The sequence below is a fragment of the Streptomyces sp. NPDC026301 genome (genome assembly GCF_055567935.1).
Map to the genome: position 1 here is coordinate 1 of NZ_JBVHPN010000029.1, position 52,119 is coordinate 52,119.

Consider the following 52,119-nt stretch of genomic DNA (forward strand, 5'->3'; position numbering starts at 1 on the left):
GCGATAGAAGGTCGGCCCGTAGTAAAGCCAGTAGAATAAGCCAGCTCTTACTGATAAAAGAGAAACTACACCCCCCTCTCCCCCCCCCTCCCCCCCCCCCCCCCCCCCCCCCCCCACTGCTCGTACGGATCCGCCATCAGTCCTGCGGCTCGACCCCCGCGCGTACCAGGCCGTACGCGTACGCGTCGTCCAGTGCCTGCCAGGACGCGGCGATCACGTTCTCCGCGACGCCCACCGTCGACCACTCGCCGCGGCCGTCGCTGGTGGAGACCAGGACCCGGGTGATCGATCCCGTGCCGAGCGCGCCCTCCAGGATGCGGACCTTGTAGTCCACCAGCTCCAGCTGCCCCAACTGCGGGTAGATCTGCTCCAGCGCCACCCGCAGCGCCCGGTCCAGCGCGTTGACCGGGCCGTTGCCCTCCGCCGTGGCCACTATCCGCTCGCCCTTGGCCCACAGCTTCACGGTCGCCTCGTTGGCGTGCGTGCCGTCGGGGCGGTCCTCGACGATCGCGCGCCAGGACTCGACGGTGAAGTACCGCAGCGGCCGGCCCTGCACCTCCTCGCGCAGCAGCAGCTCGAAGGAGGCGTCGGCGGCCTCGTAGGTGTACCCCGCGAGCTCGCGCTCCTTGACGCGCTCCACGACCCGGCCGACCAGCTCGCGGTCCTCGCCGAGCTCTATGCCGAGCTCCTTGCCCTTGAGCTCGATGGAGGCGCGGCCCGCCATGTCGGAGACCAGCATCCGCATCGTGTTCCCGACCAGCTCGGGGTCGATGTGCTGGTACAGGTCCGGGTCGACCTTGATCGCGGAGGCGTGCAGGCCCGCCTTGTGCGCGAAGGCCGAGACGCCGACGTAGGGCTGGTGGGTGGAGGGCGTGAGGTTCACGACCTCGGCGATGGCGTGCGAGATCCGGGTGGTCTCGGCGAGCTTGCCCTCGGGGAGGACCTTGCGGCCGTACTTGAGCTCCAGCGCGGCGACGACCGGGAAGAGGTTGGAGTTGCCCACCCGCTCGCCGTAGCCGTTGGCCGTGCACTGGACGTGCGTCGCGCCCGCGTCGACCGCCGCCAGGGTGTTGGCCACCGCGCAGCCGGTGTCGTCCTGGGCGTGGATGCCCAGCCGCGCGCCGGTGTCCGCCAGTACGGTCCGCACCACCGCGGTGACCTGCGCGGGAAGCATGCCGCCGTTGGTGTCGCAGAGGACCACCACGTCCGCGCCGGCCTCACTCGCGGTCCGTACGACCTTCTTCGCGTAGTCCGCGTCCAGCGCGTAGCCGTCGAAGAAGTGCTCGCAGTCCAGGAACACCCGGCGGCCCTGCGCGCGCAGGTACGCGACGGTGTCGCGGATCATCGCCAGGTTCTCGTCGAGGGTGGTGCGCAGCGCCAGCTCCACGTGCCGGACATGGGACTTGGCGACCAGCGTGATCACCGGGGCCTTGGACTCCAGCAGGGCCGCGACCTGCGCGTCGTCCTCCACTCGCACGCCCGCCTTGCGGGTGGCGCCGAACGCCACCAGCTGCGCGTGCCGGAAGGGGACCTCTTCCCGCACCCGCTGGAAGAACTCGGTGTCCCGGGGGTTGGCGCCGGGCCAGCCGCCTTCGATGAAGCCCACGCCGAAGTCGTCCAGGTGGCGCGCGATCGTCAGCTTGTCCGCCACGGTCAGGTTGATGCCCTCACGCTGCGCGCCGTCGCGCAGCGTCGTGTCGAACACATGGAAATCGTCGGACAACGATGCGTCGGAGGTGTCCGTCATGCTGATCTGGCTCCTGTCGGGATCTTCGGTCTACCGGAATGACCGGTGCCACCGTCCCCCTATGATCCCTCGCGCTCCGTTCCCGGTGGCGGGTGGGCCGGGAAACGAAAAAACCTCTCGCGGGTGCGAGAGGTCTGCGCGCGGGTCTGGGACGACGGTGCCGCGCCGTACTGGGTTTCGTACGGGGCGGTCACTGCGGACCGGCGCGCCTGCTGCCAATAATCATGGCGAACGAGAGCATGGGGGCAGTCTTGCACGAATCACCCCCGGCGGAAGGGCCGTCTCAGAATGCGAACGGCCCTCCCTTCGGGCTTGTCCTCACACGCCGGACGGGCTTGAGACTGCCTGGCCCTCGCCCGTCTTGTCCTTGGTGACCCGGTGCAGGTCGATCGTCCGGGTCTCGCGCATCGTCAGGTAGACGATCAGGGAGACGGCCGCGCAGCCGGCGACGTACCAGTAGTAGCCGGATTCGATGCCGCCGTTCTTGAACCACAGGGCGACGTACTCGGCGGTGCCGCCGAAGAGGGCGTTGGCGATGGCGTACGGCAGGGCGACGCCGAGGGCCCGGATGCCGGTCGGGAACAGCTCGGCCTTCACGCAGGCGTTGATCGAGGTGTAGCCGGTGACGACGACCAGGGCGAGCAGGGCGAGGCCGAGGGCCGGCCAGAAGGAGCCGGCGTGCCGCAGCAGCGTCATGATCGGCACGGTGAGGAAGGTCGAGCCGATCGCGAAGGTGATCAGCAGCGGGCGGCGGCCGATCCGGTCGGACAGCTTGCCGGCCAGCGGCTGGATGCACATGAAGATGAAGAGGGCGCAGAAGCTGACCAGGGAGGCGGTCGGCTTGTCCAGGCCGGCGCTGCCGGAGAGGTACTTGGTGAGGTAGGTGGTGTACGTGTAGTACGCCACGGTGCCGCCCATGGTGAGCGCGATGACGAGGAACGCCTCGCGCTTGTGTGCCCACAGCGCCTTGAGGGTGCCGCGTTCCGGGTCGGCGTTGGCGCTGTCGTCCGCGGCGTAGACCTCGGTCTCCAGCATGTTGCGGCGCAGGTAGAAGACGATGGCGGCGCCGAGCGCGCCAATGATGAAGGGGATGCGCCAGGCCCAGCTGTGCAGTGCGTCCTCGGACATGGTGCGCTGCAGGATGATCTGCAGGCCGAGGCCGAGCAGTTGGCCTGCGGTCATGGAGACGTACTGGAAGCTGGAGGCGAAGCCGCGCTGTCCGGGCGCGGAGGCCTCGGTGAGGTAGGTGGCGCTGGCCGCGTACTCGCCGCCGACGGAGAGGCCCTGCAGCATGCGGGCGACGAGGAGGACGGCGACGCCTCCGTAGCCGGCGACGCCGTAGGTGGGGGCGACGGCGATGAGGACGGCGGAGGCGGACATCAGGGTGACGGTGAGCGTGAGGGCGGCCTTGCGGCCCTTGCGGTCGCCGACGCGGCCGAGCAGCCAGCCGCCGACGGGCCGCATGAAGAAGCCGACCGCGAAGACGCCCATGGTGTTCATGAGGTTGGCGGTCTCATTGCCCTTGGGGAAGAAGGAGTCCGCGAAGTACACGGCGAAGCTCGCGTACACGAACCAGTCGAACCATTCGACCATGTTGCCGGCCGAGCCGACCCAGATCTTCTTCCATTGCTCTCGTCCCATAGCTGGTCACGGTGCCGGACCTGGGACTTCACGGCAAGGGTGCACCAGGCAACGATCAGGCGACGTTGTGTGCGTTACGTTCCCGGGGCGGCGTCCGCCGGGGTCAGCGCGTCGTCCAGGAAGTCGCTCACGTGGCTGAGTACGTCGTCGCGGCTCAGGCCGGGGAGGCCGACGACGAGGTGGGTGCCGAAGCCGTCGAGCAGGGCGCGGGTGCGGGTGGCGAAGCGTTCGGCGTCCACGGGCCGCAGTTCGCCCTTGGAGGCGCCTTCGACCAGCAGCGCGACCAGGTCGCGGTGCCAGGCGAGTTCCAGGTCGAGCTGGCGTTCGCGGGTGGGGTCGTCGGCGTTCTGGGAGCGGTTCCAGACCTCCAGCCACAGGGTCCAGCGCGGGTCGCGGTGGCCTTCGGGGAGGTAGAGGTCCACCAGGGCGTCGATGCGGGCGCGGGCGGGGACGCGGCGGGCCAGCTCGGCGCGGCGCTGCGCGCCGAGCTGTTCCTCGCTCCACTGGAGGGTTTGGAGCAGCAGCTCGTCCTTGGTGCCGAAGTAGTACAGGATGTGGCCGCTGCTCATGCCGACCTCGCGGCCGAGTCCGGCCATGGTCAGCCGGTCCAGGCCCTCCTCCGCGATGGTGGTCATGGCCGCGGCGAGCACCTGCTCGCGCGGCTGGCTGAGCCGCCGCCGGGGACGGCGCTCGGGACCGGGCACGGGGACCTCCTGGACCGGCTGGTCGGGTCTGCTGGTCAGACCTTGGGCTGCTGCTGGGTGATGCAGTGGATGCCGCCACCCGCAGCGAAGATCGTACGGGCGTCGACGAGGGTGACCGTACGGTCGGGGAAGAGCCGGCGGAAGATGCCGGCCGCGTGCTCGTCGCGCGGGTCGTCGAAGCCGCAGAGCACCACGCCGTCGTTGCAGAGGTAGTGGTTGATGTAGGAGTAGTCGACGAATTCGCCGTCCTCCTCGATGACGGTGGGCGCGGGGACCTCGACGACCTCCAGCTGCCGGCCGCGTGCGTCGGTGGCTCCCTGGAGGAGCTTGACGATCTCGGCGCAGACCGCGTGGTCGGGGTGGGCGGGGTCGGGCTGGGTGTGTACGACGACGGTACCGGGGCGGGCGAAGGCGGCGACGATGTCGACGTGGCCGCGGGTGCCGAACTGGCCGTAGTCGGCGGTCAGTCCGCGCGGCAGCCAGATGGCCTTGGTGGTGCCGAGGAAGGCGTGGATCTCGGCCTCGACCTCTTCGCGGGTGCGGCCGGGGTTGCGGCCGGGGTCGAGCTGGACGGTCTCGGTGAGCAGGACGGTGCCTTCGCCGTCGATGTGCAGGCCGCCGCCCTCGTTGACGAGGGGGGTGGGGTAGCGGCGGGCGCCGGCGAGGCCCGCGACCTCTTCGGCGATCTTCGCGTCGTGCTTCCAGCTCGCCCAGTCCTGGGCGCCCCATCCATTGAACACCCAGTCGGTGGCGGCGAGTTGGCCGTCGCCGGTGAGGAAGGTGGGGCCGATGTCGCGCATCCAGGCGTCGTCCAGCTCGCGCTCGACGATGTCGATGTCCGGGCCGAGCAGGCCGCGCGCGGCGGCGGTCTGGCCGGGGCCCGCGACGACGGTGACCGGCTCGAAGCGGCGTATCGCGCGGGCCACCCGTGCCCAGGCGACGCGTGCTTCGGAGAGGGTGCTGCCGCCCTCCTCGCCGAAGGTGAAGTTGGCGCCGGGCCAGGCCATCCAGGTGCGCTCGTGCGGCGCCCACTCGGGGGGCATCGTGTAGCCGTCGGCGGCCGGGGTCGCCCCGGCGGAGGGCAGGGGAAGCGTCGTCATGGGCTGCGTCCTTGCAGGTGGGAGGGGAGGGCGAGAGGCCGGCGCCGCCACCTGGTGAGGGGTGGCAGCGCCGGGACCGCCCGAGGCAGGGACGTGGCCCCGGGCGGGGTGCGGGGGCCGGAGGGACGCTCCCTCCGGCTCGGAGGAACGAGCCGCCGCTGCGGCTCACGGGAAGCGGTGGCTCAGAGGAAGTACAGCCGCGAGAGCGACACGTACTCGGCGGGGTCGGAGCGCATCGGGGCGCCGTCCAGCGTGACCAGGCCGCTGTCGCCGTCGACCTGCACGCTGCCGACGCGGTCGTTCAGCAGCAGGTCGCGGGGGCCGATGCCGCGGGTGCCGCGGACGGCGACGCGCCGGCGGCGGGTGGGCAGCGAGTCGAAGGCCCGGCCGGGCGAGCCGGCCGCGACCGCGGCGCCGGAGACGAAGGCGACGGACAGGTCGGCGGCGGTGGCGCCGTGCGCGCCGAACAGCGGGCCCATGACGAGCGGTTCGCAGGTGTCGGTGGCGGCGTTGGGGTCGCCGGTCACGCCCCACGCGGGGAACCCGGACTTCAGCACCATCTGCGGCTTGGCGCCGAAGTACCGCGGCTGCCACAGCGAGATGTCGGCCATCTTGCCGACCTCCAGCGAGCCGATCTCGTGCGAGAGGCCGTGTGCGATGGCGGGGTTGATCGTGAGCTTGGCCATGTAGCGCAGTACGCGCGCGTTGTCGTCGTGCGCGCCGTCGCCCTCCATGGGGCCGAGTTCGGCCTTCATCTTCCCGGCCATGGCGAAGGTGCGGCGTACGGTCTCGCCGGCGCGGCCCATGCCCTGGGCGTCGGAGGAGGTGATGCCGATGGCGCCCAGGTCGTGCAGGACGTCTTCGGCGCCCATCGTTCCGGCGCGGATGCGGTCGCGGGCCATGGCCGCGTCGCCGGGCAGGTCGGTCTTCAGGTCGTGGACGGAGACGATCATGCCGTAGTGCTCGGCGACCGCGTCCCGCCCGAAGGGCAGGGTGGGGTTGGTGGAGGAGCCGATGACGTTTTCCACGCCGGCCATCTTCAGGACGTTCGGTACGTGTCCGCCGCCGCAGCCCTCGATGTGGAAGGCGTGGATGGTGCGGCCGTCCAGGACGGAGAGGGTGTCCTCGACGGAGAGGCACTCGTTGAGGCCGTCACTGTGCAGGGCGACCTGGACGTCGTGTTCCTCGGCGACGCGCAGGGCGGTGTCCAGGGCGCGGGTGTGCGCGCCCATGTCCTCGTGGACCTTGAAGCCGGAGGCGCCGCCCTCGGCGAGCGCCTCGACGAGCGGGGCGGGGTCGGAGGACGAGCCGCGGGCGAGGAAGCCGATGTTGACGGGCCAGGCGTCGAAGGAGTTGAAGGCGTGCCGCAGGGCCCAGGGGGAGTTGACGCCGACGCCCCAGACGGGGCCGAACTCCTGGCCGATGATCGTGGTGACGCCGGAGGCGAGGGAGGCCTCCATGATGCGCGGGGAGAGCAGGTGGACGTGGGTGTCGACGGCGCCCGCGGTGGCGATCATGCCTTCGCCGGAGACGATCGAGGTGCCGGTGCCGACGACGACGTCGACGCCGTCCATGGTGTCGGGGTTGCCGGCCCGTCCGATGCCGCTGATGCGGCCTTCGCGGATGCCGATGGAGACCTTGCGGATGCCCTGTACGGCGTCGATGACCAGGACGTTGCTGATGACGACGTCGCAGGTCTCGCGGACGGCGGCGGCCTTCAGGTGGAGTCCGTCGCGGGCGGTCTTGCCGAAGCCGGCGAGGAATTCGTCGCCGGGCTTCTGGGCGTCGGACTCGACGCGTACGACGAGGCCGGTGTCGCCCAGTACGACCCGGTCGCCGGCGCGCGGGCCGTGTACGGACGCGTACTCCTGCGGATCGATGGTCATGCCCGCTCCTCCTCGGTCTCCGCCCCCAGGTAGCCGCAGGCCGCGGCCCGCCGCAGTGCTTCTTCCTTCGCCCCCGGGGCGTCCAGTGGCCCGTCCACCAGGCCCGCGAAGCCGATCGCGATCCGGTCGCCGCCGATCGGTACGAGGCCGACGGATTCCTCGGCGCCCGGGTCGAAGCGCTGGGAGGAGCCGGCGGGGACGTTCAGCCGCATGCCGTAGGCGGCGGCGCGGTCGAAGTCGAGCCGGGGGTTGGCCTCGAAGAAGTGGAAGTGCGAGGTGACGCTGACCGGGACGGTCGCGGTGTTGCGGACGCGGACGGTCAGTGCGGGCGCCGGGGCCTCGTCGGCGGGCCCCGGCAGTATCGCGCCGGGCGCGGCGTCGCCCTGCGAGCCTCCGCCGATCGGGTCGCTGACCACGGCGAGCCGGGAGCCGTCGTCGAAGACCGCTTCGACGTGCACCTCGGTCACCACGTCGGCGACGCCGGGCAGCACGTCGTCCGGGCCGAGGACCGCGCGGGCCGCCGCGATGGCGTCGGCCAGCCGGCCGCCGTCCCTGGCCGTCTCGCAGACCGTGTCCGCGACGAGCGCGGTCGCCTCGGGCACGTTCAGCTTCAGGCCGCGTGCCCTGCGCGCTCTCGCCAGCTCGGCCGCGCCGAACAGCAGCAGCCGGTCGCGCTCGGTCGGGGTCAGCCGCATGCCACCACACCTCCTGATCGATTAGAGCGACACTCTAACCAAGGAAAGCCGGTGCCCGAAAGGGTTGACCGGGCACAGGGGTATGGGTCACATTGAGCGCCGCTCAAAAAAAGCGGAACGCCACTCACCGGAGCGGTACCGCCCAGCACTCGTCCGGCCTCTCAGAGGAGCCCTCTCATGCCGATCGAACAACGCGGAGTCGACACGATTCCCGACGAGGAGCGCACCAGCCGCCCCCGCGACCTCGTCTCCATCCTGCTCGGCTCGAACCTCGCACTCGGCGTGGTGATCTTCGGCTGGTTGCCGGTCTCCTTCGGGCTGGGCTTCTGGCCGTCGGTGACCTCCCTCACCGTGGGCACCCTCGTCGGCACGCTGCTCACCGCGCCGCTCGCGCTGGTCTCGCTGCGCACCGGCACCAACCTCTCCACCAGCAGCGGCGCGCACTTCGGCGTGCGCGGCCGGCTCGTCGGCTCCGTCATCGGCCTGCTGCTCTCGCTCGGGTACACCGCGCTCACCCTCTGGGTCGGCGGCGACGCCGTCGTCGGCACCCTCGCCCGGCTCATCGGCCTGCCCGACGGCGGCGCGAGCTACGCGGCCGTGTACGCGCTGCTCGCGGTCTGCACCGCGGCCGGCGCGGTCTACGGCTACAAGCTCCTGCTCCGCCTCTCCCGCGTCCTCGCGCTCGGCATGACCGCGATCCTCGTCATCGGCCTGTTCGCGTACGCGCCGCACTTCACCACCGCGGCGCCGCACGGCACCTCGTACCTGCTCGGCGGCTTCTGGCCCACCTGGCTGCTCGCGGTCGTCTCGGCCGGCCTGAGCGGCCCCATCGCCTTCATCACCCTGCTCGGCGACTACACCCGCTACATCTCCCCGCGCCGCCACAGCTCCCGCAAGGTCTTCCTCGCCACCTGCCTCGGCCTGGTCGCGGGACTGCTGGTCCCCCAGCTCTTCGGCACCTTCACCGCGCTCGCGGTCGGCGCGGCCGACGACTACGCCGGGCCGCTCGTCGCGGGCGCGCCCTTCTGGTTCCTCGCCCCGCTCTTCCTCGCCGCCTCGGCGGGCTCGGTCGGCAACGCGGGCCTGATGCTGTACTCCATGGGCCTGGACCTGGACGCGATCCTGCCGCGCGCCACCCGCACCCAGGCCACCTACGTCGTCGCCGGCGTCTCCACGTTCTTCGTCTATCTCGGCCACTTCGCCTGGGACGCGCAGGACGCGATGACCTCCTTCGTCCTGCTGCTCACCGCGGTCGGCACGCCCTGGGCAGTGCTCACCGTCATCGGCTTCTTCCGCTGCCGCGGGGTCTACGACTCCGAGGCGCTGCAGGTCTACAACCGCCGCTCCCGGGGCGGCCGTTACTGGTACACGGCGGGCTGGAACGTGCCCGCGACGGTGACCTGGGCGGCCGGCTCGCTCGTCGGCCTGGCCGCGGTGGACACCCCCCTCTACACCGGCCCGCTTGTCCCCTACACCGGCGGCATCGACCTGTCGTTCCTGCTGTCGGCGCTGGTCACGGCCGTGCTGTACGGGGTGCTGACGCGCCGCCCGGCGGCGGTGCCCGCGGCCGTGGCCCCGGTGGAGGAGGCGCCGGCGGAGGTGTCCTAGCCGTCCGGGCCGTACGGGAACGTACGACGACGGGCCGCCCCGGACGCGCGTGCGTACGCGTCCGGGGCGGCCCGTGGCAGCCGGTGCGGCGGCGGGATCAGCCCAGGGGGTGCATCCAGCCGTGGGTGTCCTGCGCCGTGCCGCGCTGGATGTCCAGCAGCGCCTCGCGGAGCTTCATGGTGACCTCGCCGGGCTCGCCGCCGCTCTGGGTCCACTCGGCGCCCTTGCGCTTGACCGTGCCGACGGGCGTGATGACCGCGGCGGTGCCGCACGCGAAGACCTCGGTGAGCGTGCCGTTCTCGGTGTCGGCCTGCCACTGGTCGATGGAGACGCGCGCCTCCTCCGCCTCGTAACCGAGGTCACGGGCGACCGACAGCAGCGAGTCACGGGTGATGCCGGCGAGCAGCGAACCCGTGAGCGTGGGGGTGACGATCTTGTTGCCGTACACGAAGTACAGGTTCATGCCCCCCAGCTCCTCGACCCACTTGTGCTCCACCGCGTCGAGGTAGGCGACCTGGTCGCAGCCCTTCTCGGCGGCCTCGGCCTGGGCGAGCAGGGAGGCGGCGTAGTTGCCGCCGGTCTTGGCGTCGCCCATGCCGCCGGGGACGGCGCGCACCCGGTCCTCGGACAGCCAGATGGAGACGGGCTTGACGCCGCCGGGGAAGTAGGCGCCGGCGGGCGAGGCGATCACGAGGAAGAGGTACTCGTTGGCGGGCTTCACGCCGAGGCCGACCTCGGAGGCGAACATGAAGGGGCGCAGGTAGAGCGACTCCTCGCCGCCGTGCGCGGGCACCCAGTCGCGGTCCTGCCGGACCAGCGCGTCGCACGCCGCGATGAAGGTCTCGACGGGCAGCTCGGGCATGCCCAGGCGGCGCGCGGAGCGCTGGAAGCGCTCGGCGTTGGCCTCGGGGCGGAAGGTGGCGACGGTGCCGTCGGCCTGGCGGTACGCCTTCAGCCCTTCGAAGATCGTCTGCGCGTAGTGCAGGGTCATGTTCGCCGGGTCGATCGAGAGCGGCGCGTACGGAACGAGCTGTGCGTCGTGCCAGCCGCGGCCCTCCGTCCACCTGATCGTCACCATGTGGTCGGTGAAGTGCCGGCCGAACCCGGGGCCGGCCAGGATCTTCTCCCGCTCGGCGGCGGGCAGTGGGTGCGCGGAGGGCTTGAGCTCGATCGTGGGCGTCGTCATGAGTGCTGTCCTTCACCGGTGTGGTTGTGGTGGCCGCGCGCGCATGACATCCGGTCTGTCGGTGGACGTCCGAGCTTCCCCTGGCGGGCCCCACGTCCGATTATCGCTCGGGTGGGACCGCGGAGAGGAAGGAGGTGGCGTACTGCGCGTGCGCGGCCTGTGGTCGATGGTCGCACCCAACCGCCGAGTAGCCCAGCGGCCGGGCGCCTGAGGGGCGCTGCCGCTGGGCTACAGGAACAGCTTTCAGCTGTTGTGTGGGAGCAGCGGCGTCAGCCGGCTACTCGGCCGGCGAGCGCGTCGCCGATCTCGTCGGTCGTGCGCGGCGTGCCGTCACGGCCTTCGAGGTCCGCGGCGACGGCCTCCTCGATGCGGGCGGCCTCGGCCTCGTGGCCCAGGTGCCGCAGGAGGAGCGCGACGGAGAGGATCGTCGCGGTCGGGTCGGCCTTGCCGGTGCCGGCGATGTCCGGGGCCGAGCCGTGGACGGGCTCGAACATGGACGGGAAGGCGCCCGAGGGGTTGATGTTGCCGGAGGCGGCCAGGCCGATGCCGCCGGTCACGGCAGCGGCGAGGTCGGTGAGGATGTCGCCGAAGAGGTTGTCGGTGACGATGACGTCGAAGCGCTCCGGCTGCGTGACGAAGAAGATCGTCGCGGCGTCGACGTGCAGGTAGTCGGTGGTGACCTCGGGGTACTCCGCGCCGACCTTGTCGAAGATCTTCTTCCACATGTGGCCGGCGTGGACCAGGACGTTGTTCTTGTGGACCAGCGTCAGCTTCTTGCGCGGACGGGCCTTGGCGCGCTCGTAGGCGTCGCGGACGACCCGCTCCACGCCGTAGGCCGTGTTCAGGCTGACCTCGGTGGCGACCTCGTGGGGCGTACCGGTGCGCAGGCTGCCGCCGTTGCCGGTGTACGGGCCCTCGGTGCCTTCGCGGACGACGATGAAGTCGATGTCCGGGCGGCCGGCCAGCGGGGTGCTGGTGTTCGGGAAGAGCTTCGACGGGCGCAGGTTGACGAAGTGGTCGAAGGCGAAGCGGAGCTTCAGCAGCAGGCCGCGCTCCAGGACGCCGGAGGGCACGGACGGGTCGCCGATGGCGCCGAGCAGGATGGCGTCGTGCTGCTTGAGCGACTCCATCTCGGCGTCCGGCAGCGTCTCGCCGGTCGCGTGCCAGCGCTTGGCGCCCAGGTCGTACTCCTGGGTTTCCAGCTTCACGTCCTGCGGGAGGACGGCCGAGAGGACCTTCAGGCCCTGGGCCACGACTTCCTGGCCGATACCGTCACCGGGGATCACTGCGAGGCGAATGCTGCGAGACATGCCTGGACCCTACTCTTCGTCCCATGGGTTGACACCCGGTGTCCGGCATACGGACATGTGGAGATTCGGTCAGCCGCAGTTCACCTTGTATACGCCATCCGGTTTCCGCGCGATGCGAGGTTCACGCCATGGCTTCCCGTGAGACCCCCGCCTCCCCCGACATCCCGCGCTTCGGCATCCCCGAGCGGCTCGCCGCCCGCATGTCCATGGCCGAGCAGCACGAGTACCTGCGCACCAAGCTGTCCCGGCGCGGGCTGCTGCGCACCTCCGCCGCCGGTGCGGGCATCGTCGCGGGCAGCGGTCTGCTCGGCTCCACGGCGGCGTGCGCGTCGCCGCGCTCCACCACGCTGCTCTCCGCGCCCGCCACGGCCGCGGTGGACGGCTCGATGGTGGCGCCCTTCGGCCGGCACCTGCAGTTCGGCGCCGACCCGAAGACGCAGATGCGGGTCTCCTGGCAGGTGCCGTTCGCGGTGAAGCGGCCGTATCTGCGGGTGGGCCTGAAGCCCTGGGACCTCAGCCGCAAGATCGAGGCGGAGGTGCGGGACCTGCACACGCCCGCGCTCACGAAGAAGCTGCCGGCCGTCGACCAGTACTACCTGCACGCCGCGCTGGACGGCCTCAAGCCCGGCACGACGTACTACTACGGCGTCGGCCACGACGGCTTCGACCCGGCCGACGCGCGCCACTTCTCCACCGTCGGCACCTTCCGCACGGCTCCCGCGCGGCCCGAGAAGTTCGTCTTCACCGCCTTCGGCGACCAGGGCGTCAGCTACGACGCGCTCGCCAACGACCAGCTGATCCTGGGCCAGAACCCCTCCTTCCACCTGCACGCGGGCGACATCTGCTACGCCGACCCGGACGGCCAGGGCTCGGAGGAGGACACCTACGACGCGCGGGTCTGGGACCAGTTCCTCGCCCAGACCGAGACGGTCGCCAAGTCCGTGCCGTGGATGGTGACGACCGGCAACCACGACATGGAGGCGTGGTACTCGCCGAACGGGTACGGCGGCCAGAACGCCCGCTGGTCCCTGCCGGGCAACGGCCCGGACGCGAAGCACGCCCCCGGCGTGTACTCCTTCGCCTACGGCAATGTCGGCGTCGTCGCCCTGGACGCCAACGACGTCTCGTACGAGATCACCGCCAACACCGGGTACACCGCCGGCAAGCAGACGAAGTGGCTGGACCGGCGCCTGGGCGAGCTGCGCGCGGACCGGAGCATCGACTTCATCGTGGTCTTCTTCCACCACTGCGCGTTCTCCACGACCGTCTCGCACGCCTCCGACGGCGGCGTGCGCGACGCCTGGCTGCCGCTCTTCGAGAAGCACGGCGTGGACCTGGTGATCAACGGCCACAACCACATCTACGAGCGCACCGACGCGATCAAGGGCACCTCCGTCTCCCGCGAGGTGCCGGTCGGCGGCAGCGTGGACTCCGCGCGCGAGGGCATCGTGTACGTCACGGCGGGCGGCGCGGGCAAGGCGCTGTACAAGTTCCCCGTGCCGGACAGCTACGAGGGGCACGTGAAGGACCTGGACGAGGTCGAGACGTACCACTGGACCAAGGGCGGCGGGAAGGACACCGAGAAGGTGGCGTGGTCGCGGGTGCGCTACACCGGCTTCTCGTTCCTCGCGGTGGAGGTCGAGGCCGGCCACCGGCCCCGGATGAAGGTCACCGCCCTCGCCGAGACCGGCGAGCGCATCGACCACTTCGACGTGGAGCGCACCGCGCGCACGCCCCGCTAGACGGCTTCCGAGGGCTCGCTCTACCGGCGGGGCGCCGCGAAAGCGGCGTCCCGCCGTCTCAGATAGTAGGAAGCCCAAGTAATTGTGCAGACAGCACGGCTCTCCTGTCCTACTTTTGTAGAAGCCGAACGTCTCGCTCCACCCAGCGAAGGCGGCTCAGGCCGGCGCGCACGCACAGGTGACCCCTGGCGCGACCTGGCTCCGCCCGCTCCGGCGTCGCATTCCGTTTTCTCGGCATCTCGGGGATCGATCAGAGGAGAGACGTGGCCATGGCCGAAACCGCTGCCCCTGCCCGCAGGATCCGTCACCGCGTGCGCACGTCCGGCGAGACCGACCGCAGGAACGCCGCCGCTGCTCTGCAGCGCGCCCTGGACCGCCGCGACAACGGCGGCGCGACCGGGCACTGAAACGAAAAGGGGCGCGCGGCCCACGCCGCGCGCCCCTTTTGCCTATGCCCCGGGCGTCAGCCCATGTGGGGGTAGCGGTAGTCCGTCGGGGCGACCATCGTCTCCTTGATGGCGCGCGGGGACATCCAGCGCAGCAGGTTGAACTTCGAGCCCGCCTTGTCGTTGGTGCCCGAGGCGCGGCCGCCGCCGAAGGGCTGCTGGCCGACGATCGAGCCGGTCGGGCGGTCGTTGATGTAGAAGTTGCCGGCCGCGAAGCGGAGCTTCTCGGAGACCTCGGCGACGACCTGCCGGTCCTTGGCGAGCACGGCGCCGGTCAGCGCGTACGCCGAGGCCGACTCCATCTGCTCCACGGTCGCGTCGAAGTCGGCGTCCTCGTAGACGTGGACCGCGATGATCGGGCCGAAGTACTCGGTCTTGAAGACGTCGTTCTCCGGGTCCGAGCAGGCGATGACGGTCGGGCGGACGAAGTAGCCCACCGAGTCGTCGTACGTGCCGCCCGCGACGATCTCACAGGTCGGGTCCTGCTTGGCGGCGTCGATCGCGGCCTTGTTCTTGGCGAAGGAACGCTCGTCGATGACGGCGCCGATGAAGTTCGACAGGTCGCTCACGTCGCCCATGGTCAGGCCCTCGACCTCGGCGGCCAGCTCGTCCTTGAAGCCGTTCTCCCAGGTGGAGCGGGCGATGTAGGCGCGCGAGGCCGCGGAGCACTTCTGGCCCTGGTACTCGAAGGCGCCCCGGGTGATGGCGGTCTTCAGGATCGCCGGGTCCGCGGTCGGGTGCGCGACGATGAAGTCCTTGCCGCCGGTCTCGCCGACCAGCCGCGGGTAGGAGCGGTACTTCTCGATGTTCTCGCCGACCGACTTCCACAGGTACTGGAAGGTCCTGGTCGAGCCGGTGAAGTGGACGCCTGCCAGCTCCGGGTGCGGCAGCGCGACCTCGGAGACCTCCTTGCCGTCACCGGTGACGAGGTTGATCACGCCCTTGGGCAGACCGGCCTCCTCCAGGAGCTGCATGAGCAGGATCGCGGAGTGGGTCTGGGTGGGGGACGGCTTCCAGACCACCACATTGCCCATGAGGGCGGGGGCGGTGGGCAGGTTGCCGGCGATCGCGGTGAAGTTGAACGGCGTGATCGCGTAGACGAAGCCCTCCAGCGGGCGGTGGTCCAGGCGGTTCCAGACGCCGTTCGGCTGCATGGGCGGCTGCTCCTGGAGCAGCTCGCGCGCGAAGTGCACGTTGAAGCGCCAGAAGTCCACCAGCTCACAGGGCGCGTCGATCTCGGCCTGCTGGGCGGTCTTGGACTGGCCGAGCATCGTCGAGGCGGCGATCGTCTCGCGCCACGGGCCCGACAGCAGGTCGGCGGCCTTCAGCAGGATCGCCGCACGGTCGTCGAAGGACATCGCGCGCCAGGCCGGGGCCGCGGCCAGCGCCGCGTCGACCGCCTCCTGCGCGTCGGCCTTGGTGGCGTTGGCGTACGTACCCAGCACGGCCTTGTGGTTGTGCGGCTGGACGACGTCGAAGCGCTCACCGCCGCCCATCCGCTTCTCCCCGTTGATCGTCATCGGGAGGTCGATGGGGTTCTCGGCGAGCTCCTTGAGCTTCGCCTCCAGGCGGGCGCGCTCCGGGGAGCCGGGGGCGTAGCCGTGCACCGGCTCGTTGTACGGGGCGGGGACGTGGGTCACAGCGTCCATGGCGGCCGTGTCTCCTTCTGTCGGGTGCGGGTGCGGAGTCTGGGGTGCGGGCCGGTCCGGGGGCGGGGCCGGCCCCGGGGCGTCAGCCGCGGGTGAGCAGCGAACGGGCGAAGAACGCGAGGTTCGCGGGGCGCTCGGCGAGCCGGCGCATGAAGTAGCCGTACCAGTCGGTGCCGTAGGCGATGTAGACGCGCATGCGGTGGCCTTCCGCGGCGAGCCGGCGGTACTCGCCCTCCCGGATGCCGTAGAGCATCTGGAACTCGTAGTCCTCGTTCTTGCGGCCGGCGCGGAAGGCGAGGTCCTGGGCGATGGCGACCATCCGCGGGTCGTGCGAGCCGACCATCGGATAGCCCTCGCCCGCCATCAGGATCTTCAGGCAGCGGACGTACGCCTTGTCCACCTCGGCCTTGTCCTGGAAGGCGACGGTGGCGGGCTCCTTGTACGCGCCCTTCACCAGCCTCACCCGTGAACCTTCCCCGGCCAGCGCGCGGCAGTCGTCCTCGGTGCGGAAGAGGTAGGACTGCAGGACGGCGCCGGTCTGCGGGAAGCGCTCGCGCAGCTCGCCGAGGACGGCGAGGGTGGAGTCCACGGTGGTGTGGTCCTCCATGTCCAGGGTGACGGTCGTGCCGATCGCGGCGGCGGCCTCGACGACCGGGGTGACGTTCTTCAGGGCCAGCTCGTGGCCGCCGGGCAGGGCCTGCCCGAAGGCGGAGAGCTTGACCGACATCTCGGCCCGGGTGCCGAGGCCGAGCGGCGTCAGGCCCTCGACCAGCTCCAGGTAGGCGTCGCGGTTGCGGAGCGCCTGCGCGGGGTCGGTGATGTCCTCGCCCAGCACGTCCAGGGTGACCTCCAGGCCGGAGTCGGCCAGGGAGCGGACGGCGGGGACGGTGTCGCCCAGGGTCTCGCCCGCGACGAAGCGGTCGACGACGGGGCGGGTGACCGGCGCGGCCGAGACGAGACGGCGCATTTTGTCGCTGCGCGCTGCGGCGAGGATCACGGGACCCAGCACGGGACACCTCCACGGTTCACGGATGACAGATGCCGGGCACGCGGGGCGCCGGCAGGTCGAGCCACCAGAAACGTAAGTTTCACGGTACGTCGGCAGCCATCGACAGCTGTCACGCCTTCGTGTCCGGGATCTCAGACAGATGTATGAGAATGTGCCGTGACAGCTGACGCAGAGGTGACCGGAGAGGAGCCAGGCGGGGCATGCCAGGGGACTACGAGCAGCTGGTGGACGAGATCTCGGCGGCGCTGGGCGCGCCCGCGACGCTGGAGGACCGGGACTTCCGGCTGATCGCGTTCGGCGCGCACGAGGGCGACGACGACTCGATGATGGACCCGGTGCGGACCCGGTCGATCCTGCAGCGCCGGTCCACGGCGGCGGTCCGCGCCTGGTTCGAGGGGTTCGGCATCGCCCGCGCCAAGTACGCGCTGCGCATCCCGCCGGACCCGGCGGCCGGGGTCTTCAAGGGCCGCATCTGTCTGCCCGTGCGCCACCACGGCATCGTGCACGGGTACGTCTGGCTGCTGGACGACGGGCACCTCAGCAATCTGGAGCTGGGCGGGCGCGGCACGCCGCCCGATCCGCGCATCGAGCAGGCGATGGAGACCGCGGCGCGGATCGGCGCGCTGCTGGCGGCGGAGGCCCGGGCCGGTGCCGAACTGGGCGATCTGCTGCGGGAGTTGCTGCTGAGCGGCGCGTCGGAGCGGCAGGGTGCGGCCGAGGCGCTGCGCGGCGCGCTGCGGCCCGGTGCGGCCGAGGCGTCGCTCGCGCTGGTCGCCGTGGCGCCCTGGGACACCTCCGACACCGACGCCGCGCCGCTGCCGGGTCTGCCGGGGCTGCTCGCGGCGAGCGCGATGCCACCGGGCGCCGCCGGGGCCGCCGGGCCGGACGCGCGCCCCGGCGGGCCGCCCGGCGCGGGGACGCGGCCGGGGGCACCCGGGCACACCCTTGCGGCCCTCGTACGCCTGCGGACGGCCGGGGGGCTCGCGCCCGCGCACTCCGCCGCCGAGCACCTGCTGCGCTCGCCGCGCGCCGGGAGCGGTGCCGCCGCCGGCATCGGGGCGGCGCGCGAGGCGCTGACCGAGCTGCCCGGCGCCTGGCGCGAGGCGCTGGCGGCGGCCCGGGCCGCGCGGGCCGAGCCGCGGCTGGGCCCGGTCGCGCAGTGGGATGCCATCGGCGCGTACCGGCTGCTGACCGGCCTGCCGGCCGACCGGTCCGATGAAACGATTCGCCCGCTGCTCTCCCCCGCCCACGCCGAACTGGCGCGCACCGCCGAGGCGTTCCTGGACTGCGCGGGCCAGGCGAGCCGCACGGCCCAGGCCCTCGGCATCCACCGCCAGACGCTCTACTACCGCCTGGGCCGGGTCGAGAAGCTCACCGGCCTGGACCTGGACGAGGGCGCCGACCGCCTGCTGCTGCACATGGCGCTGAAGTCGGCGCGGCTGTGAGCCGGTTGCTGCGCGGCGACGTACCGGGTCAGCCCAGCTGGGCCTTGACGTGCTCGAGAACCTCGTTGAACTCCTTCGTCGGGGAGAAATCCAGGTATTCACAGTCCTCAAGTGCCGCCGGGGCGTGCCCGGGCGCCCAGTAGAACGCCTGCCCCGCTTCGTATATGTCGTCGCCGTGCTCGGTCTGCATCTTCAAGCGCCCCTTGAACAGATATCCCCAGTGGGGGCACTGGCACAGATCCCCGGGCAGTCCCTTGAGGGCCGGCGCCATGTCCGTACCCTTGGGGAACTTCACGAACGCGACGGCCAAGTCTCCGCCGACCTCCTGCCTGCGCAGCTCCACACCATTGCCCTCGATCACGACAGGGGCGTCGTTCCGCGTCGTTGCCGCCATGACTCCTCCCTCTCCGGTCCGCTGCGGGACCTGGGAAACCCCGTTTCCTCCAGCATGTGCCCGGGGGTGGCGGGGCGCGACATATGGGGCGGCGGCCCACCGTCCCCTTCCGTAACACCCGGAAACTTTCCCGTCATCGCGCGAGCCGGCGCAGGTAACACGCCGTTCCTAAGGTCCCGCCATGGACACAGGGCTGCACCCCCGGGCGGACACCGCGCCCGCCCCGCCGCGCGCCGGCCGGGCGGCCACCGACGACGCGGCGAAGGAGACGCTGGAGGACTACACCCTCCGCTTCGCGCCGCGCAGTTACCGCCGGTGGACGCCGATGGTCGTGGCGACCACCGCGCTGGGCGGCATCGCCTACCTGGCCGACTTCTCCATCGGCGCGGGCATCGGCCTCGCGCACGGCACCGGGAACGCGCTGGCCGCGATCCTGGTCGCGGCCGCCGTCATCTTCGTGACCGGCTTCCCACTCGCGTACTACGGAGCGCGCTACAACATCGACCTGGACCTGATCACCCGCGGCTCCGGCTTCGGGTACTACGGCTCGGTGCTGACCAGCGTCATCTTCGCCAGCTTCACCTTCATCTTCTTCGCCACCGAGGGCTCGATCATGGCGCAGGGGCTGAAGCTCGGCCTCGGCCTGCCGCTGTGGCTGGGGTACCTGGTCTCCACCTTCCTGGTGATCCCACTGGTCGTGTACGGCATGAAGGCGCTCAGCAAGCTCCAGGTGTGGACGACGCCCGTCTGGCTGCTGCTGATGGTCGGCCCGCTGGCCTACCTGGTCGCCACCGACCCCGGTACCGTGCGGCACTTCCTGGCGTACCCGGGCACCGGCGGCGACGGCGGTCTGAACACCGCCTCGGTGCTGCTCGGCGCGGGCGTGTGCCTGTCGCTGATCGCGCAGATCGGCGAGCAGATCGACTATCTGCGCTTCATGCCGCCGAAGACCCGGGAGAACCGGCGCAGTTGGTGGACCGCCGTGATCATGGCGGGCCCCGGCTGGGTGGTGCTCGGCGCGCTGAAGCAGGCCGCCGGCATCTTCCTCGCGGTCTACGCGCTCGCCGAGGTCGCCCCGGCGGCCGCCGCCGAGCCGATCCAGCAGTTCAAGGGCGCCTTCGACGCGATGCTGCCGCCCTGGCTCGTGCTCCCCCTCGCCGTGGTGCTCGTCGTGATCAGCCAGATCAAGATCAACGTGACCAACGCCTACTCCGGCTCGCTGGCCTGGACGAACTCCTTCACCCGGGTCACCAGGCGCTACCCCGGCCGGATGGTCTTCGTGCTCGCCAACCTCGGCATCGCGCTGGTCCTGATGGAGGCCGACATGTTCAGCTTCCTCAACGCCGTACTGGGCTTCTACTCGAACTGCGCCATCGCCTGGATCGTCACGGTCGCCACCGACATCATGATCAACAAGTATCTGCTGAAGCTCTCCCCGCACGCCCCCGAGTTCCGCCGGGGCATGCTGTACGCGGTCAACCCCGTCGGCGTGGTCGCCTTCACCGCCGCCTCCGGCCTGTCGATCGCGATGTACTTCCACGCGCTCGGCGACACCCTCCAGCCGTACTCCCCGGTCGCCGCCGCCGTCCTCGCCTTCGTCCTCACCCCGCTGATGGCCGTGGTCACCAAGGGCCGGTACTACCTGCGGCGGACCGAGGACGGGATCGCCGAACCCCCGCTGGACGCGGACGGCAACCCGAGCGCGCGCACGTACACCTGCCACGTCTGCCGGCAGGAGTTCGAGCGCCCCGACGTGGCCGCCTGCCCGGCCCACGACGCCGTGGTCTGCTCCCTGTGCCTGAGCACCGACCGCACCGGCGCGCACGTCCTGCCCGCGGCGCTCGCGGGCGCCTGACCCCACCGCGTACCCAGAGGCGTACACGGACACCTACCCGGACGCGTCCGCAGAAAGGCGACGCCTGCCCGTGCTGAACCGGGCAGGCGTCGCGTGGTCGTGCGGCGAGCGGAGTACCGCCCCCGTGGGTCACCAGATGTGCCCCGTGTCCTCCTCGCCGGTCTCCTTGGTCTCCTTGCGTCCGGCCCGGCCCGTGGGACCGGTCCGGCCCTTGCCGGTGTCCGGGTGCAGGCCGTCGTCGAATTCCAGCTGCTCCCGGCGGACCTCGGTCGACACCTCCTGCTGCTCGGTGACCCGGTCGGTCTCCAGCCGGACCCGCTCGTAGGGCCGCGTCTCCTTGCGGATCACCGGCTCCTCGCGGTGCAGCGTGATGTCGTACTCGCCGTCCTCCAGGTTCACGGGGGTGCCGCGGCTGCGCCGGGCCTCCTCGTCGGAGATCGGCTCGCGGGTGAGACGGACCTCTTCGTGGCTGACCGGCACGGTCCGGCTCACGTTCTCGGTCACCACGTGCTTCCGCAGATGCGCGTGGCCGCTCTCGTGCTCCTCGACGCCGAACTCGGCGCGCTCCTCCGAGAGCGTCATCTCGGGATTCTGCTCCTTACGGGAACGCCTGTCCGCATCCGTCGGACCGCCACGCGACATGGCCATCTGCCCGGCGCCCGCGCCGGCCATCGGCCGGTCGGCCTCGGGGCGGGTGTGCTGCCCGGTCATCCCGGCCGCACCCGCGGTGCCCATGCCGCCGGCGGCGGCAGCGGTACCCATACCTCCGGCCTGCCCCGTGCCCGTGTCGCGGCCCATGCCGCCCCGGCCCGATCGGGTCAGACCGTAGTGCCGGTACAGGCGCTCCTCCTCCGACGGTTCGAGATGACCGTCGGCGTCCATCCGCGGAGCGTCCTTGATCTGGTCCTTGGTGTGCGGAACACGTATCGCGTCGTCCACCCGCGTGCAGCCGGCCAGCGGGACGAAGGTCTCCTTCGTACCGAACAGCCCGGTGCGCACCGTGATCCACTCCGGCTCGTTGGTGGCGTCGTCCCGGTAGACCTGCTGGACAGTGCCGACCTTCGCGCCGTCGGCGTCGATCACGTTCAGCCCGGCCAGGTCATGAGGGGTGTCACCCAGAGGTGCATTCATGGCTGTCTCTCCTTTCGCGCGCGCCTGCAGGAGAGGCACGCACCACTCCCATTGCGCACCCCATGGGGCCGCGCAGCGAGTCGGGAGCACACCGGCCGGGCTCCGGCTACCGGTCCGCACCGGTCCCGAAGCCGCTCGTGAGGGCGGAGCGCGGCACCGTCCGGTGCGGCGCCCCACCCCCCGGTACTACTCCATTCGAGTGACGGCCCGTGCCGGGGTTCAGCTCCCGCTGCCGTAGGGGCGGGTGATCAGCTCCATGTAGTGGCCGTCCGGGTCGGCGAAGTACACGCCGCGGCCGCCGTCGTTGGTGTTGATCTCGCCGGGGCGGGAGCGGTGCGGGTCGGCCCAGTACGTCAGTCCCAGCTCCTTGATCCGCTCGAAGCCGCGGGTGAACTCGTCCTCGCCGACCAGGAACGCGTAGTGCTGCGGCGTGATCTCGTCGTTGTCCTGCGCGAAGTCGAGGGTGACCCCGTTGTCCATCACCACGGGGAGGAAGGGCCCGAACTCGGGCTGCACCTGTAGTCCGAGGATGTCCGCGAGGAACTCCGCCGACCGCTTCCGGTCGCTGGCGTGCACGATCGTGTGGTTCAGCTCAACTGCCATGAAAATGCCTCCCGTTCGATGGTTCGATCCTAGGAGGCGGGAGGTGCGTGGCCTATCGGCCGTAGGTCTTACGCCGGGGGCCGGAGGGGGGGTCCGCCCGGGCCCGTTTCCTGGCAGGGGCCCCCTCCCGTTTCCTGTTTCCTGGCAGGGCCCCTCCCTCTCCCCAACCAGCGGGAAAGGCCGTCCCCCGCCCCCCACCCCCGTGGCAAGACCCCCTCCCCCGCCTCCACCACGCATACCGCGAAGGTAGCGCGCCCCGGCGTCACGCGGGGCCCCTGTGGATAACCTCCGCACGACACAGCGAAGGGCCCGGACGACACTGTCGTCCGGGCCCTTCCACGCGTCGTGCGGATCAGCCCGCTCAGTCGGTGAGGTTCACCGTGCGCGCGGAGGTGGCGCCGATCTCCTCGGCGATCTCCGTGAGCACCGGGGCCGCGATCGTGTCGTCGACGGTCAGCGCGACCAGCGCCTCGCCGCCCACGTCGGCGCGGGAGACCTGCATGCCGGCGATGTTGATGCCCGCCTCGCCCAGGATGCGGCCGACCGTGCCCACGACGCCGGGGCGGTCGCTGTAGCGCAGGAACGCCATGTGGTCGGCGAGCGCCAGGTCGATGCTGTGGTCGTTGACGGCCACGATCTTCTGCTGGTGCTTGTGGCCGGCCAGCGTGCCGGAGACCGAGATCTCCTCGCCGCCGGAGAGGGTGCCGCGCACGGTCACCACGTTCCGGTGCTCGGGCGACTCGCTGCTCGTGGTCAGCCGTACCTCGACGCCGCGCTCCTGCGCGAACAGCGGGGCGTTGACGTACGAGACGGTCTCGTCGACGACGTCCTCGAAGACGCCCTTGAGCGCGGAGAGCTCCAGCACCTTCACGTCGTGCTGGGTGATCTCGCCGTACACCTCGACGTCGAGGCGGACCGCGACCTCGCCCGAGAGCGCGGTGAAGATCCGGCCGAGCTTCTCGGCCAGCGGCAGACCGGGCTTCACGTCCTCGGCGATCACGCCGCCCTGGACGTTGACCGCGTCCGGGACCAGCTCGCCGGCGAGCGCCAGGCGCACCGAGCGGGCCACCGCGATGCCGGCCTTCTCCTGCGCCTCACCGGTCGAGGCGCCCAGGTGCGGGGTGCACACGACCTGGTCGAACTCGAAGAGCGGGGAGTCGGTGCAGGGCTCGGAGGCGTAGACGTCCAGGCCGGCGCCGGCGACCCGGCCCTCCTTGAGGGCGGAGGCGAGCGCTGCCTCGTCGACGATCCCGCCGCGGGCGGCGTTGACGATCCGGACGGACGGCTTGACCTTGTGCAGCGCGTCGTCGCCGATCAGGCCGACGGTCTCCGGGGTCTTGGGGAGGTGCACGGTGATGAAGTCCGAGACCTGGAGCAGCTCGTCCAGGGAGAGCAGCTTGACGCCCATCTGGGCGGCCCGGGCCGGCTGGACGTACGGGTCGTACGCGACGACCTTCATGCCGAAGGCGGACATCCGCTGGGCGACCAGGACGCCGATGCGGCCGAGGCCGACCACGCCGAGGGTCTTCTCCGCCAGCTCGACGCCGGTGTACTTGCTGCGCTTCCACTCGCCGTTCTTCAGGGCGGTGTTCGCCTGCGGGATGTTGCGCGCGGTGGCGACCAGCAGGCCGCAGGCCAGCTCGGCGGCGGTGACGATGTTGGACGTCGGCGCGTTCACGACCATCACGCCGGCCTTGGTGGCGGCGGAGACGTCGACGTTGTCCAGGCCCACGCCCGCGCGGGCGACGACCTTGAGCTTCTTGGCGGCGGCGATGGCCTCGGCGTCGACCTTGGTCGCGCTGCGCACGAGGATCGCGTCGACGTCGGCGATGGCGGGGATCAGCTCGGCGCGGTCGGCGCCGTTGCAGCTGCGGATCTCGAAGTCGGGGCCGAGCGCGTCAACGGTGGCGGGCGACAGCTCTTCGGCGATCAGTACGACCGGTTTGCTGGCAGGGGCAGTGCTCACGTGGTCTTCAGTCCTCACTAATCCTTCGCGGACGACCGTCCCGACGGCCGAAGGCGGTGAAGGGGGCAGCCGCGTGGAAGACGCACGACGTTGTGAGCCTGACGCGCTTGTGGTCAGCAGTGTAGTGGCGTTTCGGGGCGCGTTCTTCGCCGGAGCGGAAGGATCACCCGTGCGTGGTTCTACGCAGTGGACAAGGCAGCGGCCGAAGGGGCCGTGCCGATGCGGCACGGCCCCTTCGGCCCGAGGCTTACGCCTCCTCGTCCACCCAGCTCATCAGGCCACGCAGCTTCTTGCCGGTGGTCTCCAGGAGGTGGTCGGCGTCGGCCTTCTTGTACTCGTTGTACTTCGGCAGACCGGCCTCGTACTCCGCCATCCAGTTGTTGGCGAAGGTGCCGTCCTGGATCTCGGCGAGGACCTTCTTCATCTCGGCCTTGGTGCCCTCGTTCACGATCCGCGGGCCGGTGACGTAGTCGCCCCACTCGGCGGTCTCGGAGATCGACCAGCGCATCTTCTCCAGGCCGCCCTCGTACATGAGGTCCACGATCAGCTTGAGCTCGTGGAGGCACTCGAAGTACGCGATCTCCGGCTGGTAGCCGGCCTCGACCAGGGTCTCGAAACCGGCCTTGACCAGGGCGGCGGTGCCGCCGCAGAGCACGGCCTGCTCGCCGAACAGGTCGGTCTCGGTCTCCTCGGTGAAGGTCGTCTTGATGACGCCCGCACGGGTGCCGCCGATGCCCTTGGCGTAGGACAGGGCCAGCGCGAAGGCGTTGCCCGAGGCGTCCTGCTCGACCGCCGCGATGCACGGCACGCCGCGGCCTTCCTCGTACTGACGGCGCACCAGGTGGCCCGGGCCCTTGGGGGCGACCATGCACACGTCGACGTTGGACGGGGGCTTGATGAAGCCGTAGCGGATGTTCAGGCCGTGGCCGAAGAACAGGGCGTCGCCGTCCTTGAGGTTGTCCTTGACGGACTCCTCGTAGACCTTCGCCTGGATCGGGTCCGGCACCAGGATCATGATGACGTCGGCCTCGGCCGCCGCCTCGGCGGGGGTGACCACGCGCAGGCCCTGCTCCTCGGCCTTCGCCTTGGACTTGGAGCCCTCGTGCAGGCCGACGCGCACGTCGACGCCCGAGTCGCGCAGCGACAGCGCGTGGGCGTGGCCCTGGCTGCCGTAGCCGAGAACCGCGACCTTACGGCCCTGGATGATGGACAGGTCGGCGTCGTCGTCGTAGAACAGCTCGGCCACTTCGGGTATCTCCTTGGTACTAGCTGGTGCCCACAGACTATGCCGGGGCTGGGGGGTGAAAGCTCAGGGTCTCGCCATGCGGGCAGCGGCCGCGGGCGAGGGGGTGGGTTCCGGCCGCGGTGGGGTCCCGCGGCCGGCGTACGCGGGTCAGGCGGAACGGTCCAGGGCCCGCAGCGAGCGGTCCGTGATGGACCGGGCGCCGCGCCCTATGGCGATCGTGCCGGACTGCACGAGCTCCTTGATGCCGAACGGTTCCAGCATCTTGAGCATGGCTTCCAGCTTGTCGGCGCCGCCGGTGGCTTCGATGGTGACGGCCTCCGGCGAGACGTCCACGGTCTTGGCGCGGAACAGCTGGACGATCTCGACGATCTGGGAGCGCGTCTCGTTGTCCGCGCGGACCTTCACGAGGACGAGTTCGCGCTGGATGGCCGAGGACGGTTCCAGTTCGACGATCTTCAGGACGTTGACCAGCTTGTTCAGCTGCTTGGTGACCTGCTCCAGCGGGAGCGACTCGACATTCACGACAATGGTGATGCGTGAGATGTCGGGGTGCTCCGTGACACCGACGGCGAGTGAGTCGATGTTGAAGCCGCGGCGGGAGAACAGCGCGGCGATCCTGGCCAGGATACCCGGCGTGTTCTCCACCAGGACGGAGAGCGTGTGCTTGGTCATGTGCTCGGTCTCTTCTCTTCTGTCCTGGCCGGTCAGTCGTCTTCGTTGTCGCCGAAGTCGGGGCGCACCCCGCGGGCGGCCATGACCTCGTCGTTGGAGGTGCCGGCGGCGACCATGGGCCAGACCTGGGCGTCCTCGTGCACGATGAAGTCGACGACGACGGGGCGGTCGTTGATGGCGTTGGCCTTGGCGATCACGGCGTCGAGCTCGGCGGGGTCCTCGCAGCGCATCGCCACGCAGCCCATGGCCTCGGCCAGCTTCACGAAGTCCGGGCAGCGGGTGCCGAGGTTCGGCGTGTCGGCCGCCTCCGGGCCGGAGTGCAGCACGGTGTTGCTGTACCGCTGGTTGTAGAACAGCGTCTGCCACTGGCGGACCATGCCCAGCGCGCCGTTGTTGATGATCGCGACCTTGATCGGGATGTTGTTGAGCGCGCAGGTGACCAGTTCCTGGTTGGTCATCTGGAAGCAGCCGTCGCCGTCGATCGCCCACACGGGGCGGTCGGGCCGGCCGGCCTTGGCGCCCATCGCGGCCGGGACCGCGTAGCCCATCGTTCCGGCGCCGCCGGAGTTCAGCCAGGTCGCGGGCCGCTCGTAGTCGATGAAGTGGGCGGCCCACATCTGGTGCTGGCCCACGCCCGCCGCGTAGATGGTGTCTTCAGGGGCGAGCTGCCCGATGCGCTGGATGACCTGCTGCGGGGAGAGGGTGCCGTCCTCGGGCAGGTCGTATCCGAGCGGGTAGTTCTCGCGCCAGCGGTTCAGGTCCTTCCACCAGGCGGCGTAGTCGCCGGTGCGGCCGGCCTCGTGCTCGGCCTGGACGGCCACGATGAGGTCGGCGATGACCTCGCGGGCGTCGCCGACGATCGGCACGTCGGCCGTCCGGTTCTTGCCGATCTCGGCCGGGTCGATGTCCGCGTGCACGATCTTGGCGTACGGGGCGAAGCTGTCCAGCTTGCCGGTGACGCGGTCGTCGAAGCGGGCGCCCAGGGCGACGATCAGGTCGGCCTTCTGCAGCGAGGTGACCGCGGCGACCGAGCCGTGCATGCCGGGCATGCCCACGTGCTGCGGGTGGGTGTCGGGGAAGGAGCCCAGCGCCATCAGGGTGGTGGTGACGGGGGCGCCGGTCAGCTCGGCGAGCACCTTCAGTTCGGCCGTCGCACCGGCCTTCATCACGCCGCCGCCGACGTAGAGCACCGGGCGCTTGGCCTCGGTGATCATCTTGGCGGCCTCGCGGATCTGCTTGGCGTGCGGCTTGGTCACCGGGCGGTAGCCGGGCAGGTCGGTCTGCGGCGGCCAGGAGAAGGTCGTCTTCGCCTGCATGGCGTCCTTGGCGATGTCCACCAGCACCGGGCCCGGACGGCCCGTCGAGGCGATGTGGAACGCCTCGGCGATGGTCTTGGGGATGTCGGCCGGGTCGGTCACCAGGAAGTTGTGCTTGGTGATCGGCATGGTGATGCCGCAGATGTCCGCCTCCTGGAAGGCGTCCGTGCCGATCGCCGCGGAGGCGACCTGGCCGGTGATCGCGACCATCGGGACGGAGTCCATGTGGGCGTCGGCGATCGGGGTGACCAGGTTCGTGGCGCCGGGGCCCGAGGTGGCCATGCAGACGCCGACCTTGCCGGTGGCCTGCGCGTAGCCGGTGGCGGCGTGTCCCGCGCCCTGCTCGTGGCGGACGAGGATGTGGCGGACCTTCGAGGAGTCCATCATCGGGTCGTACGCCGGGAGGATCGCACCGCCGGGAAGGCCGAATACGGTGTCGGCCCCGACCTCCTCCAGGGAACGAATGAGGGACTGCGCGCCCGTGACGTGCTCGACGGCGGAGGCGGACTGCTGAGATCCGCCGGAACGGGCCCGCGGCTGCGGATGGTGGGCCCCGGTGGCCTGCTCGGTCATCTGCGTCTCTTCTCGGAGGTGAGGGTTTTGATGTGATTTGGCGGTGCTGGTGCAACAAAAAACCCCTCGTGCCGTCAGGCAAGCGAGGGGAGCGCGTCGGTGCGGTGCGCCGGGCTACTTCATGGCCCGGCTTCAGCCGACGCGCTGTCCAAGTACGAGAATTCGGGTGCGCATGGCTCTGACCTTCCCCCCGGCGCACCTGGAGTGTCAAGTGGGTGGGACGGGGGTCTCACTATTTGAGCGCAACGGGGGATGGCTGATCGCGTCGGGGCCGGCCGGTACCTCCCCCGCGCCGAGCCGTCGCGGCAGCTCTCCCAGCCGTCCGGCGCCGCCCGGCTCCCGGGGACCGAAGGCCCGCCGGGCGGCCGGCACGGTGCTGCTCAGCACCATCTCGCGCCCCTCGGGCAGCAGGCCGGGGAGGGGGTACGCGCCGATGCCGAGCGCGCGGCGCAGCCGGTGCTCGTCCAGCGGTCCGGAGAAGGCCATGCCCTGGCCGTGCGTGCAGCCCATCGCGCGCAGCGCGCTGACCTGCTCGGGCCGGTCCACGCCGTCGGCCACGGACTGCAGCCCGAGGTCCCCGGCGATCCGCAGCAGCCCTGCGGTGATCTTGTGCAGGCGCGCGGACTCCACGACGCCGTCGACCAGGCCACGGTCCAGCCGCAGTACGTCGATGGGCAGCCGGCGCAGTGCGCTGATGGCGGCGTATCCGCTGCCGAAGCCGTCCAGCGCGATCCGTACGCCGAGTCGGCGCAGGGCCGCCAGGCGGCGCTCCAGCTCGTCCAGCGGGATCCTCGGGTCGCTGTCGGACAGTTCGAGCAGCAGCGACCCGGACGGCAGGCCGTGCCGCGCGAGTAACGTCTCGATGCTGCGGGGCGGGAGCTTGCGGTCCAGCAGCCGCCGGGCGGAGAGCCGGACGGCGACGCAGACCGCGTGGCCCGCGTGGTGCCGCCGCGCGGCCTGTTCGACCGCCTCCTCCAGCTGCCAGCGGCTCAGCTCGGCGGTGCGCTCGCCGTCCTCGAGGGCCGCCTGGCCGCGTTCGCCGACCCGCAGGAATTCGGCGGGGGTGAAGAGGATGCCCTGTGCGGAGCGCCAGCGGGCCTGGGCGGCGACCGCCGTGATCCGGCCACTGGCGAGCTCCACGACGGGCTGGTGGAGCAGCGCGAATTCGCCGTCGTGCAGCGCCGCGCGCAGCCTTGTCGCGATCTCGGAGCGGCGGACCACGTCGGCCTGCATCTGGGGTGCGTACAGCTCCACGCGGCCCTTGCCGGCCTGCTTGGCGCGGTACATCGCCAGGTCGGCGTTGCGCATCAGGCCGGCCGGGGTGACGCCGGGCTCGGCGAAGGCCACGCCGATGCTGGCCGCGACCCGGACGTCCTGGCCGTCGATGCGGTACGGCTCGGACAGCCTGATCCGCAGCCGGTCGGCGATCTCGTGGACGCGGAACTCCCGGCTCGTACGGTCGCGGCTGCCGTCGCCCATGATGAGCGCGGCGAATTCGTCGCCGCCCAGGCGCGCGGCGATGTCGCCGGCCCGTACGGATTCGGCCAGCCTGCGTGCGGCCTGAACCAGCAGTTCGTCCCCGGCCTGGTGTCCGATGGTGTCGTTGACCTGCTTGAATCCGTCCAGGTCGATGTAGAGCACGGCCGTGTCGTGGTCGGAGGAGCGGCGGCCGCTGACGGCCTGGCTGACCCGTTCGGTGAACAGGGCGCGGTTGGGCAGGTCGGTGAGCGCGTCGTGCGAGGCGTTGTGCTGGAGCTGGGCTTGCAGGCGCACCCGTTCTGTGACGTCGCGGGAGTTGAAGATCAGGCCGCCTTCGTGGCGGTTGACCGTGGATTCGACGTTCAGCCACTGCTCGCCGCCGGGGCGGCCGTCGCCGGCCCGGAAGCGGCACTCGATGCGGGTGGTGGGCTCCGCCTCGGGGTCGGCGGCCAGGAACCGCCGTACTTCGTGCACCACGCGCCCGAGATCCTCGGGGTGGATCAGGGACGCCAGCTCGGAGCCGACCAGGTCCTCGGCGTCGCGACCGTAGACGCCGGAGGCGGCGGGGCTGACGTAGCGCAGCACGCCGGTCGGCGCGGCGATCATGATGACGTCGCTGGAGCCCTGCACCAGGGAGCGGAAGTGGTTCTCTTTCTGGGCCAGTTCCTGGGTGAGGGTGATGTTGTCCAGCAGCATGATCCCCTGGCGTACGACCAGGGCGAGCACGACCGTGCAGCCGGTGAAGAGCACGACGTGGTCGATGCGGCGGCCGTCCAGGACGTTGAGCAGGATGCCCAGGGTGCAGACGGCTGCGGCGAGGTACGGGGTCAGCGCGGCCAGCGACCCGGCGATCGGGCGGCTGCCGGGGGGCACGGTCGCGCGCCGGGTGGCGCGCGTGAAGGCGTCCCCGGCGGAGTCCCCGCTCCAGCGCGCGCTGACCCAGGGGGCGTACGCCATCAGCAGGGACGCGGCGAACCAGCCCGCGTCGAGGATGTGGCCGGAGCGGTAGCGCGCGTGCAGCAGCGGCGAGGTGAACAGCGCGTCGCAGAGCACGGTCAGCGCGAGCGCGGCGATGGCGGTGTTGACCGCGGAGCGGTGCGCCGAGGAGCGCTTGAAGTGCAGCGCGAGGACCAGGCTCACCAGGACGATGTCCAGCAGCGGGTAGGCGAGCGACAGGGCGCTCTGTGCGACCGTCTGGCCCTGGATGTGGGCGGTGCGGGCGAGTGCCAGGCTCCAGGTGAGCGTGAGCAGCGAGCCGCCGATCAGCCAGGCGTCCAGCGCCAGGCAGACCCAGCCGGCCCGGGTGACCGGCCGCTTGGCCAGCACCAGCAGCCCCACGATGGCCGACGGCGCGAAGAGCAGGAAGAAGAAGTCGGCGAGCGGGGAGTCGGGGTCGGTCACGCCGAGCACGACCTCGTACCATCCCCAGATGCCGTTGCCGATGCCCGCCATCGCGGAGGAGACCGCGAACAGGAGCCAGGCGGGTCGAAAGCGGCTGTGGTGCCTGCGGGCGTACAGCACACAGGAGACCGTGGCGGCCAGGGCGGCCGCGCTGAGTCCGAAGTCACCCATGATCAGGGCGAGTTTCTCCGAGCCCCAGCCGAACATGGCTCCCGTGGCATAACCGCCGCAGACGACGGCGAGCACGATCTGGGGCAGGCTGCTCGCGGGCCGCGGCCGGGCCGGCCGGGCGAGCACCGCGCCGGAGGCGGTCACCGGGCTCTCCCCCGCGCGGCCCACCGGCGTGGTCGTGGCGGGCACGGCCCGCGCTGCGTCCGTATGGTGGTGGGAACGCGCGGAACGCGCGTGTGCTCAGCGGTCCTCGTCTCGGTGGTGCATCGGCCGTACATCGCCCGTCGCCCCCCTCGGTTCCGGTCGTTCGCTGCGCGCCGCCACGTCCCGGCGCGGGTCCCCGTTCGGGACGATACACCAGTTCCGTCACACAGGGACATAGTCGCTCTACGGAGCGTGACTGGCAGGCGAGTTGGTCGCACAGGACGCAGTCGTACGACTCCGTAGAGCTACGCGCAACCCGTCAGTCGGCGGTGGTGATGACGTTCCGGAGAGGCTCGCCGGCCGCGAAGAGCCGCAGTTGATCACGGAGAAGCCGCTTCGCACGGGGCAGGAAGGCAGTACTGGGGCCACCGACGTGCGGAGTGATGAGCACGCCGGGAGCGTGCCACAGGGGGTGAGTGGCAGGCAGCGGTTCCGGATCGGTTACATCGAGTGCTGCCCGGAGCCGTCCCGACTCCAGTTCGGCGAGCAGCGCCTTGGTGTCGACGACGCCCCCGCGCGCGATGTTGACAAGCAGCGCGCCGTCCTTCATGCGGGCCAGGAAATCGGCTCCGACCAGGCCACGGGTGTCTTCGGTGAGCGGCGTTGCCATGATCACGACATCGGCGTCGGGCAACAGTGCGGGCAGCTCCGCGAGTGGAAGCACGGGACCGCGCACGGTGTCACGAGCGGTGCGCGCAATGCGCGCCACCCGCGCACACTCAAAAGGCGTGAGCCGGTCCTCGATAGCACTTCCGATCGAACCGTAACCCACAATGAGGACGGACTTGTCGGCCAGCGAATCACGGAAGCCCTGTCGCCACTCCCCCGCGTCCTGGGACCGCACGAATGCGGGGATGTCGCGGAGCGCGGCGAGAATGAGCGTGAGGGTGAGCTCGGCGGTACTCGCATCGTGCAGGCCGCGCGCGTTGCACAGCTTGGCACCGGCCGGCAGCCCGGGCACGGCGGGCAGCATGTGCTCGATGCCGGCCGTGAGGGTCTGCACGACGCGGACGTTCGCCATTTCCGGGAGCGGCCGCAGGAGCTGGTCGACGGGCTTCATGTAGGGGACGGCGTAGAAGGCGCAGCGGGCGGGGTCTGCGGGGTATTCGGGGCCGGCGTCCCAGTGGACGTAGGAGAGGTCCGCGGGGAGCCCGTCGATCTCGGTGGCGGGGATGGGGAGCCAGACGTCGGTGGCGCGAGTGGTGTCTGCGGAAGCCATGGCCCGAGGCTATGCGAAGAGTGCCCGTCATCAGACGTTAGTTTGGTCAGCGCCCTTGACCGGGGCGAGGGGACGGAGGCACGACCAGGTGGAGCGCAGGACAATCGGTGCGGCGGCGCTCGAAGTGGGCGCTATCGGGCTCGGCTGCATGCCGATGAACTGGGGGTACACCGCGTCGCAGCAGAACGGGGAGGGCTCGGTACGGACCGTGCACGCCGCGCTCGACCGGGGCTGCACCCTGCTGGACACCGCCGACATGTACGGCCCTTTCACCAACGAACTGGTACTGGGCCGGGCGCTCAAGGGGCGCCGGGACCAGGCGTTCCTCTCGACCAAGGGCGGGCTGCTGGTCGGCGACCAGCACATCGTCGCCAACGGCCGCCCCGGATACGTGAAGCGGGCCTGCGACGCCTCGCTGCGCCGGCTGCAGACCGACCACATCGACCTCTACCAGCTGCACCGCTCCGACCCCGAGGTACCCGTCGAGGAGACCTGGGGGGCGATGGCGGAGCTGGTGGCCGCCGGGAAGGTGCGCGCACTGGGGCTGTGCGCCGTGGGCGCGCGGGCTCCCCGGCGCCGCGGCGCCCGTACGCACGACCTCACGCTGCACCAACTGGAGCGCGTCCAGCAGGTGTTCCCGGTCAGCAGCGTGGAGGCGGAGCTGTCGGTGTGGTCGCCGGACGCGCTGGAGGCGCTGCTGCCGTGGTGCGAGACGCGCGGCGTGGGCTTCCTCGCGGCGATGCCGCTGGGCAACGGCTATCTCACCGGCACGCTGACGCCGGGCCAGGGCTTCGAGCCGGAGGACCTGCGGGCCCGGCACCCGCGCTTCACGGCGGAGATGATGGCCGCCAACCAGCCGGTCGTGGCGGGGCTGCGCCGGGTGGGCGCGCGGCACGGCGCGACACCGGGGCAGGTCGCGCTGGCGTGGGTACTGGCGCAGGGCCGGCACGTGGTCCCGATACCGGGCACGAAGAAGGAGCGCTGGGCCACCCAGAACGCCAAGGCCGCCGCGCTCCGACTGACCCACCACGACCTCGCGGAGATCGCGTCCCTGCCACCGGCACGGGGGTCTTGGGACTGATCCGGCGCGGGGGCGTGGGACTGGCCCGGTGCACGTACGGGGCCCGGTGCACGTACGGGGCCCGGTGCACGTACGGGGCCCGCGCGCATACGGGGCGATTCGAACGCTCCGCTCCCCCCGACCGGGGGTTACCCCGGAAGCGGGTGCGGGAACCGTCGGGTGGCGGGGGGCTGCATGTGGTGTGCTGGTGGCCGCCGCCGATGAGAGGACGCCCGCCGTGCCACGCCGTACCGCGACCGCCGCGTTGACCGCCGCCGCCCTGCTCCTGGCGGCGGGCTGCTCCTCGGGGGGTTCTTCGGGCGGTCCCTCGGGCGGTGACGGTGGTACGGCGGGGACGTCCGCCGGACCCTCGCGCGGCGGCAGCGCGTCGCCCGCGCCGCACCGCACTCCCCCGGCGGCCCCCGCGAAGGGCTCGGTGAAGGTGGTCTCCACCCTCACCACCGGCCTCAAGTCCCCCTGGGGCGTGGCCCCGCTGCCCGGCGGCGACCTCCTCGTGGCGTCCCGGGACACGGGGAAGATCGTCGCGGTGGACGGCAAGAGCGGGAAGAAGACCGAGCTGGGCTCGGTGCCCGGCGTGGCCCCGGACGGCGAGGGCGGGCTGCTGGGCCTCGCGGTCTCCTCGACGTTCGGCGCCGACCACCTGGTGTACGCGTACTTCACCACCGCGTCCGACAACCGCATCGCCCGCATGCTCTACGACGACAAGCGCCCGGCCGGCGACCAACTGGGCGCCCCCGACACGGTGTTCAGGGGCATTCCCAAGGGCCGTATCCACAACGGCGGGCGCATCGCCTTCGGCCCGGACAAGATGCTGTACGCCGGCACGGGCGAGACCGGCGACGGCGAAGAGGCGCAGGACAAGGACTCGTTGGGCGGCAAGATCCTGCGGATGACGCCGGACGGCGAGCCGGCGCACGGCAATCCCTCGGCCGACTCCGTCGTCTATTCGTACGGCCACCGCAACGTCCAGGGACTGGCCTGGGACGCCGACAAGCGGCTGTGGGCGTCGGAATTCGGCCAGAACACCTGGGACGAGCTGAACCTGATCCGGCCGGGCGGCAATTACGGCTGGCCCGACGCCGAGGGGAAGAGCGGCGGGGGCTCCTCGTACGTACAGCCCGTCGAGCAGTGGCGTACCGCGGACGCCTCGCCCAGCGGGATCGCGTACGCCAAGGGGTCGGTCTGGATGGCCGGGCTGCGCGGCGAGCGGCTGTGGCGGATCCCGCTGCGGGGCACGGAGCCCGTGGCGAAGCCGCAGGCGTTCCTGGAGAGGAAGTACGGGCGGCTGCGGACGGTCGTCCCGACCGGGGACGGCGGGCTGTGGCTGGTCACCAGCGAGACGGACAAGCGGGGCACGCCGGAGAAGGGCGACGACCGCATTCTCCGGCTGAAGATCACATGATGCCCTTTTTGCCCCGCGCGTGCCTACACTGACGGCACTGACGGCAGTGGGCAGGACGCCACGCCGAGTGAGCAGGACGCCACGCAGGGGGTCGCCATGTTCAACCTCGCCGAAGAGCTCTTCGCGCCGGGCCGCAAGCACACCGAGGACGAACGGCAGAAGCTGTCCCTGGTGGTCGAGGACATCGGCGACGCCGACCCGGGCCGCGGCCCGATCGACCTCGCCTCCGGGCGGGTCGTCGTCCATCCGCCGCGCCCGGCTCCGTGACGGGGCCGCGACGGCCTGCGCGGTGAGCCGGGCCGCTCGGTCTCAGGCGGACTCCGCGTCCGGGAAGAGCCGCAGCCGGTGCGCCAGGGCGCCCGCCTCGCCGCGCCCCGAGACGCCGAGCTTCGCCAGGATGTTGGAGACGTGCACGCTCGCGGTCTTGGGCGAGATGAAGAGCGCGTCCGCTATCTGGCGGTTGCTGCGCCCCACCGCGACCAGCCGCAGCACGTCCTGCTCGCGCGGGGTGAGCCCCAGCGAGCCGGCGGTCGCGTCGGCCGTCGAGGCGGCGGTCGAAGCGGCGGGCTCTGCTGCCCGGTCCCCGGTCGGCGCGGAAAGCACGGGCGTCGACGGCGGGGGCGTCGACGGCGCGGGCATCGACGGCGTGGGCACCGGCGTGAGGCCGCCGGATCTTCGTCCGTCCGGCCCGTCCGGCAGCGTGATCCGGGCCCGCAGCGCGAGCCGGTCGATCTCCAGGGCCAGCGGGCCCGCGCCCATCCACCGCGCCGCGGCCCGCGCCTCGGCGAGCAGCACCGTCGCCGCCTCGCGCTGCTCGCGGGCCGCCGGGCCGCAGGTCAGCAGCGCCTCCGCCCAGCGGTGGCACGCCCAGGCCAGCTCGTACGGCCGCTCGACCCGGCGGAGCGCGGCGACCGCCTCGGCCCAGCGCTCCGGCGCCGGCCGCCCCTGCGCCCGGCACAGCTCCGCCTCGGTCAGCCGGCCGTACGCCTGCCACACCGGGACCGGGCGGGGCAGCCCCTTCACCACCGCCGCCAGCCGGGCGAGCAGCTCCGCCCGCCCCTCGGCCGCGGCGGGCAGCCCGCGGGCGTCCGCCTCCGCGGCGGCGGCCCGCCACAGCAGCGGCCAGCCGAAGCTGTACGTGTCGAGCGGGAACCCGGCCGCCAGCAGCGGCTCCAGCACCTCCCGGGCCGCGGCCGCGCCCTCCCGGTGGACGGCTATTTCGTAGGCGAAGCGGGTCATGGGGACCGTGTACTGGGGTTGGTTCTCGTAGCTGCCGAAGTCGCGGCGCGCTACGGCCAGTTCCTCCGCGGCCGTGCCGAAGTCGCCGCGGCGCAGCGCCAGGTCGGCGTGGCGGGAGGCGGCCAGCGCGCGGGTGCGGCTGCCCAGGGCGAGGCGCCGGCAGTCGGCGGCGGCCGCCGCGGACTCCGCCCAGCGGCCCAGTGACATCAGGCTCTCGGCGAGATTGCCGTACACCCAGCTGCGGGAGTCCTTCAGGCCGAAGTGGTCGGTCATGGCAAGCCCGCGCTCGGTCGCGGCCACCGCCTCGGCGGAGCGGCCCACCGACTCCAGGTGCGAGGGGAGGTTGGAGAAGCCGCGCGCGACGACGGCCGAGTAGCCGCGCTCCAGCGCCCGGTCCAGCGCCGCGCGGAAGCCGGCCAGGCCGCCGTCCACGTCGCCCGAGGAGACCTGCAGGCCGTACAGCGTGAGGCGGGCGTTCAGCTCGACCTCCTCCTCGCCGACCAGGCAGGCGAGCTCCACGGCCCGCTCGGCGGCGGTGAAGGAGTCGGGCCCCGGGGCGTGCAGTGCGCCCCAGGCGGCGGCCTGCGCCAGTACCGCGGCGTGCACCGGCGACGGCGGCAGCCCGCGCACCAGCTCCTGGGCCGCGCTCAGGTCGGCCCAGCCGTCGCCGCGGCCCGTGCTCTGCGCCAGCCGGGAGCGCTGGGTGAGGAACCACGCCTCGCGCAGCGGGTCGTGCTCCCTCGCGAGGGCGCGCAGTGCCCGCTTGGTGACCGTGTAGGCGCGCTCGCGGTCGCCGGAGAGCCGGGCGGCCACCGCGATCTCGGCCAGCAGGTCGAGATAGCGCAGCGCGTCGTCGTCGCAGCCGCTGGCCGGGTAGGCCTCGGCGCAGTCCACGGGGCGGACCGCGAGCCGGACGTCCTTGGGCACCTCGTCCCACAGCTCCAGGGCGCGGTCCAGCAGCCGCAGCTGCTCGGCGTGTGCGTGCCGGCGGCGGGCGGTGACCGAGGCGGTGAGCACGGCGGGCAGTGCCTTGACGGCGTCCCTGGCGTGGTACCAGTAACTCGCCAGGCGCGCGGCGCACGCCTCGGCGCGCACCAGGCCCGGATCGGCCTCCAGCGCTTCTGCGTACCGGCGGTTGAGGCGGGTGCGCTCCCCGGGGAGCAGGTCGTCCTGGACGGCCTCGCGCACCAGGGCGTGCCGGAAGCGGTAGCCCGTGCCGTCGCTGGTGGGCACGAGGGTGTTACTGCCGACGGCGACCCGCAGCGCCTCGATGAGGTCGTCCTCCGGCAGGCCCGCGACGGCCGCGAGGAGGTCGTGCTCGACGGTGGAGCCGCCCTCGGCGGCCATCCGGATGACCCGCTGGGTGTGCTCCGGCAGCGCCTCGACGCGGACGAGGAGGAGGTCGCGCAGCGAGTCGCTGAGGCCGGGGAGCGTGCCGTCGTGGATGCTGCAGGCCAGCTCCTCGACGAAGAAGGCGTTGCCCTCGGAGCGCTCGAAGACCCGCTCGACCAGGGCCTCTTCGGGCTCGCTGCCGGTGATCCCGGCCATCTGGGAGCGGACCTCGTCGCGGGTGAACCGGGCCAGCTCGGCGCGCCGGACCGTGCGCATGCGGTCGACCTCGGCGAGGAAGGGGCGCAGCGGGTGGCGGCGGTGGATGTCGTCGGAGCGGTACGTCGCGACCAGCAGGACGCCGGCGTCGTGGAGGGTGTGCAGCAGATAGCTGAGCAGCTCGCGGGTGGAGCGGTCGGCCCAGTGCAGGTCCTCGATGAGGATGACGAGGCTGCGGCCGCGGGCGAGCCGCTCCAGCAGCCGGGCGGTCAGCTCGAAGAGGCGGGCGCGGCCGTGCTCGTCGTCGCGCGACTCGCCCGGGGCCTCGCCGAGCTCGGGCAGGATGCGGGCCAGCTCGCCCTCCTGGCCTCCGACGGCGGCGGCCAGCTCCTCGGGGAGGCGGGCGTTCAGCGTGCGCAGGATCGCGGAGAAAGGGGCGAACGGCAGGCCCTCGGAGCCGATCTCGATGCAGCCGCCGAGGGCGACGAGCGCGCCGGTGGCCCGGGCGGCCGCGGCGAACTCCTCGACGAGCCGGGTCTTGCCCACGCCCGCCTCGCCGCCGACGAGCAGCGCCTGCGGCTCGCCGGCGGCCGTGGTGCGCGCGAGCGCGTCGCCCAGCAGGCTCAACTCGCTGCCGCGGCCGACGAACACGCGACTGACGGACCTGGTCTCCACGTCGCAGAGCATCGCACAGGGGTCTGACAATCCGGCACCGAGTTTTGCGGTCACCGGGCCGCCTCCGTAAGCGGTCACCGGGCCGCCTCCGTGAGCGGTCACGGGCCCGCGTCCGTAAGGCGTTCGGTCCTTATGCCGCGGCCCGGCGGCGGGACCGTACGCCCCGGCCCCACCTGCTCACCCGCCCTTCGGATGCGTTGCCGGCGGACTGCGCGGCGCTGCGTCCCTCGGCGGCCTGGCGGGCCAGCCGGTCGCGGTCGGCCTCCCGGCGCAGTTCCTCGGCGCGGGCGCGGTGCTGGACTTCGTAGTAGAGCATGACGTCTCCTGGACGGCCGCGGGAAGCGCGTTCCCGCGGCGGCTGACGGTACGTCGTCAGCCTGGCCGCCTCAGGAGGTGCGCCGCATCGGGCAACTTCCCGATCTCCACGGCCGGAGGGGCCTTAGATCCGCTGCCGTGTCTCATGCCGCGGATCTAAGGCCCCTCCTGTATGCCGTCATGCGGGCTCTCCTCAGGAGGAGCCGCCGGCGCTGAGCTTCGGGGCGGACGCGAACAGGTCGAGGTACATGCCGCCGGCGACCACCAGGCCGATCACGGCGAGCGCGAAGCCGGCCCAGGCGACGGCCCGGACCCAGACGGTCTGCGGGCGGCGGAGCAGGACGACGCCGGTGACCACGAGGGCCAGCAGGGCGAAGATCCCGTTGACGAGGGCCGTGGTGTGCCAGGGGGCGGTGTAGACGGCGGCGATCTGGTCCCGGGTCTTGCCGGTCTGGAGCTTGATCTGGCCGAGGACGGTCTGCCGCTCGGCGAGGACGGTGCCGGCCCAGGTGCCGGTCAGGGAGGCGAGGCCGAGCGCGGCACCGACGACGGCGCCGGCCCCGGCGGCGATGGAGCGGCGCGCGGATGCGGGCTGCTCGACGGCGGGCGCGTCCTCGGTGAAGCTCTCGTCCGCGCCGGTCTCCTCGGTACCGGCGGTGGTCTCCGGGGTGCTGTCCTCGGGGGCGTCCGCCGGCTTCGTGTCCGCCGCCGCGTCCCCGGTGACCGGCTCGGTCTTCTCGGTGTCGTTCTTGGTCGTCGTGGTAGCCATGGGCGCGACCGTAGGGGCCGCGTCTGAGAGTCGTATGAGAGAGCGGGCCGACACCGGATGACGAGCGCGGGAACGGCGTCCGGACGGCCCGGTCAGCGGCGTACGAGGGGCGCGTCCGCCGCCTCCCGCGGCTCGGGGACGAGGACCTGCGGGGCGGCGTCCGCGTACTCCTCCGGCGGTTCGATGCTGAGGCGCGGCAGCCGCCGCTCCAGCCAGCCCGGCAGCCACCAGTTCGCGCCGCCGAGCATGTGCATCAGGGCCGGTACGAGGAGCGTGCGCAGCACGAAGGCGTCCAGGGCGACCGCGGCGGCCAGTCCGATGCCGAACATGGCGATCGTCCGGTCGCCGCTGAGCACGAAGGCGGAGAACACCGCGATCATGATGACCGCCGCGGAGTTGATCACCCGGCCGGTCTCGGCGAGCCCGACTCGTACGGACCGGCAGTTGTCGTGCGTGCGCCGCCACTCCTCGTACATCCGGCTGACCAGGAAGACCTGGTAGTCCATGGAGAGGCCGAAGAGGACGGAGACCATGATCACCGGTAGGAAGGGCTCGATCGGGCCGCCGCTGCCCAGGCCCAGGAGTTCGCTGCCCCAGCCCCACTGGAAGACGGCGACGACGACCCCGAAGGCGGAGGCGACGGCGGCGACGTTCATGACCGCGGCCTTGAGCGGGATGCCGATCGAGCGGAAGGCCAGCAGGAGCAGTACGGACCCGAGGGCGACGACCACGCCCACGAAGAGCGGCAGCTTGCCGACGATCACGTCGGCGAAGTCGTCGTAGCCGGCGGTCACGCCGCCGACGTCGACGTGCAGCGTGGCGGCGTCGGCGGCGTTCGGCAGCACGTCCGTGCGCAGCCGTTCGACCAGGTCCGAGGTGTCCTTCGACTGCGGTGAGCTGTCCGGGACGACCGTGATCACGCCCGTACTGCCGCTGCCGTCGAACTCCGGGCCGCTGACCTGCGCCACGCCGGGTGTGGCCCGCAGCCGGTCCGGGAGGCCGTCGAAGGCGAGCCGGTCGCCGGCGCCGTCCAGGTCGCCGACCAGGGTCAGCGGCCCGTTGAAACCGGGGCCGAAGCCCTCGGCCAGCAGGTCGTACGCCTGCCGGGTGGTCGAGGAGCGCGGGTCGTTGCCCTGGTCGGAGGTGCCCAGGTGCAGCCCGAGGGTGGGCAGTGCGAGGACGAGCATGACGACGGCGGCGAGGCCGCCGAGCAGCTTGGGGTGGCGTTCGACGAAGCCGGACCAGCGGACGGCGAAGCCGGTGGGCTGCTCGGGGCGCGGCCCGTCGGCGGCGAGCCGGCCGCGTTCGCGCCGCCCCAGTACGCGCGTCCCGATCAGCCCCAGGAGCGCGGGCAGCAGGGTGACGGAGGCGGCCACGGTGAGCACGACGGTCAGCGACGCGGCGAGCGCGACGCCGTTGAGGAAGCTCAGCCGCAGGACGAGCATCCCGAGCAGGGCGATGCACACGGTCGCCCCGGCGAACACCACGGCCCGTCCCGAGACGGCCACCGCCTTCTGCGCGGCCTCGGCGACGCCCATCCCCGCGCGCAGGTTCTTGCGATGCCGGGTGACGATGAACAGCGCGTAGTCGATGCCCACGCCGAGCCCGATGAGCATGCCGAGCATGGGCGCGAAGTCGGCCACGGTCATGGCGTGGCCGAGCAGGCCGATGCCGGCCGAGGCGGTGCCGACCGCGACGACGGCGGTGATGATCGGCAGCAGGGTCGCGGCCAGTGATCCGAAAACGAGGAAGAGCACGACGGCGGCCGCCGCCAGGCCGAGGGCCTCGGCGAGATGGCTCTGCGGCGCTTCGGTGAGGCCGATGCCGGCGCCGCCGAGCGCGACGGTGAGGCCGTCCCCGGACGCGGCCCGCGCGGTGTCCACGACGGCCTGTACCTGCTTCGGGTCCAGGTCGTCGGTGGGCGCGTCGAAGGCCACCGTGGCGTAGGCGGTGCGTCCGTCCTCGCTGACGCGCTGTGCCGCCCCCTCGTCCGCCGGGGCGCCGGCCCGCGTGTCGTACGGGCCGTCCACGGAGGCGACGCCGGGCAGGTCGGCGATCCGGTCCAGGGCCGGGCCCATCCGGTCCCGTACCGCGTCCGCGCGCACGGTCCCGGAGTCGGTGTGCCACACGAGGGTGTCGCTGTCCCCGGACTGTCCGGGGAAGGCGTCCGCCATCCGTTCCGCCGCGCGCCCGGACTCCGTACCGGGGACGTCGTAGTTGTTCGAGTACGAGGAGCCCAGTGCACCGGCTGCCGCCACGACGCCCGCGAGGACGGTGAGCCACAGGACGATGACCAGGGCGCGGCGCTTCAGGCACCACCGGGCGAGTGCGGTCATGAGGGCCTTCGTCTGCTTCCCGGTTTGTGCGTCGAACTCCGGGGTCACCGGTGCTGCCGAGCGCGGGACGGGCGGGGGATGGCACGGGCCCGCCGCCTGCCGACGAAGGGGCGGCGGGCCCGCATCCCAAGAGAGTGACAGCCCGAAAAGATCCTTTGACCCCTTTGTGTACTTCCCCACAAAGAAGCGAAGGATCGGCGTCCGCGCGTTTCAGCCCGTTATGGACTCCGCCCCGTTCTCGATGTGGCCCATCAGCCGGCGGCGGAACGTTTCGTCCTCCGTGACCGTGACGTTTAGGTCGTACCAGCCGTGGTCGCGGTCGGCGGAGTGCGCCAGCGTACGGGTGCGCCCCGCGGGCAGCTTCACCGTGCGCGGCGCCGCACCGGAGTACGCCAGCGGCGCCAGCGTGACGGTCAGACCCCCGTCACCTCCGTTGACGAGCGTCAGATGGATCTCCCGCCGCCCGGCGTCCAGATGCGTGCTCACCTTCAGTCCGGCCGCCGCGCCCGCCCCGGTCCCGGCGAACTCCCGCCGGAAGCCGTTGGGCCCGGTGAGGTGGAAGTCGTACGCCTGCTCCCGGACCGGTACGTCCCAGCCTGCCTTCCCCCGTACGTCGCGGTGCTGGGGCGTGGCGTATTCGCGCGCATACGGGTACAGCGCGAGGTGCGCGGCGGCCGCGCCCGTATTGCGCAGCGCCAGCCGGAAGTGCCCGGCCGCCGGGTCGTAGGCGCCGTCCGCGTCGGGCTGGTACGGCAGCGGACGGGCCGGGCGCGTGCCCTCCTCCGGCCGCGGCAGCCGCTGCTCGGCGGGCGGCCTGGGGCTCCACCGCCCGGTGAAGGGCGGGATCGCGCCCGGCTGGTCGACGGCCGGCTGCCTGCGGCCGCGCGAGAAGTCGAAGGCGCTGGTCAGATCGCCGCAGACGGTGCGCCGCCAGGCGCTGATGTTCGGCTCGCGGACCCCCGTCCAGCGCTCCAGGAAGCGGGTGATCGAGGTGTGGTCGAAGACCTGGGAGCAGGCGTAGCCGCCGACCGTCCAGGGCGAGATCACCAGCATCGGGACGCGGATGCCGAGGCCGGTGGGGCGCCCGTCCCAGTACTCCTCGTCGGTGCCGGCGGGCGCCACGGGCGGCGGGACGTGGTCGAAGAAGCCGTCGTTCTCGTCGTAGGTGAGCAGCAGGACCGTGCGCCGCCAGACCTCGGGGTTCTTCCCGAGGGCGTCGAGGACCTTGTACACGAGGGTGGCGCTGGCGATCGGCGAGGAGGAGCCGGGGTGCTCGGAGTCGGCGGCGGCCGGGACGAGGTAGCTGACCTCGGGGAGGGTGCCGGCGGCGACGTCCGCGGCGAAGGCGGTGGCGGTCGAGCCCGGCTCGCCGCGCCGCAGCGCGCGCTCGAACAGGCTCCGGTCCGCGCGCGAGAGCGCCTTCACGCCCTCCTCCAGCAGCCCCTGCAGCCGCTCGCGCTCCGCCGCGTCGGCGTCCGCGACCTTCGCGTAGAAGGCCGTCATGTTCTGGATCTTCGCGTCCCCGACCTTCGCGAGCGCCTTCTTGGCGACGGCCTTGAAGCGCGCGTAGAACTCCAGGTTGTTGTCCGTGAAGTTGTCCCACTCCTGGTAGACCCGCCAGCTGTGGCCGGCTTTCTCCAGGCGCTCGGCGTACGTCGTCCAGTCGTAGCCGGGGTGGGTGTCCTCGTCGTACGCGTCGTTGCCGACCGCCCGCTTGCCGTCCGGCTCGAAGCCGGTCCAGCCGCTGACCAGATGGTTGCGGTTGGGGCTGGTGGAGGAGTGGATCGAGGAGTGGTACGCGTCGCAGACGGTGAAGGTGTCGGCCAGCTCGTAGTGGAGCGGCACGTCCCGGCGGTCGTAGTGCGCCATCGTGGCCGCGGTCTTGGCGGCGACCCAGTTGTCCATCCAGCCGCCGTGCCAGGCCCGCGAGCCGCCGTCCCAGCCGTGGTCGAGGGCGCCGATGTACTGGAGGTCCTTCTTCTGCGCGGCCGCGGCCTCGCGCACGGAGAAGGGCAGCACGGAGCCGGTGCCCGTCGCGGCGGGCTGCTCGAAGACGCTGCGGCCGGCGGGGATGCGGATCGCGTTGCGGTCGGCGTAGCCCCGTACGCCGCGCAGCATCCCGAAGTAGTGGTCGAAGGACCGGTTCTCCTGCATCAGGACGACGACGTGCTCGATGTCGTCGAGCCCGCCGTCCGTACGGTCGGGCCGCGCCGCGTCGGCGGCCAGTGCCTGCTGCAGCGAGGGCGGCAGCAGCGACCCGGCGGCGGCCGCGCCCACGGCCGCCGCGCCAACTGCCAGTACCCGTCTGCGCGTTGTCTCCGGTGCCACGCGTTTCCTCCAGTCGTCCCCAATGGTCCGCCATCGGCCCATTGATGTGGTGCGTCGGGGACGATAGAAGAGACGCGTGGCCCGCGATAGGTATCGCGGTGACATCTTTCGGAACAGCGGGCCACGCTCACCGCGCCGGACCGGTCACTTGCCGATGCCGGCCGCCAGTCCGCGGACGAAGTGCCGCTGGCCGATCAGGAAGATCACGATCATCGGCAGCGCGGCGATGGTCAGGCCCGCGAAGAGCACCGGCCAGTCGGAGTTCAGCCGCCCCGCCATGTCCGCCAGGCCCACGGGCAGCGTCTTGAGCCGGTCGTCGGTGATGAAGACCAGCGCGAAGGCGTACTCGTTCCAGGCGAAGAGCGCCTGCAGGACGGCGGCCGAGGCGAGGATCGGGCGGGCCATCGGGACGACCACCCGCCAGAACGTCTGCCAGCGGCTCGCCCCGTCGATGTACGCCGCCTCCTCCACCTCCACCGGCTGCCCCAGCAGATAGGCGCGGATCAGGAAGGTGGTGAAGGGCACCTTGAAGGCGGTGTAGAGGACGATCAGCGCCCAGTACGTGTCGTAGATGCCCAGCGCCTGGAGCAGCTGCGAGAGCGGGACCAGGGCCACCGTCGGCGAGAGCATCATCGCGCCGAGCACCAGCAGCAGCGCCGGCTGCGAGCAGGGGATGTCCAGGCGGGTGAGGCCGTAGGCGGCCCAGGCGCTGATGAGGACGACGGCCAGCACGCTCGCGGAGGTCACCAGCACGCTGTTGAGCAGGTAGCCGAGCACGCCCTGCTGCCAGGCGTCGGCGTACGTCGACCAGTGTGGGTGCGCGGGCAGCCCCCAGGGATCGGCGAAGATCTCTCCGTTGGTCTTCAGGCCCGCCAGCGCCATCCAGCACAGCGGGTAGATCACCGCGACGGCGAGCGCGGCCAGCGCGCCGTAGGCCAGCACGCGCACGGCGACGGGGCCGAAGCGGGCGGGGGCGCGCCCCGTGGGGGACGTGGCCGGTTCCGGTGCCGTACGGGCGGTCCTGCCGAGGGTGAGGGTCATACGGCGACCGCCTTTCTGCGCGAGTGGAGCAGCTGCAGGGCGCCGGCGGCGAAGGTGATGAGGAAGATCACCGTGCCGATCGCCGCGGCGTATCCCATGTCGTCGCCGGTGAAGGCGCTGGCGTAGAGCCACGTGCCCAGCACCTGGCTGGAGTTGGCGGGGCCGCCGCCGGTCATCACCATCACCTCGTTGAAGACCAGGAAGGCCCCGGAGACGGTGAGGATGATCAGCAGGGTGGTCATGTCGCGCACCATCGGCACGGTGACGTGGAAGAAGGTGCGGATGCGCCCCGCGCCGTCCACGGTCGCCGCCTCGTACAGCTCACGCGGTATCCGCTGGACCGCGACGGTCAGCAGCATCGTCGTGTACCCGAACGACTGCCACTGGCTCATGTTGATGACGCCCCAGATGGAGGTGGCGGTGTCGCCCAGCCAGTCGTGCTGGAGGCCACCGAGCCCGACCGCGTCCAGGGCGCCGTTCACCAGGCCCGCGTCCGGCTGGTACAGGAACTGGAAGAGCAGGCCCGCGACGGTCATGGAGACGGCCGCCGGGATGAAGTACACAGCGCGCAGCACGCCGCGCAGCCGCCGCCCGATCAGCTCCTCCAGTACCGCGGCGAGCACCAGCGCCGCGCCGACCTGGAAGACGACCGAGGTGAGCGCGTAACAGACGTTGTTGAGCAGCGCGTGCCAGAAGACCGGGTCCTGCAGGGCCTGCCGGTAGTTCTCCAGGCCGACGTAGCGCATGCCGGGCTTGAAGACGCTGAACTTGAAGAGGCTGAGCCGGACGTTCTCGACGATCGGGTAGTAGACGAACAACGCGATCAGTGCGAGCGCGGGAGCGGCGTAGAGGGCGTGCCCGATGCGGCGTCGTGTCACTGGTGCACCTCCTTCGGGGGCGGTCGGGGCGAGCGGGGTTCAGGGCCGGACGCCGAAGCGGCGGGCGTTCTCGGCGCCGCGGCGCACGGCTTTCACGGCCTGCTCCGGGGTGGTGTTCCCGCCGAGTACGGAATCGGCGGCCGACAGGTACGGATTGACGACCTTGTCGTCGGCGCGGGTGTCGAGCCAGACGGAGATGTCGTGGCCCGCGATGGTCCGCTGCGCGCCGGCCAGCCCGGGCAGCCGCGCGGCGTCCGCCGTGCCCTTCACCGCGCTCAGCCAGCCCAGCTCCCGCACCATCGCGCGGGCCCGGTCCCGGCTGGTGAGGAACTTCAGGAAGTCCACGGCGAGCGCCTTGTGCGGCGAGGAGTTGGAGACCATCAGGCCGTCCACGCCGCCGGCGATGGCGCGCGGCGAGCCCTTCGCGCCGGGGACCGCGGGCATCGGGAAGAAGTCCCAGTTCTCCGAGTACGCCTTCGGGGCGCCGCCGCTCTCGTCCAGGTACGAGAACTCCAGCGTCTCCAGATACTGCATGGCGGCCTTCCCGTACAGCATCCGGGCCTGCGCCGACTCGTGGCTGATGCTGGTGCCGCCGGCGGGCATGCACCGCTGCCGCAGCCGCGCCAGGTCCTTGAACGCGCGGACGTATCCCGGGTGGGTGAAGGCGCCGGCTCCCCCGTCGTAGTCCTTGGCCAGCACGTCGGCCGGCACTTCCATGGCGTTGAACTGGGTGAGCAGGTGCCCGGCCGGCCAGCCGTACTGGTTGCCGAACGCCAGCGGCGTGTATCCGGCCTTCTTGATCCGGTCGCAGGCGGTGAGCAGTTCGGGGAAGGTGCGGGGGATGCGTCGCACCCCGGCCTTGTCGAAGATCTTCTCGTTGTACGCGAAGACCTTGGCGTCCATGTCGAGCGGCACGCCGTACCGCCGCCCGCCGTAGGTGAAGGCGCGCAGCGCGTCGCTCTCGAAGCTGTCGCCCCAGCGGGTGCCGTCGAGCTGCCCGGTGAGGTCGGCGGCGAGCCGTCCGTCGGCGAACTTCTGCGCGTACCGCCCCGGCCAGGCGAAGTAGATGTCGGGCAGCTCGCGGGAGGCGGCGAGCACCGCGAGCCGGTCCTTGTACGGCTGGTCGCCGACGGCCTGGAGGTCGATGGTGACGCCGGGGTTGCGCTTCTCGTACGCCCGGACCGCCGACTTGAAGTACGGGGCGTACTCGGGGTCCGCCCACTTCTCCAGGACGGTCAGGTGGCCGTGGGGCTTCCCGGCGAGGCGGAAGTCGTCGGCGGTGACCTGTACGGGGGCCTGGCCGCAGCCGCTGAGCAGCGTCAGCAGTACGGCGAGCAGGCAGCCGGCGGCGGCTGCCGGGGTGCGGCGCATCGGCTCTCTCCTGGGTTGGTCGGTTCAGGTCCGGGCGGGGAGGGCGAGGGGGTGGCCGAAGGCTCCGGGGGTGGTGCAGACCTCGGCGGCGTAACCGGCGGCCCGGCCGGCGGCGTCGGCCAGGGTGCGGCCTTCGTGGAGCGACACCAGCAGGGCCGCGATGAAGGAGTCGCCGGCGCCGAGGGTGTCGGTGGCGGCGACCGGGACGACGCTCTGGTGGTGCACCGCCCCCTCGTACGACACCAGCGATCCGCGGGCGCCGCGCGTCACCACGGCCAGCCGCGGCCCGGCGCCGCGGACGCGCTCGGCGAGCGCGGCGGCCTCCTCGTCCCCGGCGTCCGGCCGCGAGAAGACGGCGCCGTGCACGTGCGGCAGCAGCGGCGCGGCGTAGGACCAGGGCCGGTCGGAGAAGTCGAAGCTGACCGGGCAGGCCGCGGCGAGCGCGGGCAGATGCGGCTCCAGGCGGCTGCAGTCGCCGGTGTGCAGCAGGTCGAAGCCGGCCAGCCAGGCCAGGTCGGCGGCGTCCGGCGCGAAGACCGAGACGGTCTCGTCGCACTCGCCGAAGGTGCGGTTGCCGTCCGCGTCGAGGTGGACGGTGGCGTACGCGTTGGGCCCTTGGGCCGTACGGGCCCGCTCGGTGCGGACGCCCTCGGCGGCGAGCGCGGCCCGTATGTGCGCGCCGGCCTCGTCGGTACCGGTGACGCCCAGGTACCCGGCGTCGGCGCCGAGCCGGGCGGCGTGCACGGCGACGTTGAGCGCGTTGCCGCCCGGGTACATCAGGCCGCGCTGGGGGTAGCGGTCGACGACATTGTCACCGACTCCGCAGATGCGCATGGGGGTTCCTTACGGGGGAGCTGCGGGGGAACGGGTACGGGACGGCCCGGTGCGGCACCGCACCGGGCCGGGTCTCGCGCGGGGGTTCCGGGATCAGTAGTCGACCTGGAACATGTAGCGGCGCTTGTCCAGGTCGTGGCCGCGCACCGACTCGTAGTGGCGGGCGAGCCGGGTGCCGAAGACGTCCAGCGCGATCGGCGTGATGTCGCCGCGCACCTCCTCCGGGACGCCGGGCAGCGAGAAGATCCGCGAGTCCACGTAGTGGGCCTTCTTGGTGTACTTGTCCAGGAAGGTCTTGGCGCGCTCGGCCATCGGGCGGGTGGTGTCCTCGCCGAGGAAGAGGATCACCGGCTGGTCCTCGGTGACCACCTCGAAGGCACCGTGGAAGAACTCACCGGCGTTGTAGCTGCCGCCGTGCTTCCACTGCATCTCCATCAGGTAGCACATCGTGAAGCCGTAGCCGGCACCGTAGTTGGGCCCGGCCGACAGCACGTACGTCACGTTCTCGTCGGCCAGCGCGGTGGCGATGGCGGCGGCCAGCTCCTCCCCCTCTTCCTGCGCCTTGTGCAGCGCCTCGGGCAGCGCCTCGTACGCCGTGCGGATCGCCGCGTAGTCGCCCTCGGCGCCGGTCTTCTCCAGCAGCGCGTACACGAGCTGCCCGAACAGCACGCCCTTGGGCGCGACGACGGTGTCCTCGCTGCGGTAGGTGAACGCGGTGTGCGCGGCCTTCGCGAGGGGGCTGTCGGCGCTGCGCGTGAGCGCGGCGACCTTGGCACCGGCGCCGCGCGCGTACTCGGCGGCCGCGACGGTCTCCTTGGTGGTGCCGGTGTGCGAGGACACCAGGACGAGCGAGCCCTCGCCGAGCAGCGCGGGGCGGCGCAGGTTGAACTCGTCGCTGTTCATGTGGAAGACGGGGAACGAGGCCCGGGTCTCCAGCAGGAAGTGCGCCGGGTAGGCGGCGGTGAGCGAGCCGCCGCAGCCGACGAGGAAGACGTTGCGCAGCCCGCCCGCGACGACCTCGTCGACGAACGTGCGCGCGGCCTCGTTCTGGCTGAGGGCGAAGGACACGGCCTCCTTGAAGTCCTCGGTGATCGGCTGGAGGGGCAGGGATGCGGTAGTCACGCGGTTCCTTTCCTGAGCGGTTGCGGGGTGGGGCGGAGTGATGCGGGGTAGTGTGGTGCGGGTGGCTCGGGGCGGTGCGACGCGGGCCGTTCCCGGGCAGCCCGGGGCAGCCCGGGGCAGCCCGGGACACGGTTGAGAACGTTCTCAACCCAGCGCGAGGTGGGCGATTGGGAACGTTCTCACTCGCGGTGTTGGGAACCTTCCCACCGCCAACTCCCCGCCGTCAATCCCCTGTCGCGACCCGATAGCCTGACGACGCCATGACGACGAACCGACGCAAGCCCGCAGGCCGCCCCGCGACCCTCCCCGACGTCGCGCGCGAGGCGGGCGTGTCCCGCTCCACCGCCTCCCGCGCGCTGGCCGACTACGGCTCGGTCAGCCCCGAGGCACGCGAACGCGTACGGGCCGCGGCCGAGAAGCTCGGCTACCGCCCCAACCTGCTGGCCCGGTCCATGATCACGGGACGGACGCACACCCTCGGCGCGATCGTCGCCGACATCCAGAACCCGTTCTTCGCGGGCGTCACCCGCGGCATCACCGACGCGGCCCGCGCCGCCGGGTACCAGGTCCTGCTCGCCAACACCGACGAGGACGTCGCCGCCGAGCGCGCCGCGGTGAAGATGCTGCGCGACAAGCACGTCGACGGGCTGATCGTCGCCCCGGCCGCCACCACCGAGACCGCCCACCTGGCGGCCGCGCACGCCGCCGGCTGCCCCGTCGTCCTCCTCGACCGCCAGGCGCCCGGCCTCCCCGCCGACTCCGTCACCGTCGACAACCACGGCGCAGCGCAGGACGCGGTACGCCGCCTGCTCGCCGCGGGCCACCGCCGGATCGCCCTGGTCAGCCTGCTGGGCAGCGCGCCCGCGACGCCTGCGGGCGCCTCCGCCGATGCGCCGGGCGCCGGGGCGGCGGCCACCGACCAGGTCCCGGACGCCGCCCCCACTGACCCGGTCTCCACCGACCCGGCCTCCACCGATCCGGTCTCCACCGACCCGGTCTCCACCGGCCTGGAACGCATCGAGGGCTATCGCACCGCCCTCCGCGAGGCCGGCCTCACCGACACCGACACCTACCTCCGTACCGGTACGTTCCACCGCGAGGACCCGGCCGACCTGACCGCCGAGCTGCTGTCCCTCCCCGAGCCGCCCACCGCCGTCTTCGCCACCGACAGCATGATCGCCCTCGGCGTCCTCTCCGCCGCCCGCGACCACGGCCTCCGCGTCCCCGAACACCTCTCCGTCGTCACCTTCGACGACACCGACTGGGCCCGCGCCGTGCGCCCCCGCGTCAGCGTCGTGGCCCAGCCCGTCCAGGAACTCGGCGCCCGCGCCGTCCACACCCTCGTCTCCCGCATCGAAGGCGCCACCCGTCCCCCGGAACACATCGTCCTGGACACGGAATTCATCGAACGAGAGTCGATCGCCCCGCCTCCGGAAGCCTCCCGCTGACCCACCCACCGGAGAAGTGACGGCCCCGAAACTCCATCGCTCCCGGCCGCCTCAGGGCCTACTCTCGCCACATGCCCGGTCACGCGAGAACCTGCTACGTCTGCCTCACAAGTCTTGCTGCGGCGGCCCGGGTTACCGCCCCCGCACCATGGCCGAGGTACGCCAGCGACTCGCCCACGCGGCGACCGGGCGAGCCCCTCGCCCACGCACTGGTGCGCCAGGAGCTCCCCGGCAAGTCGTGAGGCCGGGAAACCGCTCGGCCCCGGCGCTGGCCTTCACGTCGGTGTCAAGGTCTAGCGTCTCGGATGAACCAGGGAGGAGTCGCCGTGCGGATCGGGGAACTGGCCGAGCTGGCCGGGGTGAGCACGCGGTCGCTGCGTTACTACGAGGCGCAGGGACTGCTGAGGGCCCGGCGGGCTGCCAACGGCTATCGCGAGTACGGGGGCGAGGACCTGCGGATGGTGCGGGAGATCCGCTCGCTGCTGGATCTCGGCTTCGGGCTGGAGGAGACCCGGCCGTTCGTCGAGTGCCTGCGCGACGGGCACGAGACCGGCGACCGCTGTCCCGACTCGATCGCCGTCTACCGGCGCAAGCTCGCCGAGCTGGACGCGTGCGCGGCCCGTCTCGCCGAGGTACGCGAGCACGTCGCCGCACAACTGGAGCGGGCCGTCGAGGCCCGGGCCGCCGCTCCGCGCTGCGAGTTCTCCCCCGAGTTTCCGGATGATCCCGACCGGCCCGCCCGAGAGCGAAGGACGCGCGAATGACCACCACCGAACCCGCCGTCGTCACCGTCACCGACGACACCTTCGACCAGCTGGTGCTGCGCAGCGCGCGGCCCGTCCTCGTCGAGTTCTGGGCGCCCTGGTGCGGTCCGTGCCGGCAGCTGGCGCCGGTCCTCGACCAGATCGCCCGCGAGGAGGCCGGCCGCCTGACCGTCGCCAAGCTCAACACCGACGAGAACCCCGCCACGATGGTCGCCTGCAACGTCCTCGCCGCGCCCACCCTGCACGTCTACCGCGGGGGCGAGCTGGTGAAGGAGATGGTCGGCGCGCGGCCGAAGCGGCGGCTGCTGCAGGACCTGGAGGACGTCCTGCCGCACGTCGACGAGACGGATCTCCTGCGAGCCGGTCGGTGAGCGAAGAGCCGTAGATCGATGCCGTCGTGTTCGATGTGCTCGACAGAGGGGCGGGGGCAACCGGGGGGGGGTGACCCTCCGTTCACATAGCGAGAGAGGGGGGGACCCCCCCCCCCCCACCTCCCGTGTGTGGGTGAGGTGGAAGAGAGTGCGGGCAAACACATCCACCTCCAGGGCAAACCTCTCGCGGGGGTTTACC

40 protein-coding genes are annotated in these 52,119 nt (G+C 71.8%); 11 read left to right on the plus strand and 29 right to left on the minus strand.

Annotated features, from left to right (window positions below; genetic code table 11):
* Positions 1-136 precede the first annotated feature (136 nt).
* The 6 genes from cimA to ureA form a co-directional block, all read right to left on the minus strand.
* Complete coding sequence (gene cimA / locus ACZ4MH_RS32225; protein WP_351598412.1) at positions 137-1,747, minus strand: citramalate synthase; 1,611 nt, start codon at positions 1,745-1,747, stop codon at positions 137-139.
* Between the two features lie 318 nt (positions 1,748-2,065).
* A complete protein-coding gene (locus ACZ4MH_RS32230; protein WP_351598415.1) occupies positions 2,066-3,388 on the minus strand; it encodes an MFS transporter in 1,323 nt (440 codons plus the stop codon).
* 74 nt (positions 3,389-3,462) lie between these two features.
* Positions 3,463-4,092, minus strand: coding sequence for a TetR/AcrR family transcriptional regulator (locus ACZ4MH_RS32235; protein WP_351598418.1), 630 nt, complete (start codon positions 4,090-4,092; stop codon positions 3,463-3,465).
* A gap of 35 nt (positions 4,093-4,127) precedes the next feature.
* On the minus strand, positions 4,128-5,192 hold the full coding sequence (locus ACZ4MH_RS32240) for an agmatine deiminase family protein (RefSeq protein ID WP_351598422.1): 1,065 nt from the start codon (positions 5,190-5,192) through the stop codon (positions 4,128-4,130).
* 182 nt (positions 5,193-5,374) lie between these two features.
* Complete coding sequence (locus tag ACZ4MH_RS32245) at positions 5,375-7,078, minus strand: urease subunit alpha (RefSeq protein WP_351598425.1); 1,704 nt, start codon at positions 7,076-7,078, stop codon at positions 5,375-5,377.
* The gene (gene ureA / locus ACZ4MH_RS32250) at positions 7,075-7,773 is read right to left on the minus strand and encodes an urease subunit gamma (RefSeq protein ID WP_351598428.1); all 699 of its coding nucleotides are present in this window, start codon (positions 7,771-7,773) and stop codon (positions 7,075-7,077) included. The genes ACZ4MH_RS32245 and ureA overlap by 4 nt, the downstream gene beginning before the upstream one ends.
* A 177-nt stretch (positions 7,774-7,950) precedes the next feature.
* Between ureA and ACZ4MH_RS32255 the strand changes: the two genes are divergently transcribed.
* Positions 7,951-9,381, plus strand: coding sequence for a cytosine permease (locus ACZ4MH_RS32255; protein WP_351598431.1), 1,431 nt, complete (start codon positions 7,951-7,953; stop codon positions 9,379-9,381).
* A 97-nt stretch (positions 9,382-9,478) separates the two neighbouring features.
* Here ACZ4MH_RS32255 and ACZ4MH_RS32260 read toward each other — a convergent pair whose 3' ends face one another.
* Complete coding sequence (locus tag ACZ4MH_RS32260) at positions 9,479-10,567, minus strand: branched-chain amino acid aminotransferase (RefSeq protein WP_351598434.1); 1,089 nt, start codon at positions 10,565-10,567, stop codon at positions 9,479-9,481.
* A 269-nt stretch (positions 10,568-10,836) separates the two neighbouring features.
* Complete coding sequence (locus tag ACZ4MH_RS32265) at positions 10,837-11,877, minus strand: 3-isopropylmalate dehydrogenase (RefSeq protein ID WP_351598437.1); 1,041 nt, start codon at positions 11,875-11,877, stop codon at positions 10,837-10,839.
* Positions 11,878-12,005: 128 nt separating this feature from the next.
* On the opposite strand from ACZ4MH_RS32265, the gene ACZ4MH_RS32270 reads away from it, so the two are divergent.
* Positions 12,006-13,619, plus strand: coding sequence for a purple acid phosphatase family protein (locus tag ACZ4MH_RS32270; RefSeq protein WP_351598440.1), 1,614 nt, complete (start codon positions 12,006-12,008; stop codon positions 13,617-13,619).
* A 269-nt stretch (positions 13,620-13,888) separates the two neighbouring features.
* A complete protein-coding gene (locus ACZ4MH_RS32275) occupies positions 13,889-14,026 on the plus strand; it encodes a hypothetical protein (RefSeq protein ID WP_351598443.1) in 138 nt (45 codons plus the stop codon).
* A 56-nt stretch (positions 14,027-14,082) separates the two neighbouring features.
* On the opposite strand, the gene pruA is transcribed toward ACZ4MH_RS32275, so the two are convergent.
* Both pruA and ACZ4MH_RS32285 read right to left on the minus strand, forming a co-directional pair.
* Positions 14,083-15,714 (minus strand): L-glutamate gamma-semialdehyde dehydrogenase, encoded by a 1,632-nt coding sequence (gene pruA, locus ACZ4MH_RS32280; RefSeq protein WP_351598446.1) that lies wholly within the window; start codon positions 15,712-15,714, stop codon positions 14,083-14,085.
* A gap of 82 nt (positions 15,715-15,796) precedes the next feature.
* Positions 15,797-16,723 carry a proline dehydrogenase family protein gene (locus ACZ4MH_RS32285; protein ID WP_351598449.1) on the minus strand — a complete coding sequence of 309 codons (927 nt, stop codon included), beginning with the start codon at positions 16,721-16,723 and terminating at the stop codon, positions 15,797-15,799.
* A 200-nt stretch (positions 16,724-16,923) separates the two neighbouring features.
* Here ACZ4MH_RS32285 and ACZ4MH_RS32290 point away from each other — a divergent pair, with 200 nt between their 5' ends.
* Positions 16,924-18,168 (plus strand): helix-turn-helix domain-containing protein, encoded by a 1,245-nt coding sequence (locus ACZ4MH_RS32290; protein ID WP_467754825.1) that lies wholly within the window; start codon positions 16,924-16,926, stop codon positions 18,166-18,168.
* Positions 18,169-18,196: 28 nt separating this feature from the next.
* On the opposite strand, the gene ACZ4MH_RS32295 is transcribed toward ACZ4MH_RS32290, so the two are convergent.
* Positions 18,197-18,562 carry a cupin domain-containing protein gene (locus tag ACZ4MH_RS32295; RefSeq protein WP_351590055.1) on the minus strand — a complete coding sequence of 122 codons (366 nt, stop codon included), beginning with the start codon at positions 18,560-18,562 and terminating at the stop codon, positions 18,197-18,199.
* Positions 18,563-18,743: 181 nt separating this feature from the next.
* Between ACZ4MH_RS32295 and ACZ4MH_RS32300 the strand changes: the two genes are divergently transcribed.
* Positions 18,744-20,417, plus strand: coding sequence for a purine-cytosine permease family protein (locus tag ACZ4MH_RS32300; protein ID WP_351590052.1), 1,674 nt, complete (start codon positions 18,744-18,746; stop codon positions 20,415-20,417).
* Positions 20,418-20,546: 129 nt separating this feature from the next.
* Here ACZ4MH_RS32300 and ACZ4MH_RS32305 read toward each other — a convergent pair whose 3' ends face one another.
* From ACZ4MH_RS32305 to ACZ4MH_RS32340, 8 genes are all read right to left on the minus strand, one after another.
* Positions 20,547-21,548 carry a PRC and DUF2382 domain-containing protein gene (locus tag ACZ4MH_RS32305; RefSeq protein WP_351590049.1) on the minus strand — a complete coding sequence of 334 codons (1,002 nt, stop codon included), beginning with the start codon at positions 21,546-21,548 and terminating at the stop codon, positions 20,547-20,549.
* Between the two features lie 219 nt (positions 21,549-21,767).
* On the minus strand, positions 21,768-22,151 hold the full coding sequence (locus ACZ4MH_RS32310) for a VOC family protein (protein ID WP_351590046.1): 384 nt from the start codon (positions 22,149-22,151) through the stop codon (positions 21,768-21,770).
* 361 nt (positions 22,152-22,512) lie between these two features.
* Positions 22,513-24,117 carry a phosphoglycerate dehydrogenase gene (gene serA / locus ACZ4MH_RS32315; protein ID WP_351590044.1) on the minus strand — a complete coding sequence of 535 codons (1,605 nt, stop codon included), beginning with the start codon at positions 24,115-24,117 and terminating at the stop codon, positions 22,513-22,515.
* Positions 24,118-24,364: 247 nt separating this feature from the next.
* Positions 24,365-25,363 carry a ketol-acid reductoisomerase gene (ilvC, locus tag ACZ4MH_RS32320; protein WP_351590042.1) on the minus strand — a complete coding sequence of 333 codons (999 nt, stop codon included), beginning with the start codon at positions 25,361-25,363 and terminating at the stop codon, positions 24,365-24,367.
* Positions 25,364-25,510: 147 nt separating this feature from the next.
* Positions 25,511-26,035: an acetolactate synthase small subunit gene (gene ilvN / locus ACZ4MH_RS32325; RefSeq protein ID WP_351590040.1), complete on the minus strand. Its 525-nt coding sequence runs from the start codon at positions 26,033-26,035 to the stop codon at positions 25,511-25,513.
* A gap of 32 nt (positions 26,036-26,067) precedes the next feature.
* Positions 26,068-27,924 carry an acetolactate synthase large subunit gene (locus ACZ4MH_RS32330; RefSeq protein ID WP_351590038.1) on the minus strand — a complete coding sequence of 619 codons (1,857 nt, stop codon included), beginning with the start codon at positions 27,922-27,924 and terminating at the stop codon, positions 26,068-26,070.
* 207 nt (positions 27,925-28,131) lie between these two features.
* The gene (locus ACZ4MH_RS32335; protein WP_467754826.1) at positions 28,132-31,119 is read right to left on the minus strand and encodes a putative bifunctional diguanylate cyclase/phosphodiesterase; all 2,988 of its coding nucleotides are present in this window, start codon (positions 31,117-31,119) and stop codon (positions 28,132-28,134) included.
* A 319-nt stretch (positions 31,120-31,438) separates the two neighbouring features.
* Positions 31,439-32,398, minus strand: a complete 960-nt coding sequence (locus tag ACZ4MH_RS32340) for a 2-hydroxyacid dehydrogenase (RefSeq protein WP_351590036.1) — start codon at positions 32,396-32,398, stop codon at positions 31,439-31,441.
* Positions 32,399-32,486: 88 nt separating this feature from the next.
* Here ACZ4MH_RS32340 and ACZ4MH_RS32345 point away from each other — a divergent pair, with 88 nt between their 5' ends.
* From ACZ4MH_RS32345 to ACZ4MH_RS32355, 3 genes are all read left to right on the plus strand, one after another.
* Positions 32,487-33,479 carry an aldo/keto reductase gene (locus ACZ4MH_RS32345; RefSeq protein WP_351590033.1) on the plus strand — a complete coding sequence of 331 codons (993 nt, stop codon included), beginning with the start codon at positions 32,487-32,489 and terminating at the stop codon, positions 33,477-33,479.
* Positions 33,480-33,696: 217 nt separating this feature from the next.
* Positions 33,697-34,881, plus strand: a complete 1,185-nt coding sequence (locus ACZ4MH_RS32350) for a PQQ-dependent sugar dehydrogenase (protein WP_351590030.1) — start codon at positions 33,697-33,699, stop codon at positions 34,879-34,881.
* Positions 34,882-34,977: 96 nt separating this feature from the next.
* Complete coding sequence (locus tag ACZ4MH_RS32355) at positions 34,978-35,148, plus strand: DUF6191 domain-containing protein (RefSeq protein ID WP_351590027.1); 171 nt, start codon at positions 34,978-34,980, stop codon at positions 35,146-35,148.
* Positions 35,149-35,190: 42 nt separating this feature from the next.
* On the opposite strand, the gene ACZ4MH_RS32360 is transcribed toward ACZ4MH_RS32355, so the two are convergent.
* From ACZ4MH_RS32360 to ACZ4MH_RS32405, 10 genes are all read right to left on the minus strand, one after another.
* Positions 35,191-38,355 (minus strand): helix-turn-helix transcriptional regulator, encoded by a 3,165-nt coding sequence (locus ACZ4MH_RS32360; protein WP_351590024.1) that lies wholly within the window; start codon positions 38,353-38,355, stop codon positions 35,191-35,193.
* Positions 38,356-38,473: 118 nt separating this feature from the next.
* The gene (locus ACZ4MH_RS32365) at positions 38,474-38,659 is read right to left on the minus strand and encodes a hypothetical protein (protein WP_351590021.1); all 186 of its coding nucleotides are present in this window, start codon (positions 38,657-38,659) and stop codon (positions 38,474-38,476) included.
* Between the two features lie 192 nt (positions 38,660-38,851).
* Entirely contained in the window at positions 38,852-39,427 is a 576-nt protein-coding gene (locus ACZ4MH_RS32370) for a hypothetical protein (protein ID WP_351590018.1), read from the minus strand.
* A 92-nt stretch (positions 39,428-39,519) separates the two neighbouring features.
* The gene (locus tag ACZ4MH_RS32375; RefSeq protein ID WP_351590015.1) at positions 39,520-41,763 is read right to left on the minus strand and encodes an MMPL family transporter; all 2,244 of its coding nucleotides are present in this window, start codon (positions 41,761-41,763) and stop codon (positions 39,520-39,522) included.
* A 210-nt stretch (positions 41,764-41,973) separates the two neighbouring features.
* Complete coding sequence (locus ACZ4MH_RS32380) at positions 41,974-44,091, minus strand: phosphocholine-specific phospholipase C (RefSeq protein ID WP_351590012.1); 2,118 nt, start codon at positions 44,089-44,091, stop codon at positions 41,974-41,976.
* A 144-nt stretch (positions 44,092-44,235) separates the two neighbouring features.
* Entirely contained in the window at positions 44,236-45,132 is an 897-nt protein-coding gene (locus tag ACZ4MH_RS32385; protein WP_351590010.1) for a carbohydrate ABC transporter permease, read from the minus strand.
* Complete coding sequence (locus ACZ4MH_RS32390) at positions 45,129-46,010, minus strand: carbohydrate ABC transporter permease (RefSeq protein ID WP_351590007.1); 882 nt, start codon at positions 46,008-46,010, stop codon at positions 45,129-45,131. Before ACZ4MH_RS32390 ends, ACZ4MH_RS32385 begins: the two co-directional genes overlap by 4 nt.
* Before the next feature lie 39 nt (positions 46,011-46,049).
* Complete coding sequence (locus ACZ4MH_RS32395) at positions 46,050-47,381, minus strand: ABC transporter substrate-binding protein (protein ID WP_351590004.1); 1,332 nt, start codon at positions 47,379-47,381, stop codon at positions 46,050-46,052.
* Positions 47,382-47,405: 24 nt separating this feature from the next.
* On the minus strand, positions 47,406-48,215 hold the full coding sequence (locus ACZ4MH_RS32400) for a PfkB family carbohydrate kinase (protein WP_351590001.1): 810 nt from the start codon (positions 48,213-48,215) through the stop codon (positions 47,406-47,408).
* Positions 48,216-48,308: 93 nt separating this feature from the next.
* Positions 48,309-49,337, minus strand: coding sequence for an SIS domain-containing protein (locus tag ACZ4MH_RS32405; RefSeq protein ID WP_351589998.1), 1,029 nt, complete (start codon positions 49,335-49,337; stop codon positions 48,309-48,311).
* A 260-nt stretch (positions 49,338-49,597) separates the two neighbouring features.
* Here ACZ4MH_RS32405 and ACZ4MH_RS32410 point away from each other — a divergent pair, with 260 nt between their 5' ends.
* The 3 genes from ACZ4MH_RS32410 (at position 49,598) to trxA (ending at position 51,920) form a co-directional block, all read left to right on the plus strand.
* Positions 49,598-50,785, plus strand: coding sequence for a LacI family DNA-binding transcriptional regulator (locus ACZ4MH_RS32410; protein WP_351589995.1), 1,188 nt, complete (start codon positions 49,598-49,600; stop codon positions 50,783-50,785).
* A 326-nt stretch (positions 50,786-51,111) separates the two neighbouring features.
* Complete coding sequence (locus ACZ4MH_RS32415; protein WP_351589992.1) at positions 51,112-51,549, plus strand: MerR family transcriptional regulator; 438 nt, start codon at positions 51,112-51,114, stop codon at positions 51,547-51,549.
* A complete protein-coding gene (gene trxA, locus ACZ4MH_RS32420) occupies positions 51,546-51,920 on the plus strand; it encodes a thioredoxin (protein WP_351589989.1) in 375 nt (124 codons plus the stop codon). The genes ACZ4MH_RS32415 and trxA overlap by 4 nt, the downstream gene beginning before the upstream one ends.
* The last annotated feature ends 199 nt before the right edge of the window (positions 51,921-52,119 follow it).

Bases quoted from the DNA above. Each gene is read 5' to 3' on its own strand.
- cimA (WP_351598412.1), bottom strand. From the start codon at position 1,747: ATGACGGACACCTCCGACGCATCGTTGTCCGACGATTTCCATGTGTTC.
- ACZ4MH_RS32230 (WP_351598415.1), bottom strand. From the start codon at position 3,388: ATGGGACGAGAGCAATGGAAGAAGATCTGGGTCGGCTCGGCCGGCAAC.
- ACZ4MH_RS32240 (WP_351598422.1), bottom strand. From the start codon at position 5,192: ATGACGACGCTTCCCCTGCCCTCCGCCGGGGCGACCCCGGCCGCCGAC.
- ACZ4MH_RS32245 (WP_351598425.1), bottom strand. From the start codon at position 7,078: ATGACCATCGATCCGCAGGAGTACGCGTCCGTACACGGCCCGCGCGCC.
- ureA (WP_351598428.1), bottom strand. From the start codon at position 7,773: ATGCGGCTGACCCCGACCGAGCGCGACCGGCTGCTGCTGTTCGGCGCG.
- ACZ4MH_RS32255 (WP_351598431.1), top strand. From the start codon at position 7,951: ATGCCGATCGAACAACGCGGAGTCGACACGATTCCCGACGAGGAGCGC.
- ACZ4MH_RS32260 (WP_351598434.1), bottom strand. From the start codon at position 10,567: ATGACGACGCCCACGATCGAGCTCAAGCCCTCCGCGCACCCACTGCCC.
- ACZ4MH_RS32265 (WP_351598437.1), bottom strand. From the start codon at position 11,877: ATGTCTCGCAGCATTCGCCTCGCAGTGATCCCCGGTGACGGTATCGGC.
- ACZ4MH_RS32270 (WP_351598440.1), top strand. From the start codon at position 12,006: ATGGCTTCCCGTGAGACCCCCGCCTCCCCCGACATCCCGCGCTTCGGC.
- ACZ4MH_RS32275 (WP_351598443.1), top strand. From the start codon at position 13,889: ATGGCCGAAACCGCTGCCCCTGCCCGCAGGATCCGTCACCGCGTGCGC.
- pruA (WP_351598446.1), bottom strand. From the start codon at position 15,714: ATGGACGCTGTGACCCACGTCCCCGCCCCGTACAACGAGCCGGTGCAC.
- ACZ4MH_RS32290 (WP_467754825.1), top strand. From the start codon at position 16,924: ATGCCAGGGGACTACGAGCAGCTGGTGGACGAGATCTCGGCGGCGCTG.
- ACZ4MH_RS32295 (WP_351590055.1), bottom strand. From the start codon at position 18,562: ATGGCGGCAACGACGCGGAACGACGCCCCTGTCGTGATCGAGGGCAAT.
- ACZ4MH_RS32300 (WP_351590052.1), top strand. From the start codon at position 18,744: ATGGACACAGGGCTGCACCCCCGGGCGGACACCGCGCCCGCCCCGCCG.
- ACZ4MH_RS32305 (WP_351590049.1), bottom strand. From the start codon at position 21,548: ATGAATGCACCTCTGGGTGACACCCCTCATGACCTGGCCGGGCTGAAC.
- ACZ4MH_RS32310 (WP_351590046.1), bottom strand. From the start codon at position 22,151: ATGGCAGTTGAGCTGAACCACACGATCGTGCACGCCAGCGACCGGAAG.
- ilvN (WP_351590040.1), bottom strand. From the start codon at position 26,035: ATGACCAAGCACACGCTCTCCGTCCTGGTGGAGAACACGCCGGGTATC.
- ACZ4MH_RS32330 (WP_351590038.1), bottom strand. From the start codon at position 27,924: ATGACCGAGCAGGCCACCGGGGCCCACCATCCGCAGCCGCGGGCCCGT.
- ACZ4MH_RS32340 (WP_351590036.1), bottom strand. From the start codon at position 32,398: ATGGCTTCCGCAGACACCACTCGCGCCACCGACGTCTGGCTCCCCATC.
- ACZ4MH_RS32355 (WP_351590027.1), top strand. From the start codon at position 34,978: ATGTTCAACCTCGCCGAAGAGCTCTTCGCGCCGGGCCGCAAGCACACC.
- ACZ4MH_RS32360 (WP_351590024.1), bottom strand. From the start codon at position 38,355: ATGCTCTGCGACGTGGAGACCAGGTCCGTCAGTCGCGTGTTCGTCGGC.
- ACZ4MH_RS32365 (WP_351590021.1), bottom strand. From the start codon at position 38,659: ATGCTCTACTACGAAGTCCAGCACCGCGCCCGCGCCGAGGAACTGCGC.
- ACZ4MH_RS32370 (WP_351590018.1), bottom strand. From the start codon at position 39,427: ATGGCTACCACGACGACCAAGAACGACACCGAGAAGACCGAGCCGGTC.
- ACZ4MH_RS32375 (WP_351590015.1), bottom strand. From the start codon at position 41,763: ATGACCGCACTCGCCCGGTGGTGCCTGAAGCGCCGCGCCCTGGTCATC.
- ACZ4MH_RS32385 (WP_351590010.1), bottom strand. From the start codon at position 45,132: ATGACCCTCACCCTCGGCAGGACCGCCCGTACGGCACCGGAACCGGCC.
- ACZ4MH_RS32395 (WP_351590004.1), bottom strand. From the start codon at position 47,381: ATGCGCCGCACCCCGGCAGCCGCCGCCGGCTGCCTGCTCGCCGTACTG.
- ACZ4MH_RS32400 (WP_351590001.1), bottom strand. From the start codon at position 48,215: ATGCGCATCTGCGGAGTCGGTGACAATGTCGTCGACCGCTACCCCCAG.
- ACZ4MH_RS32410 (WP_351589995.1), top strand. From the start codon at position 49,598: ATGACGACGAACCGACGCAAGCCCGCAGGCCGCCCCGCGACCCTCCCC.
- trxA (WP_351589989.1), top strand. From the start codon at position 51,546: ATGACCACCACCGAACCCGCCGTCGTCACCGTCACCGACGACACCTTC.